General features: G+C 69.3%; 50 protein-coding genes (2 of these 50 cut by a window edge). 24 read left to right on the forward strand and 26 right to left on the reverse strand.

Annotated features, from left to right (window positions below; all coding sequences use genetic code 11):
• The 4 genes from rodA to AC1HIL_RS09460 form a co-directional block, all read left to right on the forward strand.
• Positions 1-199 carry the 3' portion of a rod shape-determining protein RodA gene (gene rodA, locus AC1HIL_RS09445; RefSeq protein WP_261211311.1) on the forward strand. It extends 956 nt beyond the left edge of the window, so the window shows 199 of its 1,155 coding nt (coding positions 957-1,155); its start codon lies off the left edge, out of view; the stop codon is at positions 197-199.
• Positions 200-258: 59 nt separating this feature from the next.
• A complete protein-coding gene (gene tldD / locus AC1HIL_RS09450) occupies positions 259-1,719 on the forward strand; it encodes a metalloprotease TldD (RefSeq protein ID WP_057591162.1) in 1,461 nt (486 codons plus the stop codon).
• A gap of 79 nt (positions 1,720-1,798) precedes the next feature.
• Entirely contained in the window at positions 1,799-2,335 is a 537-nt protein-coding gene (locus tag AC1HIL_RS09455; RefSeq protein ID WP_216087441.1) for a hypothetical protein, read from the forward strand.
• Between the two features lie 262 nt (positions 2,336-2,597).
• Positions 2,598-3,716 (forward strand): 3-deoxy-7-phosphoheptulonate synthase, encoded by a 1,119-nt coding sequence (locus tag AC1HIL_RS09460; protein ID WP_057591158.1) that lies wholly within the window; start codon positions 2,598-2,600, stop codon positions 3,714-3,716.
• Between the two features lie 4 nt (positions 3,717-3,720).
• Here the strand turns inward: AC1HIL_RS09460 and AC1HIL_RS09465 are convergent, their stop codons facing one another.
• Genes AC1HIL_RS09465 through mpl form a run of 3 tightly spaced genes read right to left on the reverse strand, consistent with a single transcriptional unit; the run spans position 3,721 to position 6,965 of the window.
• On the reverse strand, positions 3,721-4,227 hold the full coding sequence (locus AC1HIL_RS09465; protein ID WP_479671674.1) for a cupin domain-containing protein: 507 nt from the start codon (positions 4,225-4,227) through the stop codon (positions 3,721-3,723).
• A gap of 14 nt (positions 4,228-4,241) precedes the next feature.
• On the reverse strand, positions 4,242-5,543 hold the full coding sequence (locus tag AC1HIL_RS09470; RefSeq protein WP_479671675.1) for a hypothetical protein: 1,302 nt from the start codon (positions 5,541-5,543) through the stop codon (positions 4,242-4,244).
• A 12-nt stretch (positions 5,544-5,555) separates the two neighbouring features.
• Positions 5,556-6,965, reverse strand: coding sequence for a UDP-N-acetylmuramate:L-alanyl-gamma-D-glutamyl-meso-diaminopimelate ligase (gene mpl, locus AC1HIL_RS09475; protein ID WP_296740287.1), 1,410 nt, complete (start codon positions 6,963-6,965; stop codon positions 5,556-5,558).
• 105 nt (positions 6,966-7,070) lie between these two features.
• Between mpl and AC1HIL_RS09480 the strand changes: the two genes are divergently transcribed.
• From AC1HIL_RS09480 to AC1HIL_RS09510, 7 genes are all read left to right on the forward strand, one after another.
• A complete protein-coding gene (locus AC1HIL_RS09480; RefSeq protein ID WP_057591151.1) occupies positions 7,071-7,670 on the forward strand; it encodes a hypothetical protein in 600 nt (199 codons plus the stop codon).
• Complete coding sequence (locus AC1HIL_RS09485; protein WP_479671676.1) at positions 7,667-8,212, forward strand: TlpA family protein disulfide reductase; 546 nt, start codon at positions 7,667-7,669, stop codon at positions 8,210-8,212. The genes AC1HIL_RS09480 and AC1HIL_RS09485 overlap by 4 nt, the downstream gene beginning before the upstream one ends.
• 100 nt (positions 8,213-8,312) lie before the next feature.
• On the forward strand, positions 8,313-8,774 hold the full coding sequence (accB, locus tag AC1HIL_RS09490; RefSeq protein ID WP_057591148.1) for an acetyl-CoA carboxylase biotin carboxyl carrier protein: 462 nt from the start codon (positions 8,313-8,315) through the stop codon (positions 8,772-8,774).
• Between the two features lie 2 nt (positions 8,775-8,776).
• On the forward strand, positions 8,777-10,126 hold the full coding sequence (gene accC, locus AC1HIL_RS09495; protein ID WP_057591146.1) for an acetyl-CoA carboxylase biotin carboxylase subunit: 1,350 nt from the start codon (positions 8,777-8,779) through the stop codon (positions 10,124-10,126).
• Positions 10,127-10,142: 16 nt separating this feature from the next.
• Positions 10,143-11,027 (forward strand): 50S ribosomal protein L11 methyltransferase, encoded by an 885-nt coding sequence (gene prmA, locus AC1HIL_RS09500; protein WP_422098007.1) that lies wholly within the window; start codon positions 10,143-10,145, stop codon positions 11,025-11,027.
• Between the two features lie 88 nt (positions 11,028-11,115).
• Positions 11,116-12,576 (forward strand): zinc-ribbon and DUF3426 domain-containing protein, encoded by a 1,461-nt coding sequence (locus AC1HIL_RS09505; RefSeq protein WP_479671677.1) that lies wholly within the window; start codon positions 11,116-11,118, stop codon positions 12,574-12,576.
• A 69-nt stretch (positions 12,577-12,645) separates the two neighbouring features.
• On the forward strand, positions 12,646-13,551 hold the full coding sequence (locus AC1HIL_RS09510) for a carbohydrate kinase family protein (RefSeq protein ID WP_057591141.1): 906 nt from the start codon (positions 12,646-12,648) through the stop codon (positions 13,549-13,551).
• Between the two features lie 121 nt (positions 13,552-13,672).
• Here AC1HIL_RS09510 and AC1HIL_RS09515 read toward each other — a convergent pair whose 3' ends face one another.
• The 8 genes from AC1HIL_RS09515 to AC1HIL_RS09550 all read right to left on the reverse strand — a co-directional run bounded on the left by AC1HIL_RS09515 (position 13,673) and on the right by AC1HIL_RS09550 (position 24,089).
• Positions 13,673-14,173, reverse strand: a complete 501-nt coding sequence (locus AC1HIL_RS09515; protein ID WP_082321630.1) for a histone H1-like DNA-binding protein — start codon at positions 14,171-14,173, stop codon at positions 13,673-13,675.
• A 197-nt stretch (positions 14,174-14,370) separates the two neighbouring features.
• Positions 14,371-15,591, reverse strand: a complete 1,221-nt coding sequence (locus AC1HIL_RS09520) for a ribonucleotide-diphosphate reductase subunit beta (RefSeq protein ID WP_057591138.1) — start codon at positions 15,589-15,591, stop codon at positions 14,371-14,373.
• Positions 15,592-15,805: 214 nt separating this feature from the next.
• Complete coding sequence (locus tag AC1HIL_RS09525) at positions 15,806-18,724, reverse strand: ribonucleoside-diphosphate reductase subunit alpha (protein ID WP_057591137.1); 2,919 nt, start codon at positions 18,722-18,724, stop codon at positions 15,806-15,808.
• Between the two features lie 352 nt (positions 18,725-19,076).
• Positions 19,077-19,697: a 1,6-anhydro-N-acetylmuramyl-L-alanine amidase AmpD gene (gene ampD, locus AC1HIL_RS09530; protein ID WP_261211293.1), complete on the reverse strand. Its 621-nt coding sequence runs from the start codon at positions 19,695-19,697 to the stop codon at positions 19,077-19,079.
• Positions 19,684-21,279: a sigma-54-dependent transcriptional regulator gene (locus tag AC1HIL_RS09535; protein ID WP_479671678.1), complete on the reverse strand. Its 1,596-nt coding sequence runs from the start codon at positions 21,277-21,279 to the stop codon at positions 19,684-19,686. The genes ampD and AC1HIL_RS09535 overlap by 14 nt, the downstream gene beginning before the upstream one ends.
• A gap of 4 nt (positions 21,280-21,283) precedes the next feature.
• Positions 21,284-22,990: a two-component system sensor histidine kinase NtrB gene (locus AC1HIL_RS09540; protein ID WP_422098003.1), complete on the reverse strand. Its 1,707-nt coding sequence runs from the start codon at positions 22,988-22,990 to the stop codon at positions 21,284-21,286.
• Between the two features lie 28 nt (positions 22,991-23,018).
• Positions 23,019-23,270 carry a PP0621 family protein gene (locus AC1HIL_RS09545; protein ID WP_261211288.1) on the reverse strand — a complete coding sequence of 84 codons (252 nt, stop codon included), beginning with the start codon at positions 23,268-23,270 and terminating at the stop codon, positions 23,019-23,021.
• 9 nt (positions 23,271-23,279) lie between these two features.
• Complete coding sequence (locus AC1HIL_RS09550; RefSeq protein ID WP_413764480.1) at positions 23,280-24,089, reverse strand: cytochrome C assembly family protein; 810 nt, start codon at positions 24,087-24,089, stop codon at positions 23,280-23,282.
• Between the two features lie 125 nt (positions 24,090-24,214).
• Here AC1HIL_RS09550 and ffh point away from each other — a divergent pair, with 125 nt between their 5' ends.
• Positions 24,215-25,603, forward strand: a complete 1,389-nt coding sequence (gene ffh, locus AC1HIL_RS09555; protein WP_422098002.1) for a signal recognition particle protein — start codon at positions 24,215-24,217, stop codon at positions 25,601-25,603.
• A gap of 67 nt (positions 25,604-25,670) precedes the next feature.
• Here ffh and AC1HIL_RS09560 read toward each other — a convergent pair whose 3' ends face one another.
• From AC1HIL_RS09560 to AC1HIL_RS09600, 9 genes are all read right to left on the reverse strand, one after another.
• Positions 25,671-26,810, reverse strand: coding sequence for an AAA family ATPase (locus tag AC1HIL_RS09560; RefSeq protein ID WP_479671679.1), 1,140 nt, complete (start codon positions 26,808-26,810; stop codon positions 25,671-25,673).
• On the reverse strand, positions 26,807-27,706 hold the full coding sequence (locus tag AC1HIL_RS09565; RefSeq protein WP_057591128.1) for an RNA ligase family protein: 900 nt from the start codon (positions 27,704-27,706) through the stop codon (positions 26,807-26,809). The genes AC1HIL_RS09560 and AC1HIL_RS09565 overlap by 4 nt, the downstream gene beginning before the upstream one ends.
• Positions 27,707-28,025: 319 nt before the next feature.
• Complete coding sequence (gene mdoH / locus AC1HIL_RS09570) at positions 28,026-30,029, reverse strand: glucans biosynthesis glucosyltransferase MdoH (protein ID WP_479671680.1); 2,004 nt, start codon at positions 30,027-30,029, stop codon at positions 28,026-28,028.
• A 5-nt stretch (positions 30,030-30,034) separates the two neighbouring features.
• Positions 30,035-30,241, reverse strand: coding sequence for a hypothetical protein (locus AC1HIL_RS09575; RefSeq protein WP_057591126.1), 207 nt, complete (start codon positions 30,239-30,241; stop codon positions 30,035-30,037).
• A gap of 181 nt (positions 30,242-30,422) precedes the next feature.
• A complete protein-coding gene (locus AC1HIL_RS09580; protein ID WP_057591125.1) occupies positions 30,423-31,823 on the reverse strand; it encodes a sigma 54-interacting transcriptional regulator in 1,401 nt (466 codons plus the stop codon).
• Positions 31,820-32,485, reverse strand: coding sequence for a hypothetical protein (locus tag AC1HIL_RS09585; RefSeq protein ID WP_479671681.1), 666 nt, complete (start codon positions 32,483-32,485; stop codon positions 31,820-31,822). Before AC1HIL_RS09585 ends, AC1HIL_RS09580 begins: the two co-directional genes overlap by 4 nt.
• A 63-nt stretch (positions 32,486-32,548) precedes the next feature.
• A complete protein-coding gene (locus AC1HIL_RS09590) occupies positions 32,549-33,973 on the reverse strand; it encodes a sensor histidine kinase (RefSeq protein ID WP_057591123.1) in 1,425 nt (474 codons plus the stop codon).
• Positions 33,973-35,331, reverse strand: coding sequence for a tRNA (N6-isopentenyl adenosine(37)-C2)-methylthiotransferase MiaB (gene miaB, locus AC1HIL_RS09595; RefSeq protein WP_479671682.1), 1,359 nt, complete (start codon positions 35,329-35,331; stop codon positions 33,973-33,975). Before miaB ends, AC1HIL_RS09590 begins: the two co-directional genes overlap by 1 nt.
• 133 nt (positions 35,332-35,464) lie before the next feature.
• Positions 35,465-35,815, reverse strand: coding sequence for a hypothetical protein (locus AC1HIL_RS09600; protein WP_479671683.1), 351 nt, complete (start codon positions 35,813-35,815; stop codon positions 35,465-35,467).
• Positions 35,816-36,107: 292 nt separating this feature from the next.
• On the opposite strand from AC1HIL_RS09600, the gene AC1HIL_RS09605 reads away from it, so the two are divergent.
• On the forward strand, positions 36,108-37,337 hold the full coding sequence (locus AC1HIL_RS09605) for an efflux RND transporter periplasmic adaptor subunit (RefSeq protein WP_082321631.1): 1,230 nt from the start codon (positions 36,108-36,110) through the stop codon (positions 37,335-37,337).
• The gene (locus tag AC1HIL_RS09610) at positions 37,334-40,483 is read left to right on the forward strand and encodes an efflux RND transporter permease subunit (protein WP_057591120.1); all 3,150 of its coding nucleotides are present in this window, start codon (positions 37,334-37,336) and stop codon (positions 40,481-40,483) included. The genes AC1HIL_RS09605 and AC1HIL_RS09610 overlap by 4 nt, the downstream gene beginning before the upstream one ends.
• Before the next feature lie 15 nt (positions 40,484-40,498).
• Here AC1HIL_RS09610 and AC1HIL_RS09615 read toward each other — a convergent pair whose 3' ends face one another.
• The gene (locus AC1HIL_RS09615) at positions 40,499-41,425 is read right to left on the reverse strand and encodes a LysR family transcriptional regulator (protein WP_057591119.1); all 927 of its coding nucleotides are present in this window, start codon (positions 41,423-41,425) and stop codon (positions 40,499-40,501) included.
• A 222-nt stretch (positions 41,426-41,647) separates the two neighbouring features.
• Here AC1HIL_RS09615 and AC1HIL_RS09620 point away from each other — a divergent pair, with 222 nt between their 5' ends.
• From AC1HIL_RS09620 to AC1HIL_RS09655, 8 genes are all read left to right on the forward strand, one after another.
• Entirely contained in the window at positions 41,648-42,421 is a 774-nt protein-coding gene (locus AC1HIL_RS09620) for a 5-oxoprolinase subunit PxpA (protein ID WP_479671684.1), read from the forward strand.
• Positions 42,422-42,471: 50 nt separating this feature from the next.
• On the forward strand, positions 42,472-42,720 hold the full coding sequence (locus AC1HIL_RS09625) for an acetyl-CoA carboxylase (protein WP_479671685.1): 249 nt from the start codon (positions 42,472-42,474) through the stop codon (positions 42,718-42,720).
• Positions 42,721-42,733: 13 nt separating this feature from the next.
• Positions 42,734-44,140 carry an acetyl-CoA carboxylase biotin carboxylase subunit gene (locus AC1HIL_RS09630; RefSeq protein WP_479671686.1) on the forward strand — a complete coding sequence of 469 codons (1,407 nt, stop codon included), beginning with the start codon at positions 42,734-42,736 and terminating at the stop codon, positions 44,138-44,140.
• Entirely contained in the window at positions 44,137-45,045 is a 909-nt protein-coding gene (locus AC1HIL_RS09635) for a 5-oxoprolinase subunit B family protein (protein WP_479671687.1), read from the forward strand. Before AC1HIL_RS09630 ends, AC1HIL_RS09635 begins: the two co-directional genes overlap by 4 nt.
• On the forward strand, positions 45,035-46,012 hold the full coding sequence (locus AC1HIL_RS09640; RefSeq protein ID WP_479671688.1) for a 5-oxoprolinase subunit C family protein: 978 nt from the start codon (positions 45,035-45,037) through the stop codon (positions 46,010-46,012). The genes AC1HIL_RS09635 and AC1HIL_RS09640 overlap by 11 nt, the downstream gene beginning before the upstream one ends.
• Before the next feature lie 64 nt (positions 46,013-46,076).
• Positions 46,077-47,156, forward strand: a complete 1,080-nt coding sequence (gene torT, locus AC1HIL_RS09645) for a TMAO reductase system periplasmic protein TorT (protein ID WP_479671689.1) — start codon at positions 46,077-46,079, stop codon at positions 47,154-47,156.
• Between the two features lie 8 nt (positions 47,157-47,164).
• The gene (locus AC1HIL_RS09650; RefSeq protein ID WP_479671690.1) at positions 47,165-48,670 is read left to right on the forward strand and encodes a sugar ABC transporter ATP-binding protein; all 1,506 of its coding nucleotides are present in this window, start codon (positions 47,165-47,167) and stop codon (positions 48,668-48,670) included.
• On the forward strand, positions 48,667-49,713 hold the full coding sequence (locus AC1HIL_RS09655) for an ABC transporter permease (protein ID WP_296741852.1): 1,047 nt from the start codon (positions 48,667-48,669) through the stop codon (positions 49,711-49,713). The genes AC1HIL_RS09650 and AC1HIL_RS09655 overlap by 4 nt, the downstream gene beginning before the upstream one ends.
• A 9-nt stretch (positions 49,714-49,722) precedes the next feature.
• On the opposite strand, the gene AC1HIL_RS09660 is transcribed toward AC1HIL_RS09655, so the two are convergent.
• The 5 genes from AC1HIL_RS09660 to AC1HIL_RS09680 form a co-directional block, all read right to left on the reverse strand.
• Positions 49,723-50,370: a histidine phosphatase family protein gene (locus AC1HIL_RS09660; protein ID WP_057591111.1), complete on the reverse strand. Its 648-nt coding sequence runs from the start codon at positions 50,368-50,370 to the stop codon at positions 49,723-49,725.
• A gap of 63 nt (positions 50,371-50,433) precedes the next feature.
• Positions 50,434-51,069, reverse strand: coding sequence for a DUF4136 domain-containing protein (locus AC1HIL_RS09665; RefSeq protein WP_296741857.1), 636 nt, complete (start codon positions 51,067-51,069; stop codon positions 50,434-50,436).
• Positions 51,070-51,115: 46 nt separating this feature from the next.
• A complete protein-coding gene (gene ttcA, locus AC1HIL_RS09670; RefSeq protein ID WP_057591109.1) occupies positions 51,116-52,060 on the reverse strand; it encodes a tRNA 2-thiocytidine(32) synthetase TtcA in 945 nt (314 codons plus the stop codon).
• A gap of 58 nt (positions 52,061-52,118) precedes the next feature.
• Positions 52,119-52,496, reverse strand: coding sequence for a dihydroneopterin aldolase (locus tag AC1HIL_RS09675; protein ID WP_057591108.1), 378 nt, complete (start codon positions 52,494-52,496; stop codon positions 52,119-52,121).
• 43 nt (positions 52,497-52,539) lie between these two features.
• Positions 52,540-53,340, reverse strand: a complete 801-nt coding sequence (locus tag AC1HIL_RS09680) for an SDR family oxidoreductase (RefSeq protein ID WP_057591107.1) — start codon at positions 53,338-53,340, stop codon at positions 52,540-52,542.
• Positions 53,341-53,361: 21 nt separating this feature from the next.
• Here AC1HIL_RS09680 and AC1HIL_RS09685 point away from each other — a divergent pair, with 21 nt between their 5' ends.
• A complete protein-coding gene (locus AC1HIL_RS09685; protein ID WP_057591106.1) occupies positions 53,362-54,495 on the forward strand; it encodes a class I SAM-dependent methyltransferase in 1,134 nt (377 codons plus the stop codon).
• Between the two features lie 708 nt (positions 54,496-55,203).
• A protein-coding gene (locus AC1HIL_RS09690) for a TauD/TfdA dioxygenase family protein (protein WP_479671691.1) crosses the window boundary here: on the forward strand, positions 55,204-55,617 show its 5' portion. 468 nt of this gene lie beyond the right edge of the window; only the first 414 of its 882 coding nucleotides appear in the window; the start codon lies at positions 55,204-55,206; its stop codon lies beyond the right edge, outside the window.

Genomic DNA, 55,617 nt, shown 5'->3' on the forward strand with positions numbered 1-55,617 from the left:
GCGCCTGCTGGCGGGCGCGGTGACCATGATCTTCTTCACCTACGCCTTCGTGAACATGGGCATGGTCAGCGGCATCCTGCCGGTGGTGGGGGTGCCGCTGCCCTTCATCAGCTATGGCGGCACGGCCATGGTCACGCTGGGGCTGGGGCTCGGGATCCTGATGTCGATCGCGCGCGCCCGGAAGCTGGCGCAGAACTGAGCGCGGCCCGAGCATCCCGCCGTCCCCGCGGAATGGGGCGGCTGCCTAGAATGGCTCTTATGATCTCCCGCGAACCCACCATCGAGCGCCTCGCCACGGCGCAACAACTGCTGCTCACGCCCTTCGGCCTCGACGAATCGCACCTGAGCAAGGCCCTGGCCGAGATCACCGCGCACCGCGTGGACGACGCCGACCTGTACTTCCAGTACACCCGCAGCGAGGGTTGGAGCCTCGAGGAAGGCATCGTCAAGACCGGCAGCTTCAGCATCGACCAGGGCGTCGGCGTGCGCGCGGTCAGCGGCGAGAAGACGGCCTTCGCCTATTCCGATGACATCTCCGAGGCCTCGCTGCTCGACGCGGCGCGCACCGTGCGCTCGATCTCCGCCGCGGGCCGCACCGGCCGCGTGAAGACCGTGCCGCGCAAGATCGCCTCGAGCCGCTCGCTCTACGCCGGCCTCGATCCCATCGCCACGCTCGACAGCACCGCCAAGGTGAAGCTGCTCGAGAAGGTCGAGCAACTGGCCCGCTCGCGCGACCCGCGCGTGTCGCAGGTCATGGCCGGCCTCGCGAGCGAGTACGACGTGGTGCTGGTGGCGCGCGCCGACGGCACGCTGGCGGCCGACGTGCGGCCGCTGGTGCGGCTGTCGGTCACCGTCATCGCCGAGCAGAACGGCCGCCGCGAGGTGGGCTCGGGCGGCGGCGGTGGACGCTTCGGTCTGGCCTACTTCGACGACGAGCAGATCGCCGAGTACGTCGACCATGCCGTCAAGTCGGCGCTGACCAACCTCGAGTCGCGCCCCGCGCCCGCGGGCGAGATGACCGTGGTGCTCGGCCCGGGCTGGCCCGGCATCCTGCTGCACGAGGCCATCGGCCACGGCCTCGAGGGCGACTTCAACCGCAAGGGCTCGAGCGCCTTCTCGGGCCGCATCGGCCAGCGCGTGGCCGCCAAGGGCGTGACCGTGCTCGACGACGGCACCATCGCCGATCGCCGCGGCTCGCTCAACGTCGACGACGAGGGCAATGCCAGCCAGCGCAACGTGCTGATCGAGGACGGCATCCTCAAGGGCTACATCCAGGACGCGCTCAACGCCCGCCTGATGAAGGTCAAGCCCACCGGCAACGGCCGCCGCGAGAGCTACGCCCACGTGCCGATGCCGCGCATGACCAACACCTACATGCTCGGCGGCGACAAGGCGCCCGAGGAGATCGTGGCGAGCATCAAGAAGGGCCTGTACGCCGTCAACTTCGGTGGCGGCCAGGTCGACATCACGAGCGGCAAGTTCGTGTTCTCGGCCAGCGAGGCCTACTGGGTCGAGAACGGCAAGATCCAGTACCCGGTCAAGGGCGCGACCATCGTGGGCAACGGCCCCGACGCGCTGACCCGCGTGAAGATGATCGGCGACGACATGGCGCTCGATTCGGGCGTGGGCACCTGCGGCAAGGAGGGCCAGAGCGTGCCGGTGGGCGTCGGCCAGCCCACCTTGCGCATCGACGGGCTCACTGTAGGCGGAACGGCTTAAGACTTTCGTCACTTGCGGAGCGTTTCCTCCCGTTGCTAAGCTGCGCCCTTTTGCGACGACGCATTCAAGGAGCATTTCAATGGGGAACAGGATCCACTCGCCCGCCGCCCTCTGGGCCATGACCGCCCTGGTCGCGCTGGCCAGCGCCGGCTGCGCATCGCGCGGCGGCTCGGGCAGCCAGAGCGAGGCCGCGCCCGCGGCGGCCGCGGCCCCGGCCGCCCCCGCGCGCAGCGGTTCCAAGGCCGGCATGGACGCCCAGGGCAATGTCGTCGATTCGTCCAAGGTCGAGGCCGGCAGCGGCCGCACCGTCAAGGGCCTCAACGGCTACGAAGGCGAGATCACCGGCAACCCGGCGCGCAACAGCAAGTTCGCCCGGCTGCAGATCGGCATGAGCGCGCGGCAGGTCACCGACCTCGCGGGGCAGCCCACCGACCAGGGCGCCTACGTGACCGGCAAGGCCTTCATCCCGTTCTATTTCGGCAGCGACCGCCATCGCTTCGAGATGACCTACAAGGGCCAGGGCCGCCTGATCTTCGCGGGTGGCGGCATGGGCGACTACTCGAGCGGCAACCTGATCTGGATCATCCACAACGCCAACGAGTCGGGCTACCGCTGAGCCCGTGTCCAGGCGCCGGCTCCGTCGGCGCCAAAACAACGAACGCCCGGCCTCGAAGCCGGGTTTTGTTTTTCCGTGCTACATTCGCGCCCATGTCCGCCGCTCTCCGCGCCTATTTCTTTGCCTACTTTTGGTTCCCGGTTTCCGGCGGACGAGAGGCGAGCGCGTAAAGCAGACAGGCACCCCTCCCAAAACCGCCGGCGCAAGCAGCCCCGGCGGTTTTTTTATGCCCTGACGATATTCAATCCAACAAGGAACCTTCATGAGCACGAACACTGCCCCGGCCAGCGAGAGCTGGTATGCGAGCGTCGAAAAAACCAGCAAGACCGACGACGAACGCATCAAGGACATCAACGTGCTCCCCCCTCCCGAACATCTGATCCGCTTCTTCCCGATTCGCGGCACGCCGGTCGAAACGCTGATCACGGGCACGCGCCGCAGCATCCACAACATCATGGGCGGCAAGGACGACCGGCTGCTGGTGGTGATGGGTCCCTGCTCGATCCACGATCCGGCCGCCGCGCTCGACTACGCGCGCCGCCTCAAGGTCGAGCGCGAGAAGTACGCCGACACGCTGGAGATCGTGATGCGCGTGTACTTCGAGAAGCCGCGCACCACGGTCGGCTGGAAGGGCCTGATCAACGACCCCTACCTCGACGAGAGCTACCGCATCGACGAAGGCCTGCGCATCGCGCGCCAGCTGCTGATCGACATCAACCGCCTGGGCCTGCCGGCGGGCAGCGAGTTCCTCGACGTGATCTCGCCGCAGTACATCGGCGACCTGATCGCCTGGGGCGCGATCGGCGCGCGCACCACCGAGAGCCAGGTGCACCGCGAACTGGCCTCGGGGCTGTCGGCACCGATCGGCTTCAAGAACGGCACCGACGGCAACATCCGCATCGCCACCGACGCCATCCAGGCCGCGGCGCGCGGCCACCATTTCCTCTCGGTGCACAAGAACGGCCAGGTCGCGATCGTGCAGACCAACGGCAACCGCGACTGCCACGTGATCCTGCGCGGCGGCAAGGCGCCCAACTACGACGCGGCCAGCGTCGAGGCGGCCTGCAAGGACCTCGAGGCGGCCAAGCTGCCGCCCACGCTGATGGTCGACTGCAGCCATGCCAACAGCTCGAAGCAGCACCAGAAGCAGATCGACGTCGCGAAGGACATCGCCGGCCAGATCGCCGGCGGTTCGCGCCGCGTGTTCGGCGTGATGGTCGAGAGCCACCTGCAGGCCGGCGCCCAGAAGTTCACGCCCGGCAAGGACAAGATCGCGGGCCTCGAGTACGGCAAGAGCATCACCGACGCCTGCCTGGGCTGGGACGATTCGACCCAGGTGCTCGAGACGCTGTCGCAGGCGGTCAAGCAGCGCCGCGGCTGATCGCTCAGATCAACGCGGCGAGTTCGGGCCAGTGATGGCGCACCGCGGCGGCCTCGTCGCCGTCGGGCGCCATCAGCGAGAAGTCGGCGAAGTCGAAGCCCGGCCCGACCATGCAGGCGACCAGCGTGAAGTCGCCCGCCGAATGGCTTTCGATCGGCCGCGCGGCCTGCCACTGGCCCGCGGGCACCACGTGCTGCGGCCGCGTGCCGTGCACGTCGACCGGCCCGAGCCGCACATGCGCCGGCGCGGTGCGCAGCGCGGCATCGCAGGTCCACAGTGCCAGCGGCACGCCTTCGAGATGCACCCAGACCTCGTCGGACAGCACCCGGTGCCAGCGCGAATGCTGGCCGGCTTCGAGCAGGAAGTAGATGCTGGTGAGCGCGCTGCGGGCCGCGCGCTCGTCGGCGGGAGTCACCAGCACCGCGGAGCGGAACACCTCGCGGTACCAGCCGCCCTCGGGATGCGGCTGCAGCCCCAGCGTGTCGATGAGTTGGGTGGCGCGCTGGGTCATGGGCGGATCCTCGTTCAGGGTGTGGCCGGAAAGTGCCAGCCGGCCAGGTGCTTCAGGTCGCTGGCCTGGCCGCCGGGAATGCGCTCCGGCAGGGGCTGGGCATGCGATGGAGCCGGCACGCCGACCGCGATCCGCGTCACGCCGGTGGTCTTGCCGAGCCCGGCGACCCAGCTCTGCCAGCGCTCGCCGTTGCGGCGGTCGCGAAAGCCGATGCCGGCGATCTGCCCGGCGGTGGGCGGCGTGGGCGAGAGCAGGTCCAGGTATTCCACGCGGCCGCGCACGATGCCGCGATGGTCGGCCTTCACTTCGTGGCAGTAGGCGGCGGTCCACAGGTCCTCGCGCAGCCGCACGGCATGCACGTCGCCCGCGGCCGGTGGCCCGGGGATCGACTTGGCGCGCGCGCCGGCGGCGGCTTTGCGCCGAATGGGCTCGGCGGCCTCGGCGGGCGGTTCCTGCCCGGGACGTTTCAGATGGCCGAACAGCCGCTCCACCAGTTGCTCGTCGAGACCATCGGCCGCGCGCCACCAGCCCAGTGGGGCCGGTGCCTCGACCTTGGTGGAAGGCCGCTGGTCGCGCTCGATCGCGGGGGTCCAGCGCGTGAAGAGGCCCGGATGCTCGGGCGTCTGCATGACGCCGAGCGTGGCCAGGGCCTCGAGCACCGTCTCGCAGCGGTAGGGATTGTTCACGCGCAGCAGCTTCGCGTCCTTGAGCGCAGTGCGCGCCTTGCCGTAGCGCGTGTCGGCCGGCAGGGCGCGCAGCAGGTCGAGCAGGCGATGGAAGACCCAGATGTCGCGCGGCGTCGGTTGCGGCCAGCCTTCGGCCGGGCCCGCGGCTTCCAGCGCGAGCAGGCCTTCGACCGGTCCGCCGGTGCCCCAGCCCGCGCCCTGCAGATGGCGGAAGTAGGCGCGCAGCGTCGGATCGGCGCGCTCCTCGCGGTGGAAGCAGACACGGCAGCTGCCGCCGCCCATGGCGTCCATCGGATGCGCCGGCATCGCGAGGCCGAAGGCGGTGGCGGGCAGCACCGTGAGCCACGCCAGGTCGCTCGAGGTCATCGAGGCGACGAAGGCATCGGCCGCGCGGCGCAGGTCCACGCCGACCGCGGCCTGCCGCAGGCGGTTCACCGCCTCGTCGTGCGGGATCGCGACGAAGCGGTTGGGCTCGAGGCCCGCATCGGCCAGCGCCTGCCGCTCGGCCGCGCCGAAGGTGTCGGGAATGCGGTGGCAGTGGTTGCCGTCGGCGTCGAAGTAGCTGTTGCCGCTGTCGTACACGCGGCGCAGCAGGCCGAGCAGCGTGTCGTCGGGTGCCGCGGCCGCCATGCGCGATCCCGCTCAGGCGATGCCGTCGCGCAGGGCCTGCAGCAGCTTGTCGTGCACGCCGCCGAAGCCGCCGTTGCTCATGCAGACGATGTGGTCGCCGGGCCGCGCCGCGGCGACCAGTTGGCCCACCAGCGTGCCGATGTCGCCAGCCACCCGGGCGCGCTCGCCCATCGGGGCCAGCGCCGCGGCTGCATCCCAGTCGAGCCCGGCCGTGTGGCAGAACGACAGGTCGGCCGACTCGAGGCTCCAGGGCAGTTGCGCGGCCATCACGCCGAGCTTCATCGTGTTGCTGCGCGGCTCGAAGGCCGCGAGGATGCGCTCGCCCTGGCGACCCGCGGCGTCGAGCTTCTGGCGCAGGCCGTCGAGCGTGGTGCGGATCGCGGTGGGATGGTGGGCGAAGTCGTCGTAGACCGTGATCGCGCCGCCCGCGCGCTCCACCGTGCCGCGCAGTTCCATGCGCCGGCGCACGTTGCGGAAGCTGCCGAGCGCGCGCGCCGCGTCGGCCGGCGATACGCCCACGTGCTCGGCGGCCGCGATCGCGGCCAGCGCATTCATCTGGTTGTGCAGGCCCGACAGTGCCCATTCGACGCGGCCGACCTGCTCGCCCTCGTGCAGCACGTCGAAGGCGTCGTGCGTGCCGCGCGCCTCCCACTGCGCGCCCGGGCCTTCGCCGCCGAAGCGCGCGAGCTCGCTCCAGCAGCCCTGGGCCAGCACGCGCTCGAGGCTGGGCTCGGTGGCATTCACCACCAGCCGGCCGGTGGACGGCACGGTGCGCACCAGGTGATGGAACTGCCGTTCGATGGCCGCGAGGTCGTCGAAGATGTCGGCGTGGTCGAACTCGAGGTTGTTGAGGATCGCCGTGCGCGGGCGGTAGTGCACGAACTTGCTGCGCTTGTCGAAGAAGGCGGTGTCGTACTCGTCGGCCTCGATCACGAAGGCCGGTCCGTCGCCGAGCCGGGCCGAGACGCCGAAATCGAGCGGCACCCCGCCGACCAGGAAGCCCGGCGCCTTGCCCGCGCGCTCGAGCACCCAGGCCAGCATCGAGGTGGTGGTGGTCTTGCCGTGCGTGCCGGCCACCGCCATCACGTGGCGACCCAGCAGCACGTGCTCGGCCAGCCACTGCGGGCCGCTGGTGTAGGGCTTGCCGGCGTCGAGGATGGCTTCCATCAGCGGAAACTTCGGCCTGCCGTCGGCCAGCCGGGCGCGCGACACCACGTTGCCGACCACGAACACGTCGGGGGCCAGCGCGAGCTGGTCGGCGCCGAATCCCTCGATCAGGTCGATGCCGAGTGCGCGCAACTGGTCGCTCATCGGCGGGTACACGCCGGCGTCGCAGCCCGTGACCCGGTGGCCTGCCTCGCGCGCCAGGGCGGCCAGACCGCCCATGAACGTGCCGCAGATGCCCAGAACATGAATATGCATGGGAGGCGATTCTAGGGAGGCCGATCGTCCGGGCCCGAGGCCACGGCCTTGGCCGCGGTACTGATGTTCATCGTACGGACCATGCTCTGCGGGCAAAATGCCTCGATGGACACGTCCAAGCGCGAAATTGCTGCCTCCGCCGCCCGTCTCGTGGTCGAGGAGGGGCTCGAATACGGCCCGGCCAAGCGCCGGGCGCTGCGCGACCTGGGGCTCTCGGCGCGCACCGCGCTGCCGAACAACGACGAGGTCGAGGCCGAGGTGCGCGACTACATCGCCCTGTTCTGCGCCGACACCCAGCCCAAGGAACTCCATGCGCTGCGGATGCTGGCCCTCGAATGGATGGAGCGCATGGCGGCGTTCCGGCCCCATGTCGGCGGTGCCGTCTGGCACGGCACGGCCACCCGACTGTCAGACATTTATATTCAATTGTTCTGCGATGATTCGAAGTCGGCCGAGATCGCGCTGATCGACCATCACGTGGACTACGAGCCGCGCATGGTGACCGGCTTCCATGGCGAGCAGGTCGAGGCCTTGAGCGTGCATGCGCCGAGCCGGGCCCTCGGCGAGGAAATCGGCGTGCACCTGCTGGTCTACGACCTCGACGACCTGCGCGGCGCGCTCAAGCCCGACGCCCAGGGCCGTTCGCCGCGTGGCGATCTGGCGGCGCTGCGGCGGCTGATCGAAAGAGAAAAGGACAACGGATGACTTCTTCGGCCACACGACGCGGCCTGTTGTATGGCGGCGTGGCGGTGGCGGCTGCCGCGGCCGGCCTGGGCGGCGCCTGGTGGCGCCATCGTGGCAGCGGAACGGCCGGCGAAATGCTCGGGGCCGATTTCTGGGCCCAGCGTTTCGAGCGGCCCGAAGGCGGCGAACTCGCCATGACCAGTTTGCGCGGCAAGCCGCTGCTGCTCAACTTCTGGGCCACCTGGTGCCCGCCGTGCGTGGAGGAAATGCCGATGATCGATCGCTTCTTCCGCGATCATGGTGCCAACGGCTGGCAAGTCGTGGGCTTGGCGATCGATCAGCCGAGCTCCGTGCGCAAGTTCCTGCAGCGCACGCCGGTCACCTATCCGACCGGATTGGCTGGTTTGCAGGGCACCGAACTGGTCAAGAATCTCGGCAATACCGGCGGCGGCCTGCCGTTCACGCTGGTGCTGAACGCCGATGGGTCGGTGGCGGCCCGTAAAATGGGCAAGCTCGAAGAGGCCGACCTGGAGGGTTGGCGACGTGAACTCGTTCACAGTTAGAATTAGATACACAGGTCGGCGTTAACCGCCGAAAGCCGACAATCAACGATGTTCGGCCTAGTTGTATCCTAATAACCGGAAAACCCGGCACTGGAGTCCCATGGATCTGCGCAAACTCAAGACACTGATCGATCTGGTGTCCGAATCGAATATTTCCGAGCTGGAAATCACTGAAACCGAGGGCAAGGTCCGCATCGTCAAGGGTGGCGGTGCCGCGCCCGTCCAGTACGTGCAGACCCTGGCGGCGGCGCCCGCCGCGGCACCGGTCGCAGCGCCCGCCGGTGCTGCAGCGCCTGCCGCCGCCCCGGTGGCCGAAGCCGCTCCAGCCGGCCATGCCGTGAAGTCGCCGATGGTCGGTACCTTCTACCGCGCCGCGAGCCCGGGCGCTCCGTCCTTCGTCGAGGTCGGCAGCAAGGTCAACGAGGGCGACACGCTCTGCATCATCGAGGCGATGAAGATCCTCAACGAAATCGAGGCCGACAAGGCCGGCACGGTCACCCAGATCCTCGGAGAAAACGGTCAGGCGGTCGAATACGGCCAGCCGCTGTTCATCATCGAGTGACCATGTTCAAGAAGATCCTGGTCGCCAACCGCGGCGAGATCGCGCTGCGCATCCAGCGCGCGTGCAGCGAACTCGGCATCAAGGCCGTGATGGTCTATTCCGAGGCCGACCGCGACGCCAAGTACGTCAAGCTGGCCGAGGAGGCCGTCTGCATCGGCCCCGCGCCCTCGGCGCAGAGCTACCTCAACATGCCGGCCATCATCTCGGCGGCCGAAGTGACCGATGCCGAGGCGATCCATCCCGGCTACGGCTTCCTGAGCGAGAACGCCAACTTCGCCGAGCGCGTCGAGCAGAGCGGCTTCCAGTTCATCGGGCCGACGCCCGAGAACATCCGCACCATGGGCGACAAGGTCTCGGCCAAGCAGGCCATGATCAAGGCCGGCGTGCCCTGCGTGCCCGGTTCCGACGGCGAGCTCTCCGACGACGCCACGGCCAACAAGCGCATCGCGCGCGCCATCGGCTACCCGGTGATCATCAAGGCCGCGGGCGGCGGCGGTGGCCGCGGCATGCGCGTGGTCCATACCGAGGCCGCGCTGATCAACGCGATCCAGATGACCAAGGCGGAGGCCGCGGCGGCCTTCAACAATCCCTCGGTCTACATGGAGAAGTTCCTCCAGAACCCGCGCCACGTCGAGATCCAGGTGCTGGCCGACAAGCACCGCAACGCGGTCTACCTCGGCGAGCGCGACTGCTCGATGCAGCGCCGTCACCAGAAGGTGATCGAGGAATCGCCCGCGCCGGGCATTCCGCGCAAGCTGATCGAGAAGATCGGCGAACGCTGCGCGGCCGCCTGCAAGAAGATCGGCTACCGCGGCGCCGGCACCTTCGAGTTCCTCTACGAGAACGGCGAGTTCTACTTCATCGAGATGAACACCCGCGTGCAGGTGGAGCATCCGGTGACCGAGCTCACGACCGGCATCGACATCGTCAAGACGCAGATCATGGTGGCGGCCGGCGAGAAGCTGCCGTTCACGCAGCGCCAGATCCAGATGCACGGCCACGCGATCGAGTGCCGCATCAACGCCGAGGACGCGTGGAAGTTCACGCCGTCGCCGGGCCGCATCACGATGTGGCACCCGCCGGGTGGCCCGGGCGTGCGCGTGGATTCGCATGCGTACACCAACTACTTCGTGCCGCCCAACTACGACTCGATGATCGGCAAGATCATCGTCTTCGGCGACACCCGCGAGCAGGCCATGGCGCGCATGCGCACCGCGCTCAACGAGACCGTGATCGAAGGCATCCAGACCAACATCCCGCTGCACCGCGAGCTGATGGTCGACGCCAAGTTCATGGCCGGCGGCACCAACATCCACTACCTCGAAGAGTGGCTGGCCGCGCACAAGCGCTGAGCCGTCCCTGCCCGCCATGTTCGAACTCCGCCTGCTGGCCCCCGAGGAACGCATCGAGACCCTCGGCGACGCGCTCGATGCGCTCGACGCACTGAGCATCTCGGTCGAGGATGCCGACGCGCAGACCGACGCCGAGCAGGCGCTGTTCGGCGAACCCGGCATGCCGCCGCCCAAGGAGGGCTGGCAGCGCTCGCGCGTGATCGCGCTGTTCGCCACCGAGGAACTGGCGCGCGACGCGGGCTCGGTGCTCGCGCTGCAGGACTTCTTCGAAGGCTGCACGCTGCTGGGCATCGCCGAGCTGCAGGACCAGGACTGGGTGCGGCTCACGCAGTCGCAGTTCGCGCCGGTCGAGATCACGCCCGAGTTCTGGATCGTGCCGAGCTGGCACGAGGCGCCCGCGCAGGCGACGCAGGTGATCCGGCTCGATCCGGGCCTGGCCTTCGGCACCGGCACCCATCCCACCACGCGCATGTGCCTGCGCTGGATCGCGACCCGCGGTGCGCTCGCGGGCCAGCGCGTGCTCGACTACGGTTGCGGCTCCGGCATCCTGGCCATCGGTGCCGCGAAGTACGGTGCGAGCGAGATCGACGCGGTCGACATCGACGAGGCCGCCGTGAGTTCGACGCGCCTCAACGCCGAGGCCAACGGCGTGACGCTCGACGCGGGCCTGCCCGAAGCGGCGCAGGGTCAGTACGGCACGGTGCTCGCGAACATCCTCGCGACCCCGCTCAAGGTGCTCGCGCCGCTGCTGTGCGAGCGCGTGGCGCCCGGTGGCTCGCTGGTGCTCGCCGGCATCCTCGAGCGCCAGGCCGACGAGCTGAAGGAAGCCTACGCGCCCTATGTGGCGCTCGAAGTCAGCGACAGCGAGGACGGCTGGATCCTCATGACGGCACGCCGCTGAACGCGCTCGCGCCGGGGGCTTTCTCCGGCGCAAACGGCGCCGCCGGCATCGCGTCGCGCCGAGGGCCCAACCCTACAATCGCCCCCTCATGAGCCTCGTCACGCGTTGCCCCGCCTGCGCCACCACCTTCAAGGTGGTGCGCGACCAGCTCCGGATCTCGGACGGGTGGGTGCGTTGCGGTCGCTGCAGCCACGTGTTCGATGCGACGCTCGACCTGCAGGAGACGCCGGATGCGGCCGGCGTCGCGCCGCCGCCGATGCAGCAGATGCCGCCGGCGCCGGCTCCGATGCCGGCTGGTACGCCGGATACTCGGCCCGATGAATCGGGTGTCGCGGACGATGCGAATTCGCCCGTCCCGCCCCGCGTCGAGGAGGCCGACTTCCTCGATGACGAGGTCGGCGAGGAAGCGCCGCCGCCGCCAGGCGCCGAGCCGATGCCGCCCGTTGCGCCCGCGCCGCCGCCGGCCATGGACACGCGCGAAAGCGCGGACTTCGCGCCGCCCGCGCACGGCATCGTCGCCGACGAGCCCTGGTCCGACCTCGAGGTGCGCGAGCCGCAATGGCGGCCGCCGCCGAGCTCGCTGCCACCGTTTCCCGACATCGATCTCGATCTCGCCGCACCGCCATCGTCGCCGCCCTCGCCGGCACCGCCACTGCCCGCGGTGTGGACGCGCCGTTCCAGCGCGCCCGCGATCCCGTCGAATGAAAAGCCCGCGGGCTTCGCGACGCTGCGCCGTTCCGGGTCCGACGAAGACAGCGACGAGGACGCCGAGCTCGAGCGCGACGACGCCGATGCGCCCGAGGAAGGCGACGACAAGGACCGGCTGCAGATGCAGAAGGCGCTGCGCCGGGCGCGCGCCAAGTCGGCCAAGATCGCCGCCAGCGCCAAGGCGCGCGACGAACGCGGCGAACCGGAGGAGCGCGCGAAGAGCGATGACCCTGCGCTGCTGCCCTTCGCCTCCGTGCTCGACGCGGCGGACGAGACCGAGGAACGCGCGGCGCACCGTTTCGCCGACGAGATCGACGACGACGAAAGAGACGATCGACCGAAGCCCTTCTGGCAGCGCATCGGCAAGCGGCGCGGGCTGATCGCGCTCGCGGCGATCGCGGGCCTGCTGCTGGTCGTGCAGGTCCTGCGGCACGAGCGCGACGGCATCGTCGCGCGCCAGCCCTCGCTGCGTCCCGCGCTGGCCGCGCTGTGCCAGGCGACGGGCTGCGAGCTCGCGCCGCTGCGCCGCATCGGAGACATCGTCATCGAGGGCGCCGCCTTCGCGCGCGAGAAGAGCGGCGGCAACGACTACCGCTTCAGCTTCAACCTGCGCAGCAATGCCGCGGTGCCGCTCGCGATGCCGTCGATCGAACTGGTGCTGCTCGATACGCAGGAGCGAGCCGTCGTGCGGCGCGTGCTCTCGCCGGCGGACTATGGCGCGCCTGCGGTGCTCGCGGCACGCGGCGAACGCGTGGCCTCGCTGCCGATGACGCTGACGGGGCCCGAGGCCGCGGCTCTGCCGCCGATCGCAGGCTATCGTGTCGAGGCCTTCTATCCCTAGGCGCCTGGCGAGCCGCCGGTTGCGCGCCCGCGCCTTCTTTTCTTTTCTCTCACCTCAACGGATCAGCCCATGGCAGCAGTGATTTGCGGTTCCCTCGCCTTCGACACCATCATGACCTTCGAGGGCCGGTTCGCCGACCAGATCCTCCCGGACCAGTTGCACATCCTCAACGTGTCCTTCCTGGTGCCGGGCCTGCGCCGCGACTTCGGTGGCTGCGCCGGCAACATCGCCTACAGCCTCAACGCGCTCGGCGGCACGGCGCTGCCGATGGCCACGCTGGGCAGCGACGGCGCCGACTACATCGAGCGCATGCGTTCGCTGGGCATCAGCACGGAGTTCGTGCGCCAGCTCGACGACACCTTCACCGCGCAGGCGATGATCATGAACGACGCCGACAACAACCAGATCACGGCCTTCCATCCGGGCGCGATGCAGCAGGCCCACGTCACGAAGGTCGCGGCGCGCGAGGACATCCGGCTCGGCATCGTCGCGCCCGATGGGCGCGAGGCGATGCTGCAGCACGCCGAGCAGTTCGCGGCCGCCGGCATTCCCTTCGTGTTCGATCCGGGCCAGGGCCTGCCGATGTTCGACGGCGAGGCGCTCAAGCATTTCGTCGAGCTCGCGAGCTGGGTGGTGGTCAACGACTACGAGGGCAAGATGCTCTCGCAGCGCACGGGCTGGAGCCTGGCGGAGATCTCGCAGCGCGTGCAGGGCCTCGTGGTCACGCTCGCGGCCGAGGGTTGCGAGGTGTGGACGAACGGCGAGCGCGAGCACGTGCCGGGCGTGGTGCCGACCGCGGTGGTCGAGCCCACGGGCTGCGGCGATGCATGGCGCGGCGCGCTGTTGTTCGGTCTGGAAAAGGGCTGGCCGCTCGCGCAGTGCGCGGCGCTCGGCAACCAGGTCGGCGCGCTCAAGATCGCGCAGCGCGGCCCGCAGAACTACCAGGTCGATCGCCAGGCACTCGGCCTGGCTTGACGGGCGATGGCGCGGCGGCGGATGCCGCCGCCTCGTCGTTTCGCGATCGTCTTTGCCCAATGAAAAAGCCCGACACCTTGCGGTGCCGGGCTTGATGCCTTTTCAGGGCTGCCGAGAAAACTCAGGGCTTGCTGGCCGTGGGGAACGGCCAGGCTGCCTGGGGATTCAGCGTCGTCTGCGCAGCGGGGGCGGGCGCAGCGGCAGCCTTGGCGGGCGCCTTGGCAGCCTTCTTCGCAGCAGGCTTCTTGGCAGCAGCGGCAGGCTTGGCAGCAGGCTTCTTCGCGGCTTTCTTGGCCGCAGCCTTCTTGGCAGGGGCCTTCTTGGCGGCAGCCTTCTTCGCAGGCGCCTTCTTGGCAGCGGCCTTCTTCGCCGGTGCCTTCTTCGCTGCGGCCTTCTTGGCCGGAGCTGCCTTCTTCGCCGGTGCCTTCTTCGCGACGACCTTCTTCGCGGCTACCTTCTTGGCAGCGACCTTCTTGGCCGGAGCCTTCTTGGCAGCGACCTTCTTGGCCGGAGCCTTCTTGGCGGCGACCTTCTTGGCCGGGGCCTTCTTCGCTACGACCTTCTTGGCCGGAGCCTTCTTCGCTGCGGCTTTCTTAGCCGGTGCTTTCTTTGCAGTTGCCATTTCTGTTTTCTCCTTGATCAAGTTGAAAAAATCAACCTATTGAAGCACTCCGCGCATGTTGGTAGCGCTGGAGCGATTCATGGCGTTGGATTCCGTGCTCCAGCACCATGAACACCTGAGCCCTCGTCCATGCCGCGCTCTTCGGCGCGGTCGGTGGCAAGAGCAATTCTTGAATTCATTTATTGTTATCGAAATATTCAATCCCAGGAGAGCGCACCACCCGATTGGTATTCGATCACGCGGGTCTCGAAGAAATTGCGCTCTTTCTTCAGGTCAATCATCTCGCTCATCCACGGGAACGGATTTTCCTCGTTCGGGAAGAGCGTTTCGAGGCCGATCTGCTGCGCGCGCCGGTTGGCGATGTAGCGCAGATAGCCCTTGAACATGGAGGCGTTCATGCCGAGCACGCCACGGGGCATGGTGTCTTCGGCGTACTTGTATTCGAGCTCGACGGCGCGCATGAACAGCGCCTTGATCTCGGCCTTGAACTCTGCCGTCCAGAGGCCGGGGTTCTCGAGCTTGAGCTGGTTGATCAGGTCGATGCCGAAGTTGCAGTGCATCGACTCGTCGCGCAGGATGTACTGGTACTGCTCGGCGGCGCCGGTCATCTTGTTCTGGCGGCCCAGCGCGAGGATCTGCGTGAAGCCGACGTAGAAGAAGAGGCCTTCCATCAGGCAGGCGAACACGATCAGCGACTTGAGCAGCGTCTGGTCGGTCTCGTGCGTGCCGGTCTTGAAGTTCGGGTCGCTGATCGCGTCGATGAACGGAATCAGGAACTGGTCCTTCTCGCGGATCGACGGCACCTCGTTGTAGGCGTTGAAGATCTCGCTCTCGTCCAGGCCCAGCGACTCGACGATGTACTGGTAGGCGTGCGTGTGGATCGCTTCCTCGAAGGCCTGGCGCAGCAGGAACTGGCGGCATTCGGGGGCCGTGATGTGGCGGTAGGTGCCCAGCACGATGTTGTTGGCGGCCAGCGAGTCGGCGGTGACGAAGAAGCCGAGGTTGCGCTTGACGATGCGGCGCTCGTCTTCGGTCAGGCCGTTCGGGTCTTTCCACAGCGCGATGTCGCGCGTCATGTTCACTTCCTGCGGCATCCAGTGGTTGGCGCAGGTGGCGAGGTACTTTTCCCACGCCCACTTGTACTTGAACGGGACCAGCTGGTTGACGTCGGTCTCGCCGTTGATGATGCGCTTGTCGGCGGCCCTGACGCGGCGCGTTTCAGCCGGAGCGCTGGCGCCGGCGGATGCGGGCGCGGCCTGGCGGGCAGGCTGCTGCACGGGTTGCAGCGAAGGTTGTGCCATCGATGAAGCCGACACATCCGCACGGCCGGCGGCGACGCCGGTCGATGCGTGATGCTGCAAACCTTGTTGCATGTCCTTTGGCAAGGAGGGCTTGACTTCTTCGTCCCAGGTCAACATAGAAAAATCCAATGCTCAAATTATCCGAGCAACGATGTGAGTTGCAAAGTGCTCGTTCACATCGCACTCCATTTATGTGGTTGTTATGTTGCTCGCATGCATCGCGCGATGTCGGTCAATGCCTTCAACCGGCCTCCGTCATCGCACGACATCGCATGCGCCTCACGCTTCGTCGCGCAGCGCACCGCGCTGTGTTCGCGGTGCGCTGCGTGCATCACTGGCAGGCTTCGCAGGTCGGATCGTCGACGCCGCAGAAGGCAATGTCGGTCGCGGGGATCGCGCTCATCTGTGCCTTCGCCGCGGCGGCCGCGGCCTCGAGTGCGCTCATGCCCGACGGTGCGTCGCTGCCCGAGGACACCGCGTTGAGGCGGCCCGACTGCACCGTCGACTTCTCGGCGTGCGTCGCGCTCTGCGTGCGCAGGTAGTAGGTGGTCTTCAGGCCGCGCAGCCATGCGAGCTTGTAGGTGTCGTCGAGCTTCTTGCCCGAGGCGCCGGCCATGTAGATGTTCAGCGACTGCGCCTGGTCGATCCACTTCTGGCGGCGCGCGGCGGCTTCCACCAGCCACGTCGTCTCGACTTCGAACGCGGTGGCGTAGAGCGCCTTCACGTCCTGCGGCACGCGGTCGATGGGACGCAGCGAGCCGTCGAAGTGCTTCAGGTCCATCACCATCACGTCGTCCCACAGGCCCAGGCGCTTGAGGTCGCGCACCAGGTAGTGGTTGATCACGGTGAATTCGCCCGACAGGTTCGACTTGACCGAGAGGTTGCCGAAGCACGGTTCGATCGAGGCGTCCACGCCGATGATGTTCGAGATGGTCGCGGTCGGGGCGATGGCCACGCAGTTCGAATTGCGCATGCCGTCGGCCTTGATCTTGGCGCGCAGCGCGTCCCAGTCGAGCGTGGCCGAGCGGTCGACCTCGACGTAGCCGCCGCGTGCCTTCTCGAGCAGGTCGAGCGAGTCGATCGGCAGGATGCCCTTGTCCCACAGCGAGCCCTTGTAGCTCGAGTACTTGCCGCGTTCGCGCGCCAGCTCGGTCGAGGCCCAGTAGGCGTGGTAGCAGATCGCTTCCATCGATTCGTCGGCGAATTGCACGGCTTCCTGCGAGGCGTAAGGAATACGCAGGTCGTACAGCGCGTCCTGGAAGCCCATCAGGCCCAGGCCGACCGGACGGTGGCGCAGGTTCGAGTCGCGTGCCTTCTTCACGGCGTAGTAGTTGATGTCGATCACGTTGTCGAGCATGCGCATCGCGGTCGAGATCGTCTTCTTGAGCTTCTCCTGGTCGACCTTGCCGTCCTTCAGATGCTGCAGCAGGTTGACCGAGCCGAGGTTGCAGACCGCGGTTTCGGTGTCGCTGGTGTTCAGCGTGATCTCGGTGCAGAGGTTCGACGAGTGCACCACGCCGGCGTGCTGCTGCGGCGAGCGCACGTTGCAGGCGTCCTTGAACGTGATCCAGGGATGGCCGGTCTCGAACAGCATCGTGAGCATCTTGCGCCACAGGTCGGTGGCCTGCACGGTGCGGCTGGGCTTGATCTCGCCGCGCGCGGCCTTCTCTTCGTAGGCGACGTAGGCCTTCTCGAAGTCGGCGCCGAACAGGTCGTGCAGGTCGGGCACGTTCGAGGGCGAGAACAGCGTCCAGGAACCCTTTTCCATCACGCGGCGCATGAACAGGTCGGGGATCCAGTTGGCGGTGTTCATGTCGTGCGTGCGGCGGCGGTCGTCGCCGGTGTTCTTGCGCAGCTCCAGGAACTCCTCGATGTCGAGGTGCCAGGTCTCGAGGTACGTGCAGACGGCGCCCTTGCGCTTGCCGCCCTGGTTCACGGCCACGGCGGTGTCGTTCACCACCTTGAGGAAGGGCACCACGCCCTGCGATTCGCCGTTCGTGCCCTTGATGTGGCTGCCGAGCGCGCGCACGCGGGTCCAGTCGTTGCCCAGGCCGCCCGCGAACTTCGAGAGCAGCGCGTTTTCCTTGATCGACTCGTAGATGCCGTCGAGGTCGTCGGGCACGGTGGTCAGGTAGCAGCTCGACAGCTGCGAGCGCAGCGTGCCGCTGTTGAACAGCGTCGGCGTGCTCGACATGAAGTCGAAGGACGACAGCACTTCGTAGAACTCGATGGCGCGGGCTTCGCGGTCGATCTCGTTGAGCGCCAGGCCCATCGAGACGCGCATGAAGAAGGCCTGCGGCAGCTCGATGCGGTTCTTGCGCACGTGCAGGAAGTAGCGGTCGTACAGGGTCTGCAGGCCGAGGTAGTCGAACTGGTTGTCGCGCTCGGCCTTCAGCGCCGCGCCCAGGCGGGGCAGGTCGTACTGCAGCAGCTTCTCGTCGAGCAGCTCGTTCTCGACGCCCTTCTTGATGAACGAGGGGAAGTAGTCGGCGTAGGCGGTGGCGCGGTCGGCGGGCATGACTTCGCGGCCGACGATCTCCTTGAAGATCGTGTGCAGCAGCAGGCGCGCGGTGGCGAAGGTGTAGTCGGGATCCTTCTCGATCAGCGTGCGGGCCGCGAGGATCGAGGCCTTGTAGACCTCGTCGAGCGGCACGCCGTCGTACAGGTTGCGCATGGTCTCGGCCACGATCGGCGCGGCCGTGATGCTGTCGCCCAGGCCCTGGCAGGCCGATTCGATCAGGCCCTTGAGTTCGCTGACGTCGAGCGCGACGCGTTCGCCGCGGTCCAGCACGTGCAGCGCGGGGGCCGCGATCTGGGCTTCCTGCTCGCCCTGCTTCGCGCGTTCCTGGGTGCGGCGCTCGCGGTAGAGCACATAGGCGCGCGCCACTTCCTGGTGGCCGCCGCGCATCAGGCCCAGTTCGACCTGGTCCTGCACGTCCTCGATGTGGAAGGTGCCGCCGCCCGGACGCGAGCGCACCAGCGCCTTCACGACGGCCTGGGTCAGCGCGTCGACGGTCTCGCGCACGCTGGCCGAGGCCGCACCCTGGGTGCCGTGCACGGCCAGGAAGGCCTTCATCATCGCGATCGCGATCTTGTTCGGCTCGAACGGGACCACGGCGCCGTTGCGGCGGATGATCTGGTAGTGCGCGAGGTTCTGTCCGGTGGGCGAACCGGCGGTGTCGCGGGGGGACTGGGGCGGCGTGGAGGGGATGGCACGCGCGGCGGTGGGTGTGTTCAGTGCTGTTTGCATTCGCTTCCTCTCGGTTGGCAAAATTCTTGTTGGATGAGCGGCGCTGCTGGGGCCGCTTCGTCGGCGCTGAGGCCGGCCGGGAGACACTATATCTAGGGTGCAGGGGGTGTACAACCCACTAGATGTAGCGTTTTCCTTCAGCCTTCAAGAGGGAGAGGAAAACAGTTTTCGTGATTCGCGGCCATCTTTGCCGCATGAACACTGGCTCATCCTCTCGCAACCCGCGCCCCATGCGGCTTCCGAGCCGATTTGGGCCTGCAAGGCGCATGGTTGCTACGCATCGCGTTTGCGAATGGAGCGATTGCTGCACCGCGATTCCAGCGCATCGCACGGCGCGCATCGATTGAAAAAATTAGCGATCCACCACCTGCGAGGGAAACATGTGTGGACCCCAGCCGAGGTGATCGCGCAGCCGGTGCCAGTCGAAGCCGGCGCCGGGATCCTGCTTGCGGCCCGGTGCGATGTGCTCGTGGCCCGCGATGTGCGCGATCGGATAGTGCTGCGCGATCGCCGCGGCGAGGCTCGCGAGCGTCTCGTACTGCGCGTCCTCGAACGGCCCGCCCTCGAGGCCCTCGAGCTCGATGCCGATCGAGTCGTCGTTGCAGTTGTCCCGGCCGCGCCACGACGACAAGCCCGCATGCCATGCGCGGTCGTCGCCGCTCACGAACTGCCAGAGCTCGCCGTTGCGGCGCACGTAGAAATGCGAGGACACCTCGAGCCCGCGAATGCTTTCGAAGTAAGGATGCGCGTCCCAGTCGAGCCGGTTGGTGAACAGTTGCTGCACCGCGTCGCCGCCGTACTCGCCGGGCGGCAGGCTGATCGAATGCAGCACCACGAGGTCGATGCGCGCGCGCGCAGCCGCGGGGCGCGGCCCGAAGTTGGGCGAGGGCAGCGCCTTCGCGAAGCGGTACCAGCCGTCGCGCCAGAGCGCATCGTCCTTGGGGCCGAGCGCGCCGTCTTCAGTCGTCGACATGGCTGCTCGCGCCATCGTCGCCGTTGGGCGTGCTGATGCCCAGGCGCGCGATGCGGTAGCGGATCTGGCGCAGGCTCATGCCCAGGCGCGCGGCCGCGGCCGTGCGGTTGAAGCCGCTCTCGTGCAGCGCGCGCACGAGGATCTCGCGCTCCTGCTGATCGAGGTAGGCCTGCAGATCGGAGGGCAGCGGCGTGGGTACCACGGGGCGCGGCGCGGGCGGGGGCGCGGCCACGACGGGCTTCGCTTCGAAAGCCTCGGGTGGAGAGGTTGCCGCGGTCGTCGCGGCCGCTGCGGCGTGCGGCGCGGCGGGTCCGGGCGCGGCCGCCATCCAGCCGCCGCTGCCCGCGCCATCCATCAGGTCGAGCTGCAGTTCGTCGCCGTCGTACAGCGCGACCGCGCGGTGCAGCAGGTTCTCGAGCTCGCGTACGTTGCCGTGCAGCGGATGCTGCGCGAGCTGCCGCAGCAGCGCGTCCGACAGGCGCGGCGCGGGCAGCCCGCCGTCCTGCGCGATGCGCGCGAGCAGCGCGACGCACAGCGCGGGCAGGTCCTCGCGGCGCTCGCGCAGCGCGGGCACCGCGATCTCGATCACGTTGAGCCGGTAGAACAGGTCCTGCCGGAAGCGGCCGGCCTGCACCTCGGCGTGCAGATCCTTGTGGGTCGCGCTCACGATGCGCACGTCGACCGCGTCCTCCTGCGTGGAGCCGATCGGCCGCACGCTGCGTTCCTGGATCGCGCGCAGCAGCTTCGACTGCATCGCCAGCGGCAGGTCGCCGATCTCGTCGAGGAACAGCGTGCCGCCGCGCGCGGCCTGGAAGTAGCCGTCGCGGTCCTGCGCCGAGCCGGTGTAGGAGCCCTTGCGCGCGCCGAAGAATTCGGCCTCGAGCAGGTTCTCGGGAATCGCGCCGCAGTTCACCGCGACGAAGGGGCCTTCGCTGCGCTGGCTGCAGGCATGGACCGCGCGCGCCACCAGTTCCTTGCCGGTGCCCGATTCGCCGCGCACCAGCACCGGCGCCATGCCGCGCGCGACCTTGGCGATGCGCGACTTCACGAGCCGCATCGGTTCCGAATCGCCGACCAGCCGTTCGAGCGCGGAAGCGCCCGCGCTGCCCGCTGCCGCCAGTGCCGGAGCGCCGTCACCGGCATCCGCAGCCTTGGCCGAACGTAGGGCGGCCTGAGCGACCGGCTGCTGTTGCTGCGCCTGCACCGCGGAGGCGACGACCGCGCGGAACTGCTTGAGGTCAACCGGCTTGGTGAGGTAGTCGAAGGCGCCGGCCTTCAGCGCCTCGACCGCGTTCTCGGCCGAACCGTAGGCGGTCATCACGACGCAGCGCTCGCTGCGCTGGTTCTTCTGGATGCGCTGGATGATCTCCATGCCCTGGCCGTCGGGCAGCCGCATGTCGGTGATCACGGCGTCGAAGCGCGTGGCCTCGAGGTGCTGCCAGGCTTCGGAGACGCTGCCCGCGGCCTCGACCCGGTAGCCTTCGCGCAGCAGCGTGAGTTCGTAGAGCGTGCGAAGGTCGGGTTCGTCGTCGATGACGAGGATCTGCGCGGGACGCTGGGAGGGCGGATGGGAGCTGCTCACGCCGCTATTGTGTCAGCCGGTTTTCGCTCGCGGCGAAGCCGACGAAGAATTCGTTGCCCTCGGGCGCCTCGCCCGCCAGCGCGCGCCGCTCGTAGCCGATGGTCGCGCCATGGCGCCGGCACAGCTCGCGGCACAGGAACAGTCCGAGTCCGCTCGAGCGGCTTTCCGACGAGAAGAAGGGTTCGAACAGGTGGCGCTGCACCGCGGGCTCGAGCGGTGCGCCGTCGCTCCAGACCTGCAAGGTCGGCCGGCCCGGGCTGCCCGCGCGCTGCAGCGTGGTCACGACCTGGATCGCGCCCTCGCGCAGGCTCGCGTAGCGCGCCGCGTTGTCGAGCAGGTTCACCAGCAGGCGGCGCAGATGCTCGACGTCGAAGCGCACCTCGACGCCCGGCGCGTCGAGCGCGAGGGTCACGCCCTGGCGCCGGGTCTGGCGCATCCACTCCTCGGTCAGTGCCTGCACCGTGGGGTCGAGCACCACCTGCTCGCCGAGCGACAGCACGCGCTGCTGGCGCGCGCGCGAGACGTCGAGCACGTCGTCGACGATGCGCGCGAGGCGCTGCGCGTTGTGCTGCACCATGTGCGTGAGCTGGCGGTGCGCGGGGTCGGTCAGGTCCTCGTTGAGCAGCGCGCTGGCCTGCGTGATGGCCGCCAGCGGGTTGCGGATCTCGTGCGCCACCGCGGCCGACATGCGGCCCATGGCGGCCAGCTTCTCGGTGCGGATGCGGGCCTCGAGCTCGCGCAGGTCCTGCAGGAACATCACGCACAGGCTGCCCATGCGGCGGTCGCTCGAGGGCGTGAGGCGGGTGCGCACGCGCACCTCGCGCGCCGCCCCGCGCGCCTGCGCGACCGGGATCTCCTCGGACTGCGGCTCGCGGCGCGCATAGGTCTGGCGCGCCAGCGCGGCCAGCGCATGCCAGGCTGGCTGGGCATGCAGCGGAAAGGGCAGCCGCAGCTGGCCCAGGCCCTGGCCCAGGATCGCGTCGGCCGCCGGATTGGCCGCGTGCACCAGGCCCTCGGCATCGATCACCAGCACGCCTTCGCTCAGCGTTTCGATCACCAGGTCGTTGACCTGCGCCTGCATCTGCGCGCTGCTGCGGTTGTGTTGCGACACCGCTTCCTCGCGCGCCAGCCGTCGCGCGAGCTCGTGCGCCAGCAGCGCCACCACGAACAGCCCGGTGCCGGTCAGCGCCGCCTGCACGAAGCGCGCGGGCGAGTCGCCGGGCTGCTGGGCCCAGTGCCAGGCGGCATCGGCCAGCAGCAGCAGCGTGACGCCGGCGGTGGTGCCCATGCTCACCATCACCGTGCCGAGCACCGCGCTCATGAGCACCGGCAGCGCGAACAGCGGCGTGTAGTTGATGTTGCCGCCCTGCGTGACCTGCAGCGCCGCGAAGACCGCGAGGTCGATGCCGGTGCTCAGCATCCAGGTGGCGCCGAAACCGCGCATCGGTGGCTCGAAATGCACGTAGCGCGCGCCCAGCGCGGCCGCCGCGAGGTAGCTCGCCGACAGCGCCACCGCCACCGGCTGCATGGTCTGGCCGAGCGCGAAGCTCACGCCCTGCAGCAGCACCAGCACCAGCGCGACGAAGCAGCGCGCGCCCATGAAGCCGCGCCACAGCCGCAGCAGCGCGGCGCTCTCGCGCGCGCCGGGTTCCAGCACGTCCCAGTCGGTGACCGGTTCGCCGCTGGCCCAGAGGGAGGAGCTGCTGCCCATCGCTGCGACGAAGCCGGCGCGGCGCCGTTCAGGCGCGCTCGGCGAGCTGCCGGTGCGCGGCGCTGCAGAAGGGGGTGCCGTCGGCGCCGCGCACCGCGTCGCTCGCGGGCAGGTGCAGGCCGCAATGCGCGCAGCGCACCATCGCCTGCGGCGCGCCCACCGCGGGCGGCGCGGCGGGACGCGGCGCGCGGGCGGCGCGCTCCTGCATTTCTTCGCGGCGGTTCTTGCGCCAGAGCCAGATCGCGACCCAGACCACCGCGAGGACGAGAAGGTATTTCATCGAATGTTTTCAGACGGGCGGACGCGCCAGCACCACTTCGAGCACGAAGCGCGAGCCCACGTAGGCCAGCAGCAGCAGCGCCGAGCCCGCGTAGAGCACGCGCCGCGCGGTGCGCCCGCGCCAGCCGAAGCGCGCGCGGCCGATCAGCAGCACCGCGAAGCTGATCCAGGCCAGTACCGAGAAGGCCGACTTGTGGTCCCACTTCCAGGCCCGGCCCGCGGCGCCGTAGAGCTGCTCGCTGAACAGCAGTCCGGCCAGCAGCGTGGCCGACAGCAGCACGAAGCCGGCCGTCACGAAGCGGAAGGTCAGGCGCTCGAGCGTCAGCAGCGGCACGCCGCCCTGCGGCTCGGTGGCCAGGCGGATCTGCTTTTCGGCGCGGGTCGTGAGCCAGGCGTGCACCACCGCGGCGGCGAACAGGCCATACGAGGCGATGCCCAGCGCCAGGTGCAGCGGCAGCCAGGGCGAAGCCGACACGTGCAGCGGCGTGCCGGGAAAGAGGATCGCCAGCAGCACCGCCGCCGCGCCGAGCCAGGCCAGCGCGCGGCGCACCCGCAGTTGCGGGTACATGCGGCTTTCGACCGCGTAGACGGTGAGCACCAGCCAGGCCGTGACCGAGAGCGCGGGCGCGAAGCCGAAGCGGGGTTCGTGGCCGACCATGCCGTGGCCGAGCGCCGCGGCATGCAGCAGCCAGGCCAGGCCGAGCGCCCACTGGGTGGCCTGCCGGCTCAGCCGGGCGCCTGCGGCGGCGGCAAAACCGTAGGCGGCCGCGGCGGCGATGCCCAGCGCCACGCCGAGTGGGGAGGGGATCGCTAAAATCATCGATCGGAGTTTAGCCGCTCACCCTTGCATTTCCGGGTGCCGCGCGCCAGCTTCCCTCCTACCCGTCTCCCGCGACTTCTCCCATCCGTCCCGCCGCAGCGGGCAGCAAGCAAGGCATCCCCTCCATGGCCAGCGCTCTCACCGAAAAATTCTCCCGCCTCGTCAAGACGATGAGCGGCCAGGCGCGCATCACCGAAAGCAACGTGCAGGACATGCTGCGCGAAGTGCGCATGGCGTTGCTCGAAGCCGACGTGGCGCTGCCCGTGGTGCGCGACTTCGTCGCCCGCGTGAAGGAAAAGGCGCTCGGCCAGGAAGTGCTGGGCTCGCTCAAGCCGGGCCAGGCGCTGGTCGGCATCGTCAACCGCGAGCTCGCCGCCACCATGGGCGAGGGCGTCTCCGACATCAATCTCGCGGCCCAGCCGCCGGCGGTGATTCTGATGGCCGGCCTGCAGGGCGCCGGCAAGACCACCACCACCGCCAAGCTCGCCAAGCACCTGATCGAGAAGCGCAAGAAGAAGGTGCTCACGGTCTCGGGCGACGTCTACCGGCCCGCCGCCATCGAGCAGCTCAAGACCGTCACCAGGCAGGCCGGCGCCGAATGGTTCCCGAGCACGCCCGACCAGAAGCCGCTGGACATCGCGCGCGCCGCGCTCGACCATGCCAAGCGCCACTTCTTCGACGTGCTGCTGGTCGACACGGCCGGCCGGCTCGCGATCGACGAGGTGCTGATGGCCGAGATCCAGCAGCTGCACGGCGCGCTGAACCCGGTCGAGACCCTGTTCGTGGTCGACGCCATGCAGGGCCAGGACGCGATCAACACGGCGCGCGCCTTCAAGGAGGCGCTGCCGCTCACCGGCATCATCCTGACCAAGACCGACGGCGATTCGCGCGGCGGCGCGGCGCTGTCGGTGCGCCAGGTCACGGGCGTGCCGATCAAGTTCGCGGGCGTGAGCGAGAAGATCGACGGCCTCGAGGTGTTCGACGCCGAGCGCCATGCGGGCCGCATCCTGGGCATGGGCGACATCGTCGCGCTGGTCGAGCAGGTCACGGCCGGCGTCGACGTGGCGGCGGCGCAGAAGCTCGCGGCCAAGGTCAAGAGCGGCGCGGGCTTCGACCTCAACGACTTCCTCGGCCAGTTGCAGCAGATGAAGCAGATGGGCGGCCTCTCGAGCCTGATGGACAAGCTGCCCACGCAGATGGCGGCCAAGGCCAGCGAGGCCGACATGACGCGCGCCGAGCGCGACATCCGCCGCAAGGAAGGGATCATCCAGAGCATGACGCCGCTGGAGCGCCGCAAGCCCGAGCTGCTCAAGGCCACGCGCAAGCGCCGCATCGCGGCCGGCGCGGGCGTGCAGGTTCAGGAAGTGAACCGGCTGCTCAACGAGTTCGAGCAGATGCAGGGGATGATGAAGAAGATGAAGGGCGGCGGCCTCATGAAGATGATGAAGAAGATGGGCGGCATGAAGGGCATGGGCGGGATGGGTGGTCCCGGCGGGCCGAAGCTGCCGTTCTGAGCCGCGTACATATATAGAGAGATGTACGAAGCCCGCCGGGGATGACCCGGCGGGCTTCGTCGTTTTTTCAGGTCTGCACCTCGTAGACCGTCGCATGTGCCTCGATCGGCGTCGGCAGCTCCCAGCGGTGCAGCATGCGCTCGATGCCCGCGTTCGACAGCGTCGTGTCGCGCTCGCGGTTGCGGCGCATCAGTTCGGCATGCGGCACCTCGAGGTACACCAGCTCGATGTGCGCGTGATAGGCCCACAGCAGGTCCAGCGTCTTGGTACGCATCTGCTGGCTCAGGTGGGTGGCGTTCCAGACGAAGTGTTCCTGCCTGCGCAGCAGCGCCTTCGCCTGGTCGACCGCATGGTGCGCGGCGAGCCCGTCGTTCTCGCCGTGCTTCAGGCCCAGCTCGGCGCGCGCATCGTCGAAGGACACGACCGGCCAACCCTTGCGCTGCTGTGCCACCCAGTGGTTCTTGCCGCTCGCGGGCAGGCCGCACATCACCGTCACGCGCGAGCCCGGGTTCTGGAACAGCGGGTAGTCGGGGCTGGTGTCGGCGCCGCGGAAGTAGGCCAGGCGCGTGTGGGCGTCGACCATCCGTCGCGGGCCGTCCCAGCAGCCTTCCTCCTGCGCGAGCTGCTCGAACAGCGCGATGTCGGCCAGGCTGTCGGAGCGCTTCTCGTAATGGCGCCCCAGCATGTCGCAGCGCGCGACGCAGCACAGGTCGGGCAGGCTCAGCTCCCACGACAGTCGATGCACCAGCCGCTCGGGCCGCTCGCCCTTGCGCGAGGCGAAGGCATGGAACGGCAGCTGGTGCACCGCGACGATCCGGCACACGGCCTCGCGCAGCGCGAAGGGCACGCGCGCCTTCCACATCAGCACGCGCACATCGACCGCGCCGCGACGCGAATGGCCGGGCTGGCCGATGCGGCCGCTGGCCTCGTCGATCACCGTGGTGTCGGGCTTGGCGATGTCGTGCAGCAGGCAGGCCATGAACAGCACGAAGCGGCCGTCGGCATCGGCGCGCCGGTAGTGCTCGTCCTGCGCCAGTGCATCGAGCACCATGCGCGTGTGGATGCCGACGTTGCCCTCGGCGTGGTAGTACGGATCCTGCGGCGTCTCCTCGAGGCGCAGCAGGCCCGGCAGCAGTTCGCAGCAGCGTGCCCAGTCGGCGCCTGCGCCGGGCGCGGGCACCAGCGTGCGAAGTTCGTCGAAAGTCATCGCGGCCTCCCGGTGGTCGTGAGTTCGGCGGGATCGCGCAGCGTGCGCAGTCCCAGGTCGTGCCAGCCGAGCGGCGGCACCGGCGCATGCAGGTCCGCGCCCGGTGCCAGCCGGTTGGGCAGCAGCGGCCGGCGGCTGTGGTGCGAGCCCGAGTCGAGGATGGTCTGGACGAAGTCCGGGCGCACCCACTTGTAGCGGCCCGTCACCTGGCCGTTCGACTCGGTCTTGAGGTACAGGCCCTCGGCCAGGTCCGACAGGTCGGTCTGCTGCCGCGCCAGCGCGAGCGGCTGGCCCTCGTCGGCCACGGCCTGTTCGAAGGCCGAGCGCCAGCCCGTGCTGCGCGCGAGCGAGGGCCGCACGAGCGAACGCAGGGCCTTCGGCTGGCGCGGCATCGCGCCCTCGTAGAGCACGGGCACCGACAGCACCGGGCCGCCCGCGAGCAGCGCCTGCCGCGCCGGCGTCGAGAGAAAACGCTGCGCCTGGCGGTCGTAGAGATCGAACTCCAGGAAGAAGGCCGGCAGCCGGTCGTACCAGCAGCTGTGCTTGGCGAAGCACCATTCGCCGTACATCACGTAGCGGTCCTCGAGCCGTTCGAGCAGCGCCGCCTCGTGCGTGGCGGCCCAGTGCTTGAACAGGTTGAACTGGCGCTCGCCGGCACCACCCGCGAGGTAGTGGCCGCGCGACTGCAGCAGCAGCTCGCCGGCCGCGCTGAACGACACGGCGGCGTTCGCGCCATCGAGCTTTTCCTCGATGACCACGTGCAGTCCGTGCAGCGCCGCCTGCGGCGTCTGGCCGTCGTCGCTGTCGCCGGGCTGCAGCCGCGAGCCTTCGAGGTGCGCGGTCCGCGGGTACTTCAGCAGCGGCAGCGACGAGAGGGAGGAAGAAAGGGGAAACACGTTTGTTCTCCGGATGGAAACCAGGAAGAACCGACAACGTGCGGGAGCGAAGCTGAGAGGGATCGGGAGCGACTTCGACGGCCGCTGTTTCCAGCGAAGGGCCGTGTCCGGTCAGCGGATGCGCAGCTTGGCGCCCGACATGACCAGTGAAGTGGTGTTGTCGGCGTCAGAGGGTGGTGACGGCGAATCGGGGCACTTGGCGCTCCAGGGGATCGGGAGGATCCGTGGGTTGAAAAAAGGAAGGCGCGATTCTAGGCGCGCCATGAAAAAAGCCGGCCCCTCGGGGCCGGCTTCGTGCGAGGCGTGTGGCGTGCGCGCGTCAGGCGGTGGCCAGCGCCGCGGGGCGCGAGAGGCGCAGCGCATGCATCCAGGCGCGGCGCAGCACGGCCGGCGAACGCGATTCCTCGGGAATCAGCAGGAAGCCGCGGTCGCGCAGCGTGGTGCCCAGTGCGATCTGGCTGGTCAGCACGGTCAGCGGGATCGCCAGCAGCAGCGGCAGGCCGACCGGCATGAGCCACATCAGGGCGCTCGGGTCGATCATCGCGACGCCGATGGCCAGCAGTGCGATCACCAGCGTCATGGGGGCCAGCTGCGAGGCGGCGACCTTCCACGGCACGGCGGCGGCTTCGCGCGGGGGCGACTTCCAGTCGAGCTTGATGCCGGTGAGGGCGACCAGCACGAACAGCGAGTGGGCCAGCATGCGCACCGGGGCCTGCACGATCGCGAGACCGCTTTCCATCACCGAGCTCTTGACCAGGCCCCACAGGCCGCCGAACTGGCGCTGCTCGCCGCGCATCAGCACGGCGGCGACGCCGAGCACGCGGGGCAGGAACAGCAGGCACAGGGTCCAGACCCAGAGGCCGGCGAGTTCGGCCGGCAGCACGCTCCAGCTCGAGATCAGGCTGGAACCGCTGAGCCACAGCGCGGTGCCCAGCGTCAGGAACGCGAGCCACAGCGGGGCGGAAACATAGGCCATGGTGCCGGTCACGAACATCGCGCGGTGCACCGAGTGGATGCCGGGCTCGGCCATCAGGCGGGCGTTCTGCAGGTTGCCCTGGCACCAGCGGCGGTCGCGCTGCAGTTCGGCCAGCAGGTCCGGCGGTTGCTGTTCGTAGCTGCCGACCAGGTCGGACACCAGCCACACGTGGTAGCCGGCACGGCGCATCAGCGCGGCTTCGACGAAGTCGTGCGACATGATGCCGCCCGACATGCCGCCGGTGCCCTTGATCGGGGCCAGCGCGCAGTGCTTCATGAAGGGCTCGACGCGGATGATCGCGTTGTGGCCCCAGTAGTGCGATTCGCCCAGTTGCCAGAACTGCATGCCCAGCGTGAACAGGCGGCCCGTCACGCGGGAGGCGAATTGCTGTGCGCGGGCATGCAGCGTCACGTGGCCGATGGCCTGGGTGGCGGTCTGGATGATGCCGGCGGTGGGATTGGCTTCCATCAGCTTGACCATCGAGGTCAGGCAGTCGCCGCTCATCACGGAGTCGGCGTCGAGCACGACCATGTAGCGGTAGTCCTTGCCCCAGCGGCGGCAGAAGTCGGCCACGTTGCCGGCCTTGCGGTGCGTGCGGCGGGTGCGCAGGCGGTAGTAGACCTCGACCTGCGGCTGGTTCGGGCTGTCGGCCAGCGCGGCGCGCAGGTCTTCCCAGGCGGCGCGCTCGGCGGCGGCGGTCTCGGGGTTGTAGCTGTCGGACAGCACGAACACGTCGAACTGCTTCGCGTGGCCCGTGGCCGCGACCGATTCGCAGGTGGCGCGCAGGCCGGCGAACACGGTGGCCACGTCCTCGTTGCAGATCGGCATGATGATCGCGGTGCGGGCTTCCGGGTTCATCGGGTGGTTGGCCACCTGCTTCGCCGAGAGCGCGTGCTTGTCGCCGCGCACCGAGACGTAGAAGCCCATGAGGGCGGTCACGAAGCCGGTCACGACCCAGCCCGAGAGCAGGCCGTAGAGGCCGATCTGGCCGTATTCGAGCCAGACGTTGTCATAGTCGGGCTGCACGCCCGCGAACAGCGTGGAAGCGACCACGGTGCTCAGCACGGTCAGCAGCATGAAGGCCAGGCGGCGCTGCGAGGCGGCGCGCTGCCACGGCTGCCTGGCTTCGGCCGGGGCGCCTTCGCGCTTGCCGCCGGCGCCCAGGCGGACCAGCAGGGCGGTGCCGAGGCTGTTCCAGAAACCGCGCCAGGGGCGCGGCGTCATCGAGCCGCGGTTGAGCGGGGGCGCGGTGACGGCGTTGGGATGGCGTTCCTCACGCACCGGGCTGCGGTGCGAGAAGTCGGAATCGGCCAGGACATTGAGTTGGGAGAAGTCGTTCGGCTTCATGGTGTTTACCAACGTTGCTTGTCGAGGGAGGAGGAGGTGTCGCCGATGGCCGGAAAGCGCTTGAAGACGCAATCGGTCGCGACGCCGCCGGCGCTGGCGAGCGCGGCTGGCGAATGGCCCGCGGCACGGGGCCGCGAGGCGGAAAACTGCTTTTGACGCAGGCCGTCGCGCTGCGGACGCAGTGCGAAAGATGGGCTGTTGAATGCTGTCATGCGACTACAGGGGCAAACCCTGTGCCAGCATGGAAAAGTGCTTTGGAATCAAGCACTTGGGCCACTTCGACCGGAATTTCCCGGGGCCGGAGGGCCAAAGGGGCCTCAAAACCCCCGTTTTTGTCGCCGAATCCCGACAGGCCTGCCGGCCCGCCGAAAAACACCCATATGAATCAACGACTTAGGGGCGTCGCTCGTCGGCGACACCCTCGCCACCGGCAGCGACAGCGTCGGCCTTGAAGTGGCCCGGAGTGAGCTCATGCTTCTGCAGCAGGCGGTAGAACTCCGTGCGGTTGCGGTCGGCCAGGCGGGCCGCGTCGGCGACGTTGCCGTCCGTCAGTTTCAGCAGACCGACCAGGTATTCGCGCTCGAAGCGCTGCTTGGCCTCGGCATAGGTCTGGACCTCCACGGTCGGCACCCGCAGCGCCCGCTGCACCAGCGCCAGCGGGATCAGCGGCGAGCTCGACAGCGCGCAGACCTGCTCGACCACGTTGTAGAGCTGGCGCACGTTGCCGGGCCAGGCCGCGGTGGTCAGCGCCTTCAGCGCCTCGGGCGCGAAGCCCGACAGCCGCTTGCCGTACTTGGTCGAGAGCTTCTGCAGGAAGTGGTTGGCCAGCAGCGGGATGTCCTCGCGGCGCGCCGACAGCGGCGGCAGCGTCAGCGTCACCACGTTGAGCCGGTAGTAGAGGTCCTCGCGGAACTGGCCGGCTTCCATCGCGGCGTCGAGGTCGCGGTGGGTGGCCGAGATGATGCGCACGTCGACCTCGATCGACTGGCTGGCGCCCAGCGGGCGCACCGCGCGCTCCTGCAGCACGCGCAGCAGCTTGACCTGCAGCGCGGGCGGCATGTCGCCGATCTCGTCGAGCAGCAGGGTGCCGCCGTCGGCCTGCTGGAACAGGCCCTTGTGGTTGGCGTGGGCGTCGGTGAAGGCGCCCTTCATGTGGCCGAACAGCTCCGACTCGAGCAGGGCCTCGGGGATGGCGCCGCAGTTGACCGCCACGAAGGGCTTGTCGGCGCGCGCGCTGGCCTTGTGGATGGCGCGCGCCAGCATCTCCTTGCCGGCGCCCGAGTCGCCGCGCAGCAGCACCGAGGCGTCGGACTTGGCGACCATGCGCGCCTCGGCCAGCAGCTCGGCCATGCGGTTGCTGCGGCTCACGATGTCGGCGCGCCAGCTGTCGTCGCCGGCCTTGCTCGGCACCGTGGCCGGCGCGCCCAGCGCGAGCGCCTGGGCGATCTTGTCGAGCAGCTCGCGCCCGTCGTAGGGCTTGGTCAGGTAGGTGAAGACGCCACGCGCGGTGGCTTCCACCGCGTCGGGGATGGTGCCGTGCGCGGTCAGCAGGATCACCGGCAGCGAGGGATGGCGCTTGCGGATCTCGTCGAACAGCGCCAGGCCGTCGCGGCCCGGCAGGCGCACGTCGCTGAGCACCAGTTGCGGATGCTCGATCTCGAGCTGCGTGAGCGCCGTCTCGGCCGAGGTCACGGCCGTGACCTGGTAGCCCGCCGAGCTCAGCCGCATCGACAGCAGCCGCAGCATGTCCGGATCGTCGTCGACGACCAGGAGGCGGGCGCCCGAAGTACTCATGGGGTGGACCTGCTTCCGTTCGGTGCCGAGGCCGGGGCCGCGGGCGTGTTGGGCCGCGCGAAGCTGCGCTCGATGGCGCGCAGGGCTTCGATGCGGTCGTTGAGCTGATCGATGCGGCGCTGGCTGTCGCGCAGCTGCTGCACCTGCTTGTCGCGGTCGTCCTCGACGCGGCGCTGTTCGACGTAGCGCGCGGCCAGCGCGCGCGCCAGCGGCTGCAGCTGCTGGGCCTCGGGCGCGGGATTGGCGATCACGCGCTGCAGCAGGCCCAGCGCGCGCGCCAGGTCGGCCGGCACGCGGGTCTGCGACAGCAGGATCGCGAGCTGCATCTGCGCCGTGGGCGCGTCGCCGGGGTCGCCCAGGCGCTGGATCTCGGCGCTGAGTTCGCCGCCGTTGAGCGGGCGCACCTTGTCGGCGTAGGCCAGCATGGCGGCCACCGGGCCCTGGGTCATCAGCGTGAACAGCGAGGCCGGCTGGGTGGCCGGCGCTTTCGGCTCGGCCTCGACCGGCATCACGCGCGGCAGCACCGGCGGCGGCGGCAGCGCATCGGCCTCCGCGGGCGGCTTGGGCGGCGCGCTGCAGGCGACCAGCAGCAGGAGCCACGGCGCGGCCAGCGCAGCCAGTGCGCGGGTGGCGGTGGAGGGGCGTACGGACGGAAAAGACATGGACGAAGAAGGACGACGCGGGGCGTTGGCGATGGCTACGGGGAGGTGGGGGCGCCGGGAAGCTCAGGCCGTGCGCGGCAACTCGATGCGGAAACGCGCGCCGGGCCCCTCGGGCAGCAGGGCGATGCGGCCCCCATGGGCTGCAATGTACTCCTGCACGATGGAAAGTCCGATGCCCGTGCCCTTGACAGCGTGTTCCGGCTGGCGCTCGCCGCGGTAGAAGGGCTCGAAGATGCGGTCGCGGTCGCCCTCGGCGATGCCCGGGCCGGCGTCGTTGACGTCGATGCGCACCGCCTCGGGCGTGCCCGAGACCGCGAGCGTGATGGTGCCGCCGCGCGCCGAGAAGCGGATCGCGTTCGACAGCAGGTTGGCGATCGCGGTGCCGAGCTTGGTGCGGTCGACCGTGAGCGCGATGCGCTCGCCCTCGGCGCGCACCGTGAGGCCGTGGGCCTGCCACTGCAGCCGCTGCGACTCGATCTGCTCCTCGATCAGCGGCAGCAGGTCGGTGCGCTCGCGGCGCAGCTCGCGCGCCTCGAAGGCGGCCGCGTTGAAGCGCAGCAGCGCCTCGATCTGGCCCTGCAGCGCCACCGTGTTCTGGTTCAGGATCTGCGCCACCTCGAGCTGCGCCGGGTTCAGCGCGCCGGTCACGCCGTCCTCGAGCAGCGACACGCCCTCGCGCAGCGCCGCCAGCGGCGTCTTCAGCTCGTGCGACACGTGGCGCAGGAAGCGCGCCTTGTCGGCATCGAGCTCGGTCAGCCGCAGCCGCAGCCATTCGAGCTGCTGCGACACGCGCCGCACGTCGGCCGGGCCGCGGATGTCGATCGGCTCGTCGAGCCGGTTCTGGCCCAGGCCGACGATGGCGTGCTCGAGCCGCTTGAAAGGCCGCGCCAGCCAGATGCCGAAGGCCAGCGCCAGCGACACCGCGAGCACGCTGGCCGCGACCACCTCGCGCATCAGCCGGCGGCGCGCGTTCTCGATGCGCTTGGACAGCGCGTCGTTCTGCATCTCGATCAGGAACTGGGCCTGCTGCGCGATGTTGGTGTTGAGCGCGTCGAGGTCGCGGAACTGCATCGCCATCGTGCTCTCGCGCTGCAGCGCGCTGTCGGCGCTGCCGCTCATCAGGCCCTCGATCACGCCGAGCTGGGTGCGCCAGGCCTCGGTGCTGGCGGGGGCCAGGCCGTTCTTCTCGAGCCGCTCGAGCACGCCGTGGGCCTCGCGCGCGGCATCGTCGAAGCGGCGCCGCAGCACCGAATCGTTGAGCACCAGCGACTGGCGCCCGGCACGCTCCATCGCCGCGCTGCGCTCGGCCAGCGACTGGGCCGCGCCCGACAGTCGCAGCGCGCGCGCCGCGGCGTCGCGGCTTTGCGTCATCAAGGTGTCGTACTGCAGCACCGAGCGCAGCGCCACGCCCACCAGCAGCGCGGTGATCAGCAGGAAGGCGAACAGCAGGAGCTGCTGGAACGAGCCCCGTATCGATCGCTTCGCCATCAGGCGAGCGCCCCGGCGGCGGACGCGCTCTCGCGCGTGGGCACTTCGCCGCGCAGCGTGTAGGCCAGCGAGCGCGTGATGCGCAGGTCGGTCATTTGGCCCACGAGCCGTGCGTCGCCCTCGAAGTTGACGACCCGGTTGCAGGCCGTGCGGCCCATCAGCTCGCTCGCGTCGCGGCGCGAGGCGCCTTCCACCAGCACGCGCTGGGTGCTGCCCACCAGCGCCTCGCCGAAGCGCTTCACGTTGCCGTCGATCACGGCCTGCAGCTTCTGCAGCCGCGCCAGCTTGACCTCGTGCGGCGTGTCGTCGTGCAGCGCGGCGGCCGGCGTGCCGGGGCGCGGGCTGAAGATGAAGCTGAAGCTGGCGTCGAACTGGCAGTCGTCGATCAGCTTCATCATCTTGTCGAAGTCCGCCTCGGTCTCGCCGGGGAAGCCGACGATGAAGTCGCTCGACAGCGCGAGCTCGGGCCGGATCGCGCGCAGCTTGCGCACCGTGCTCTTGTATTCCATGGCGGTGTAGCCGCGCTTCATCGCCATCAGGATGCGGTCGCTGCCGTGCTGCACCGGCAGGTGCAGGTGGCTCACGAGCTGCGGCACCCTGGCATAGGCTTCGATCAGCCGCGGCGTGAACTCGTTCGGATGGCTGGTGGTGTAGCGGATGCGCTCGATGCCGGGGATCTCGGCCACGTACTCGATCAGCAGCGCGAAGTCGGCGATCTCGGCCGTGTCGCCCATGCGGCCGCGGTAGGCATTGACGTTCTGGCCCAGCAGCGTGACCTCGCGCACGCCCTGGTCGGCCAGGCCGGCGATCTCGACCAGCACGTCGTCGAGCGGCCGGTTGACTTCCTCGCCGCGCGTGTAGGGCACCACGCAGTAGCTGCAGTACTTGGAGCAGCCTTCCATGATCGACACGAAGGCGGTGGCGCCTTCCACGCGCGCGGGCGGCAGGTGGTCGAACTTCTCGATCTCGGGAAAGCTGATGTCGACCTGCGGGCGGTCGAGCCGCTCGCGCTCGGCCAGCATCTCGGGCAGCCGGTGCAGGGTCTGCGGGCCGAACACGATGTCGACGTAGGGCGCGCGCGCGATGATGGCGTTGCCCTCCTGGCTGGCCACGCAGCCGCCGACGCCGATCTTCACGCCGCGCGCCTTCAGGTGCTTGACGCGGCCCAGGTCGGAGAACACCTTCTCCTGCGCCTTCTCGCGCACCGAGCAGGTGTTGAACAGGATCAGGTCGGCCTCGTCGACGTTCTGCGTCGGCTCGTAGCCCTGGGCCGCGTTGAGCACGTCGGCCATCTTGTCCGAGTCGTACTCGTTCATCTGGCAGCCGAAGGTTTTGATGAAGACTTTCTTGGCGGTCATGGGGAGCTCTTCTATATGGGAGGGGCCCTCGTCTCGCGGAGGGCCGGGCGGACACGGGGCTTTCGTGGCGAAAGCGGCGGGGCGTGTCCGCGAGAGGAATGCCGGTGCGGCCGAGGGCCTGCGGGCGAGATGCCTACTGCGTGTTGACCGTGTCGTTCTGCACGAACGGCCAGATGTTGAGGAAGGGCTTGTTCAGCGATTCGCGGCTGGCGGTGGCTTCGTCGGGCGTGAGGATCCAGACCTCGCGCAGCATGCCGGCGGCATCGCGCGTGTAGTTGACCAGCAGGTTCTGGCCGACGATCGCGCCGCTCATCACCAGCATGTTCTGGCCGCTGCGGATGCGCGCGCCGGGCGCGAGCCGGTCGGGGCGGCCGTCGAGCATCACGTCGTTGCCGTCGATCACGCGGAACTTGCCGCGCAGGGTGCCGACCGGGAAATTGCGCCCGCCGACCAGCGATTCGTTCTGGGTCTGCGGCCGGGGCACCGCGTCCTGCGCGCTCGCCTGAAGCGGAAAGAAGCTGGAAGTGGCTGCCAGCGTTGCGCAAGCTGCTATGAAATGAAGAGCATTCGTGGGTGTCTTGCAGCGGTTCATGGGGTTCATCCAGAGGCTGTGGAGCGGGGATTCTAGCGAGCGGGGTGCCTGTCCATCGGTGCTTATCCCGACCGTTTTTACCGGGCGCGGCGCCCTGGCCTTTACTTTTCTTTACGGTGCGGATGGACACTCGGAACCCCCCGCGATCCAATAGCCGCTGTCAGCCCAAAGTGCACAAAAACCCATGAAGAAGAACGCAGTCATCGCCCTCGTGGGCGTGTCGATCGTCGCCGCCGCGGGATGGTGGTGGAGCGGCTCGGGCGAGCGCGCCGCGGCGAAGAGCGCCAAGGGGCCGGCCGCCGCGCCGACCGCGCTGGTCACGCTCGCCACCGCCGTGCGCCAGGACGTGCCGGTCACGGTGCAGGTCAACGGCAGCGTGGTCTCGCTCAACAGCGTGGACCTGCGACCGCAGGTGACCAACACGGTCGACGTGGTGCACGTGAAGGAAGGCCAGTTCGTGAAGCAGGGTCAACTGCTCTTCACGCTCGACGACCGCAACGACCAGGCCAACCTGGCGCGCGCCCAGGCCCAGCAGAAGCGCGACGAGGCCACGCTGGCCGACCTCGAGCGCCAGTACAAGCGCAGCCAGGAATTGCTGGCGCAGAACTTCATCTCCAAGAGCGCGACCGATGCCACGCTGTCGCAGCTCGAGGCGCAGCGCGCGGCGGTCGCGGCCGACCGCGCCGCGGTGCAGTCGGCCCAGGTGGCGCTGAGCTACACCAAGCTGCATGCGCCGATCGCGGGCCGCATCGGCGCCGTCAACATCTACCCGGGCACGCTGGTGCAGCCCACGCTGTCGCTGGTCACGGTCACGCAGCTCGATCCGATCGCCGTGAGCTTCCCCGTGCCCGAGGCCAACCTGCAGGACCTGCTGGCCGCCGCGCGCACCCGCTCGCGCGTCGAGGCCGTGGTCACGGGCCGCAAGGACACGCTGCAGGGCACGCTCAACTTCGTCGACAACACGGTCGACCCGCAGATCGGCACCGTGCGCGCCAAGGCCGTGTTCGACAACGCCGACCAGAGCCTGTGGCCCGGCCAGTTCGTCGGCACCCGCATCACGGTGCGCACGCTCGAGGGCGTGACGGTGGTGCCGGCGGCGGCGCTGATGATGCTGCCCGAGGGCACCTCGCTCTACGTGGTCGACAAGGAGCGCAACGCGAGCCGCCGCAAGGTGAAGACGCTGCACACCTTCGGCACCAAGGTCGCGGTCAGCGGCGTCGAGCCGGGCGAGCAGGTCGTGATCGAAGGCAGCCAGAACGTGCGGCCCAACGGCAAGGTGCGCGTCGACGACAAGCCGCGCGGCGACGCGCCCGCGACCCCGGCCGCGCCCGGCGGCACCACGGGCGTGACACCAGGCAGCGCGGCTTCGTCCGATGGCGTCGACATCCGGTCGACGCAGCGGGAACGCGCATGAACATTTCCGAGCTGTGCATCCGCCGTCCCGCGATGACGGTGCTGCTGTCCGCGGCCGTCGTGGTGGTGGGCATCTTCGCCTACTTCAGCATCCCGGTCGCCGCGCTGCCCAGCTACAACACGCCCGTCATCAACGTCAATGCGCAGCTGCCGGGCGCCAGTCCCGACACCATGGCGAGCTCGGTTGCGCTGCCGCTCGAGAAGCAGTTCTCGACCATCCCGGGCCTGCAGACCATCAGCTCGGTCAACACGCAGGGCGTGACCTCGCTCACGCTCGAGTTCGTCAGCAGCCGCGACATCGATGCCGCCGCGGTCGACGTGCAGGCCGCGTTGCTGCGCGCGCAGCGCCAGCTGCCGCAGGAGCTCACGCAGCTGCCCTCGTACCGCAAGGTCAACCCGGCCGATGCGCCGGTGCTGTTCATCGCGCTGATCTCGCCGTCGATGAACCCCTCGGAGCTCAACGACTACGCCGAGAACCTGATCTCGCCCACGCTCTCGACCATCGACGGCGTGGCGCAGGTGGGCGTGTACGGCCGCAAGGCCTTCGCGGTGCGCATCAAGGCCAACGCCGACCTGCTCAACGCGCGCAACATCACGCTCGACGAGCTCGCGCGCGCGGTCAACTCGGCCAATGCCAACACGCCGGTCGGCGTGCTCGACGGCCCGCGCCAGACGCTCACCATCCAGGCCAACCAGCAGCTCACGCGCGCGGCCGACTTCGCCAAGCTGATCGTCGGCCAGCGCAACGGCGCACCGGTGCGGCTCGACGAGGTCGCGACCATCGAGGACAGCTTCGAGTCGGTCAAGACCGCCAGCAGCTTCAACGGCCAGAGCTCGATCTCGCTGGCCGTGCAGCGCCAGCCCAATGCCAACACGGTGCAGGTGGTCGACGCGGTGCGTGCGCTGATCCCGCGCTTCAAGGCCGAGCTGCCGCAGTCGGTCGAGATCCAGATGGTCAACGACCGCTCGCTGTCGATCCGCGAGGCGGTGCACGACGTGCAGCTCACCCTGCTGGGCACCATCGCGCTGGTGGTGCTGGTGATCTTCCTGTTCCTGCACCGGCTGGTCGCCACCTTGATCCCGGCGGCCACCATTCCGATCTCGCTGATCGGCGCCGTTGCGCTGCTCTATGCCTTCGGCTACAGCCTCGACAACGTCTCGCTCCTGGGCATCACGCTGGCCGTGGGCCTGGTGGTGGACGACGCCATCGTGGTGCTCGAGAACATCATGCGCTACGTCGAGAAGGGCATGGACCCGCTGGCGGCCTCGCTGCGCGGCGCGCGCGAGGTGGGCTTCACCATCGTCTCGATCTCGATCTCGCTGGTGGCGGTGTTCATCCCGATCTTCTTCATGCCGGGCGTGATCGGCCTGCTGTTCCACGAGTTCGCGGTGGTGGTGGCGCTGGCGGTGCTGGTGTCGGCGATCGTCTCGCTAACCCTGGTGCCGATGCTCGCGAGCCGCCTGCTCAAGCAGGTGCCGCGGCCCGAGGGCGGCGCGCGCCACGACCATGAGGAGGAGCATCCCGAGCCCGGCACCGCGATCGGCCGCGCCTTCGAGCGCGGCTACCGCTGGGTGCACGGCAGCTACATGCGCACGCTCGACTGGACCCTGGCGCACCGCGGGCTGATGCTGCTGATGGCCGGCGCCACCTTCGTCGTCACGGCCTGGCTGTTCATCACGATCCCCAAGGGTTTCTTCCCCGAGGAGGACATCGGCCAGATCCAGATCACGACCGAGGCCGCCGAGGACATCTCCTTCACCGCCATGAAGGCGCTGCAGGACCGCGTGTCCGACGCGCTGATGGCCGACCCCAGCGTCGACTACGTGAGCTCCTTCGTCGGCGTGGGCGGCCCCACGGCCACGCAGAACTCGGGCCGGTTGTTCGCGGTGCTCAAGGCGCGCGGCGAGCGGCCGAAGATGTCGAAGGTGCTCGAGTCGCTGCGTCAGCGCTTCCGCGAGATTCCCGGCATCGCCGTCTACATGCAGCCGGTGCAGAACCTGCGCCTGGGCGGGCGCCAGAGCAAGGCGCGCTTCCAGTACACGCTGCAGAGCGTGAACGCCGGCGAGATGGTGCCCTGGGCCACGCGGCTGATGGAGCGCATGCGCGCCGACCCCGACTTCCGCGACGTCACCAGCGACTCGCAGAACCGCGGCCTGCAGGCCACGCTGAAGATCGACCGCGACAAGGCCGGCGTGCTCGGCGTGGCCGTGGGCGACCTGCGCACCGCGCTCTACAACGCCTACGGCGACCGCCAGATCGGCAGCATCTACGCGGCCAGCAACACCTACCAGGTGATCCTCTCGGCGGCCGACAACGACCGGCAGTTCGAGGACGACGTCTCGCGCCTGTCGGTGCGCAGCACCACCGGCCGGCTGGTGCCGCTGTCGGCCTTCTCGAGCATCGAGCGCACCGTGGGCCCGACCTCCGTCAACCACCAGGGCCAGCTGCAGGCGGTGACGGTGTCGTTCAACCTCGGGCCCGACGTGCCGCTGGGCAACGCCACCGCCAAGATCGACCGCTTCAAGGAAGAGCTCAAGATGCCGCAGTCGATCATCACCACCTACGGGGGCGATGCCGCGGTGTTCCAGAGCTCGCAGTCCAGCCAGGCCGTGCTGCTGGTGCTGGCGGTGCTGGTCATCTACGTGCTGCTGGGCGTGCTCTACGAGAGCTACATCCATCCGATCACCATCCTCGCGGGCCTGCCCTCGGCGGCGGTGGGCGCCTTGATCTCGCTGAAGATCTTCGGCTTCGACCTGACGCTGATCGCGACCATCGGCATCCTGCTTCTGATCGGCATCGTGAAGAAGAACGCGATCATGATGATCGACTTCGCGCTCGACGCGCAGCGCACCGAGGGCCTGCAGCCGGTGGAGGCGATCCGCGAGGCCTGCCGGCTGCGCTTCCGCCCGATCCTGATGACCACGCTGGCCGCGCTGATGGGCGCGCTGCCGCTCGCGCTGGGCCTGGGCGCCGGCGCCGAGCTGCGCCAGCCGCTGGGCGTGGCGGTGGTGGGCGGGCTGATCTTCTCGCAGGTGATCACGCTCTACATCACGCCCGCGATCTACCTCGCGCTCGACCGCTACAGCGGCAGCGGGCCGATGGTCGACCTGCCGAAGGAAGCGCAGGCCGAGGTCTCGCACGCCTGAGCGAGCGCGGCGGGCTCAGGCGCGCCCGCGCCCCTGCCGCGCCGACGCGGGATCGAGGAACAGCTGGCGGAAGTAGTCGCGCAGCGCCGTCATCGCGGGCGAGAACTCCACGCCCTGTTTCCAGCCCAGCCCGATGTTCATGGTCGGGATCGGGTCGCGCAGGTTGATGGTCTCGATGCGCTTGCCCTCGAGCGACCACGGGCGGTAGACCATGTCCGACAGCACGGTCACGCCGCCGCCGTTGGCGACGGTGCTGCGCACCGCCTCCACCGAGCTGGTGCGCAACCGCACCTTCGGCTGGTGCGGCGTGCGGCCCCAGTACTTGAGCGCGGTGGCCGCGGCCTCGTCGACCGTGAGCATGATGTAGGGCTCGGCCGCCACGTCGGCCAGCGTGACCTCGGCCTTGTCGAGCAGCGGATGCTTGGCCGGCACCCACAGCCGGCGCTGCGAGCCGAAGAAGGTCTCGAGCGAGAGCTCGCGCAGCACCACGTTCGAGGTCAGCACCACGCCGAGGTCGTAGCGCCGCGTGATCAGCCCTTCCTCGATCGCCTCGCGCGCCACCTCGTGCACCTTCAGCGTGACCTGCGGATGCAGCTGCTCGAAGCGCTGCAGGTGGTGCGGCAGGAAGTAGCCCAGCACCGTGTAGCTCGCGGCGATGGTCAGCTCGCCCTGCACGGCGGCGTCCTCGTGGGGCATGCGCTGCGCCTCGTCGGCCGCGGCGAGCACCGCGTAGGCATGGCTCAGGAAGCGGCGCCCGCCCTTGGTCAGTTCCACGCCGTGCGGATGGCGCTCGAACAGCTGCTGGCCGAGCATCTCCTCGAGCTCGCGGATCGCGGTGGTCACGGCCGACTGCGAGATGTTGAGCTGCAGCGCCGCGTGCGAGATGCGGCCTGCCTCGGCCACCGCCGAGAAGTACTTGAGCTGGCGAAGGGTCAGGGACATGGCGGGGCTTCGGGGAGTGGATCGGTATCGGCAACGCGGCGCAGCCGGTGCATGGGTTGGTGAAAACCCGATACCGCGCGATCGAATGGCGCCAGCGTAGCAAGGCACGCGCCGCAACGCAGCATCTGTTTTTCAGATACCGAGCGCGCGGAAAACAATGCTTTTCAGCCTTTGGACCGCTCACTAATCTTCGGCCCGTCCATCGAACAAAGGCTGTCACACGTGAAGAAGAAGCGGATCGATCTGAACTCCGACATGGGCGAGGGCTTCGGCCCCTGGACCATCGGCGATGGCGTCGACGCGGAACTGATGCCCCTGATCAGTTCGGCCAACATCGCCACCGGCTTCCATGCCGGCGATCCGAACATCATGCGGCGCATGGTCGCGCTGGCGCGCGAGCACGGCGTGGGCATCGGCGCGCACCCGGGCTTTCGCGACCTCGTGGGCTTCGGCCGGCGCCACATCCAGGCGCCGGCCGAGGAACTGGTCAACGACATGGTCTACCAGCTCGGCGCGCTGCGCGAGTTCGCGCGGCTCGAGGGGCTGGCGCTGCAGCACATCAAGCCCCATGGCGCGCTCTACATGCATGCGGCGCGCGACGAGGCGCTGTCGCGCACGCTGGTCGAGGCGCTGCAGCGCATCGAGCCCGGCCTGCGCCTGTTCTGCATGGAGTCCTCGGTCACCTGCCGCGTGGCGCGCGAGCTGGGCCAGCCCGTGGTGCGCGAGTTCTATGCCGACCGCGACTATGACCGCAGCGGCTCCATCGTCTTCACGCGCCGCGTCGGCGCGCTCGACCCCGAGGCGGTCGCGGCCAAGGTGCTGCGCGCCTGCACCGAGGGCACGGTGCGCACGGTCGAGGGCGAGGACCTGGCCATCGGCTTCGACTCGGTCTGCATCCACAGCGACACGCCCGGTGCGCTCGCGCTGGTGCAGGCCACGCGGCGCGCGCTGGCCTCGCATGGCATCGAGGTTGCAGGGCTCGCCGCGCAGGGCTGATCCCCTCTTTCCCTTCTCCGTTTTCCGTTTCGTCCCCAGGAGTGCATCCCATGTCCGCTACCCATGAAGTCCTGAGCCCGCTGCCGGGCACCTTCTACCGCCGCTCGGCGCCCGACGCGCCGCCGTTCAAGTCCGAGGGCGACACGGTGGCCGTGGGCGACGTGCTAGGCCTGGTCAAGGTGATGAAGCAGTTCAGCGAAGTCACGGCCGACGCGGCCGGTCGCCTGCTGCGCTTCGCGGTCGAGAACGCCGAGCCGGTCGATCCGGGCCAGCCGCTGGCCGTGATCGAGACCGCCTGAGAAAGACGACGCGATGACCGCCGCATTCGACAAGCTGCTGATCGCCAATCGCGGGGAGATCGCGGTGCGCGTGATCCGCGCCGCGCAGGAGCTGGGCCTGAAGACCGTCGCCGTCTACAGCGACGCCGACGCCCAGAGCCTGGCCGTGCAGATGGCCGACGAGGCCGTGCGCATCGGCCCGGCCCATGCCGGCAAGAGCTACCTGAGCGCCGACGCCATCCTGCAGGCCGCGGCCGAGAGCCGCGCGGGCGCCGTGCATCCGGGCTACGGCTTTCTCTCGGAGAACGCCGACTTCGCGGCGCGCGTCGAGGCCGCGGGCCTGGTGTTCGTGGGCCCGACGCCGCATGCGATCCGCACCATGGGCGACAAGGCGGCCGCGCGCGCCGCCGCCATGAAGGCCGGCGTGCCCACCGTGCCCGGCAGCGCCGGCGTGGTGAGCGATGCCGGCGTGGCGGTCGAGCTCGCGCGCGACATCGGCTACCCGATCATGATCAAGGCCTCGGCCGGCGGTGGCGGGCGCGGCATCCGCGTGGCGCACGACGAGGCCGAGCTGCGCCAGCAGTTCGCCACCGCCACCGCCGAGGCGCAGGCCGCCTTTGGCAACGGCGAGGTCTACCTCGAGCGCTTCATCCGCAAGGCGCGCCACATCGAGGTGCAGATCCTCGGCGACGGCCAGCGCGTGGTGCACTGCTTCGAGCGCGAATGCTCGCTGCAGCGCCGGCGCCAGAAGGTGTGGGAAGAGGCGCCCTCGGCCGCCATCGATGCCGCCACGCGCGCCGCGCTGTGCGAATCGGCGCTGCGCCTCGCGAGCGCCGTGGCCTACCGCGGCGCGGGCACGCTCGAATACCTCTACGACGACGACACGCGCGAATTCTTCTTCATCGAGATGAACACCCGCATCCAGGTCGAGCATCCGATCACCGAGATGGTCACCGGCATCGACCTCGTGAAGGAGATGCTGCGCATCGCGCTGGGCCAGCCGCTGCGGCTGAAGCAGGAGGACATCCGGCTCGCCGGCGCCGCCATCGAGGTGCGCATCAACGCCGAGAACGCCGCGAAGAACTTCATGCCGAGCCCCGGCCTGGTGACGCGGCTCGCGGTGCCGGGCGGGCCCGGCGTGCGCTTCGACACCCTGATGTTCGCGGGCTGCAACGTGCCGGCCTACTACGACTCGCTGCTCGGCAAGCTGATCGTGCACGACAGCGACCGCGTCGCCGCGCTCGCGCGCATGCGCCGTGCGCTCGGCGAGCTGCGCGTGGAGGGCATCCACACCACGATCCCGCTGCACCGCGCGCTGTGCGACGACGCCGAGGTCGCGGCCGCGGCCTTCCACACCGGCTTCCTCGAGCAATGGCTCGCGGCGAACCCGCTGGCGGAGCCCGCCGCTTCCGTCCCGACTCTCGAGAAGGTGCCCGCATGACCGCCGCCATCCTCCCGGCCCAGGCCCGCTACAGCTTCGGCGGCGACGAGCACCTGTTCGTCGAGATCAGCGAATCGATGTCGCTGCCCGCCTTCTTCAAGGGCATGGCGATCTGCAACGAGCTGCGCCGCCGCGTGCAGGCCGGCGAGATCGCGGGCGTCACCGAGATCTGCCCGGCCAACGCGGCCTACCTGGTGCGCTTCGATCCCGACCTGATCGCGCCCGACGCGCTGCAGGCCGTGCTCGAGGGGATCGAGGCCGGCATCGGCGAGGCCGACCTGCGGCTTTCGACCCGCATCGTCGAGATCCCCGTGCTCTACAACGACCCGTGGACGCACGAGACCCTGATGCGCTTCCGCGAGCGCCACCAGGACCCGGCCAGCACCGACATCGAATACGCCGCGCGCATCAACGGCCTCGATTCCGTCGATGCCTTCATCGCCGCGCATTCGGGCGCGCCGTGGTTCGTCTCCATGGTGGGCTTCGTGGCCGGGTTGCCCTTCCTGTTCCAGATGGTCGAGCGCGAGCGCCAGCTCGAGGTGCCCAAGTACCTGAGCCCGCGCACCGACACGCCGCGGCTCACCCTGGGCCATGGCGGCTGCTTCAGCTGCATCTACTCGGTGCGCGGTGCCGGCGGCTACCAGATGTTCGGCGTCACGCCGGCGCCGATCTTCGATCCGGCCCAGCGCCTGCCGTACCTCAAGGAGCTGATGGTGTTCTTCCGTCCCGGCGACATCGTCAAGTGGAAGCCGATCGACCGCGCCGAGTACGACCGCCAGGTGGCGCAGGTGGAGGCCGGCGACTACGCCTTGCGCATCGCGCCGGTGTCGTTCTCGCTCACGGAATTCCTGGCCGATCCCGATGGCTACAACCAACAGCTGCTGAAGGTGCTCCATGGCGATTGAAGTGCTCAAGCCCGGCCTCGCGACCAGCGTGCAGGACGCGGGCCGTCCCGGCTACTACCACCTGGGCATTCCGCTGTCGGGCGCGCTCGACCAGCAGGGCCTGGTGCTGGCCAACCTGCTGGTGGGCAACGACGAGGGCGCGGCCGTGATCGAGAGCACGCTGCTCGGGCCCGAGCTGCGCTTCGACGCGCCCGCGGTGGTGGCGGTGACCGGCGCGCAGGCCAAGGTCAAGCTCAACGGCGCCGAGATGCCGCGCAACGAAGCCTTCGCGGTTCGGGCCGGCGACGTACTGGGCTTCGACTTCATGCTGCTGGGCGCGCGCATGTGCATCGCGGTGGCCGGCGGCATCGACGTGCCGCTGGTGCTCGGCAGCCGCTCGACCTACGGCCTCGGCGCCTTCGGCGGCTTCGAGGGCCGCAAGCTGCTGGCCGGCGACCGGCTGCCCGTGGGCACGCCCTCGGCGCGCGCGCGGCCCGGGCGCGGCGTGGCGGCGAATCTGCTGCCGGTGCTCGCGAAGGAGGTGACGCTGCGCGTGCTGCCCGGCATCTACTTCCACCGGCTGCAGCAGGACTCGGTGCGCAGCTTCTTCGCCGACACCTGGAGCGTGGGCTCGGAGGCCGACCGCATCGGCTACCGCTACAAGAACGGCACGCCGCTGAAGTTCATCGAGCGCACGCCGCCCTTCGGCGCGGGCGCCGATCCGTCGAACATCGTCGATGCCGGCTATCCCTACGGCTCGATCCAGGTGCCGGGCGGGCGCGAGCCGATCATCCTGCACCGCGACGCGGTCTCGGGCGGCGGCTACGCGATGGTCGGCACGGTGATCAGCGCCGACATGGACCTGATCGCCCAGATGCAGCCCAACCACAAGGCGCGCTTCGTCGCGGTCGACATGGCGCAGGCGCTGGCCGCGCGCGCCGAGCGACGACGGCGCATCGAGCGCCTGCGCGCTGCGCTCGCCGACTGAGCGCCCGGGCGGCAAGGCCGCCCACCCCTTCCTTTTCTTCCCCGTTGCCACCTAGGAGTTCTTCATGAACAGCTTGCCCCTGCGCGTTTCATTGACCGCCGCCTTCGCCGCCACCGTGCTGTGGCACGGCGGTGCCTCGGCCGCCGACTGGTTTCCCTACAAGGCCGAGGCCACCGAGCCCGCCTTCTCGGCCGAGGGCACGCGAAAGCCCATCGACTACGTGCCGCTGCCCAAGGCCTCGAAGAAGTGGGACCTCTGCGTGTCGTTCCCGCACATGAAGGACGCCTACTGGCTCGGCGTGGACTACGGCGTGATCGAGGAGGCCCGGCGCCAGGGCGTGAAGCTGCAGGTGGCCGACGCGGGCGGCTACACCAACCTCGGCAAGCAGGTCTCGCAGATCGAGGACTGCGTGGCGCGCGGCGCCAACGCGGTGATCATCGGCGCGATCTCGGGCGACGGCCTCAACAACGTCATCAAGGCCACGGCCGCGAAGAAGGTGCCGGTGATCGACCTGGTCAACGGCATCAACTCGCCCGACCTCTCGGCCAAGTCGCTGGTGTCCTTCCACACCATGGGCCAGTCGACCGGCGCCTACCTCGCGAAGAAGCATCCGGCCGGTTCGCCGCCGGTCAAGGTCGGCTGGTTCCCGGGCCCGGCCGGCGCGGGCTGGGTCGAGGCCGCGCACAGGGGCTTCATGGAGGCGGTCAAGGGCAGCGCGGTGGTGGTGCTCGATCCGAAGTACGGCGACACCGGCAAGGAGGCGCAGAGCAAGCTGATCGAGGACGTGCTGCAGGCCAACCCCGACCTGGCCTACCTGGCGGGCACGGCCGTCACGGCCGAGGCCGCCACCGGCATCCTGCGCTCGCGCAACCTCGACAAGAAGGTGCAGGTGCTGTCCTTCTACATGACGCCGGGCGTCTACGAGGGCATCCAGCGCGGCCGCATCGTGGCGGCGCCGGCCGACTCGATGGTGATCCAGGGCCGCATCGCGGTCGACCAGGCGGTGCGCCTGCTCGAGGGCAAGGAGGTCGCGAAGCACGTGGGCCCGAAGATCTTCGTGGTCGACAGCAGCAACATCCAGAGCGTGAAGCAGGCCGACATCCTGCCGCCGACCGGCTTCAAGCCGGTGTTCGAGGTCAAGTAAGGCCCGCGATGCCACCCCTGCTGCAGACCCGCGGACTCGGCAAGCGCTATCCGGGCGTGCTGGCGCTCGACGGCGTGGACTTCGAACTGGGCGCGGGCGAGGTGCACGTGCTGTTCGGCGAGAACGGCGCCGGCAAGTCGACGCTGATCTCGCTGCTGGCCGGCGCCAATGTGCCGAGCGCCGGCGAGATCCGGCTGCGCGGCGAGCCGGTGCGCTTCGCGAACGTGCACGAGGCGCGGCGCCACGGCATCAGCGCGGTGTTCCAGGAGTTCTCGCTGATCCCCACGCTGTCGGTGGCGCAGAACCTGAGCCTCGGCGAGGAGCCGCGCCGCGGCGGCCTGCTCGACCGCGGCGCGCTGCGCGAACGTGCCCGCGCGATGCTGGCCGACCTGGGCTTCGCGATCGACGTCGATGCGCCCGTGGCCGGCCTCACGCGCGCGCAGCAGCAGATGGTGGAGATCGCCAAGGGCCTGCGCGGCGAGGTCTCGGTGCTGATCCTCGACGAGCCCACGGCCTCGCTGACCGATGCCGAGACGCAGCGCCTGTTCGCGCTGGTGGCGCGGCTGCAGGCGCGCGGCGTGGGCATCGTCTACATCTCGCACCGCATGCAGGAGATCGCGCGGATCGCCGACCGCATCACGGTGCTGCGCGACGGCCGCCAGGTGACGACGGTCGAGGCGCGCGAGACCGATGCCGACCGCCTGATCGAGCTGATGAGCGGGCGTGCCATCGAACAGGTCTATCCGCGCATCGCCTTTGCGCCGGGCGAGACGGTGCTCGAGGTCGAGGGCCTGCATTCGCCCAACGGCGTGCGCGGCGCCAGCCTCAGGGTGCGGCGCGGCGAGGTGGTCGGGCTGGCCGGCCTCGTGGGTTGCGGCAAGTCGGAATTGTTCCGCGCGGTCTGCGGGCTCGATGCGGTGAGCGCGGGCCGCGTGCTGTTCAAGGGCCAGCCGCGCACCGGCGCCAGGGTGCGCCGGCTGCTCGACGAGGGCCTGTTCTACCTGCCGCCCGACCGCAAGGGCGAGGGGCTGGTGCTGGGCTTCAGCTCGCGCGCCAACATCACGCTGCCGCTGGTGCACGGCCCGCTGCGCGGCCATGGCGGCTGGCTGCGCAAGCGGCTCGGGCGAAGGCTGTCGACGGCCGCGGCCGAGCGCGTGGAGCTCGCGCCGCGCAACCTCGAGCGGCCGGTGGCGCTGCTGTCGGGCGGCAACCAGCAGAAGGTGCTGTTCGGCAAGGGCATGACGCGCGACGCCGCGCTCTACGTGTTCGACGAGCCCACGGTGGGCGTCGACATCGGCACCCGCAGCGCGCTCTACCAGGTGATCCGCAAGCTTTGCGAAGGCGGCGCGGCGGTGGTCGTGATCTCCTCCGACCTGCCCGAGGTGCTGCACCTGAGCCACCGTGTCTACGTGATGTGCCGCGGCGAGATCGCCGGCGAGCTGCAGGGCGACGCCATCGGCGAGAGCGCCGTGCTCAATCTCTTCTTCGGTCCCAGCGAGAACAACAAGCCATGACTTCGTCTTCCTCCGTCGCCACCGCCGTGCCTTCGGCACCGGGGCCCGCCGGCCGCGCGCTGGCCCTGCTGCGCGCCCTGTTCCTGCGCCTGGGCGTGCTGCCCTTCATGCTGGCGATCGCCTTCGTGGTGTTCGGCACCCTGTCGGACCAGTTCCTCACGGTGCAGAACCTGGTCAACCTGCTGCGCCAGTCGGTCTACCTGATCCTGGTGGCCATGGGCCAGATGCTGGCGCTGGTGACCGGCGGCTTCGACCTCTCGGTCGGCACCGTGATGGCGATCACCTCGGTGGTGGCGGCGCTGGCCATGCAGTTCTTCGGCGCCGCGCTGCCCGACGCCGCCTGGCTGGCCATTGCCCTGGGCTGCGCCTGCGGCATGCTGGCCGGGCTCGCGGTGGGGCTGGTCAACGGCATCGGCGTGGCCTTCATCGGCGTCTCGCCCTTCATCGTCACGCTGGGCGTGCAGTCGATCGGCTTCGGCCTGGCGCTCTACCTCACGGGCGGCGTGCCGGTGTCGGGCCTGCCCGCGGGCTTCAGCGAGCTGTTCGGCTTCGGCACGCTGCTGGGCGTGCCGGTGCCGATCTGGGTCACGGCGGTCTGCGTGGCGGCCATGGGCGTGCTGATGGGCCGCATGCCGACCGGCACCCACCTGCTGGCCGTGGGCGGCAATGCCAAGGCGGCGGCGCTGTCGGGCATCGACACCCGGCGCGTGCTGCTCGTGGCCTACCTGCTGTGCGCGGGCCTCGCGGCCGTCAGCGGCCTGCTGCTGACCGCGCGCGTCGAGACCGGCGAGGCCAACCTCGGCGGCACCGTGGCGCTGGAGTCGATCGCGGCCTGCGTGATCGCCGGCGTGAGCCTGCGTGGCGGCATGGGCCGGGTGCCGAACGTGGTGATGGGCGCGATCTTCATCGGCCTGGTGCAGAACGGCATGAACCTCGCGAGCGTGGGGTCGTACCTGCAGATGGTGGTGCTGGGCGCGCTGCTGATCGTGGCGGTGGTGGCCGACCAGCTGCGCCACCGGATGGTGGCGCCCGGCTCGCACTGACGCACTGAGCTAGTTGGCGAACTCGTCGCGCGGCCCGCCCTCGGCCGCGAGGTGCGAGATGTCGCTCCAGCCCACGAGGCTGAAGCCCTCGCTGCTCCACAGCATGCGGTTGATGGCCGCGTTGCCGAGCTGCCAGGTGCGCGGCGCCTGCAGCTCCTGGCGCGTGGCGGCGCGGTAGAGCACGTCCATCACGCCGCCGTGCGCGACCAGCGCCACCAACTCGCCCGTGTGGCGCGAGGCCAGGTCGGCGGCCACGCGCGTGATGCGCTCGCGGAACACCAGCAGGCTCTCGCCGCCCTCGGGTTCGAACTCGGGATCGCGCTCGCGCCAGCGCCTGGCCTGTTCGGGCAGCTCGGCCTCGATCTCGGCGAAGCTCATGCCCTCGAAGCGGCCGAAGGCGCGCTCGCGCAGGCCGGGCTCGGGCCGGACCTCGAGGCCGTGCGGCCTGGCGATCTCGAGCGCGGTCTGCCAGGCGCGCGAGAGGTCGCTCGCATAGATGGCGGCCAGCGGCTCGTCGGCCAGCGCCTGGCCCACGCGCTGGGCCTGCCAGACGCCGGTGGGATTGAGCCCGATGTCGAGCTGGCCCTGGATGCGCGTGTCGACGTTCCAGGCGGTTTCGCCATGGCGAACGGCGATCAGGCGGGTGAGGTCTTCCATGGTCGAAATTCTAGGAGGGCGGCATTTCGGATCGTGCCGCCGCTCCAGGCCCGAGGCGGGCCCTTACTGTTGCTTCTTCGCCGTGGGCAGCTCGATGTTGACGCGCCGCACGCCCTCGGGCGGCTTCGGGAAGCCCTGCAGCGCGGCCTGGAACATCACCGGCAGCACCGCCGCGCTCGAGGTGTAGGGGCCGTCGTTGCGCGCGCGGGTCTCGTAGACCACGCGGTTGCTGCCGAGCTCGCGCAGCACCACGCCGACCTCGCGCTCGTACCAGGGGTTGGAGGCCTGCGGGATCATCGGCGCGCCATACCAGCCGCCGCCGTACCAGCGCCGGCCGTAGCCGTAGGGGCCGTAGCCATAGCCGTAGCCGAAGGGGCCGTCCCAGAGCCAGGGGTCGGCCCAGGGCGACAGCGTGGTGGTCACGCGGGCGCTGATTTGCGCCGTGTAGCGCGGGTTGGCGTCGTCGCGGCGCAGGCCGACCTGCTCGAGCGCGGCGGCGGCCATCGCCTCGAGCGAGGCCTGGCGCTCGCCGTTGGCCTGCTGCGAGGGCAGGCGCTCGAAGCGGTAGGTGGCGCCGGCGGGAACGGTGTCGATGGCGGAGAAGCTCTTCACGTCGCTGTCGACCACCCAGGAGGTGGCGCAGCCGGACAGGGTTGCTACCAAAAGGAGAGCGGGAAGAGCAGAGAAGGCGCGTTTCATGAGGGTCTCCGGGCCGGTGGGCCCAAAATTCCCCTGGGTAGCCGGATCAGCCCTGGACGATGCGCAGGGCGGCGGGTGCCTGGGAGAGCGGGTCGAAGGAGGGCGTGTCGAAGGCCTTGTCGCCGTTCTCGTCGGCCACGCCCGTCGGCTTCAGACCCTTGAAGTCGTGCAGCGTTCCGTCGAGCAGGTGCGAAGGCACCACGTTCTGCATCGCGCTGAACATGTTCTCGATGCGCCCCGGGTACTTGCGCTCCCATTCGCGCAGCATCTCGCCGACCTGCTTGCGCTGCAGGTTCTCCTGGCTGCCGCACAGCGTGCACGGAATGATCGGGAACTCGCGGTGCTGGGCCCAGCGCACCAGGTCCTTCTCGGCCACGTAGGCCAGCGGCCGGATCACCACGTGGCGGCCGTCGTCGCTCACCAGCTTCGGCGGCATGCTCTTGAGCTTGGCCGCGAAGAACATGTTGAGGAAGAAGGTCTGCAGCATGTCGTCGCGGTGGTGGCCCAGCGCGACCTTGGTGGCGCCCAGCTCGTCGGCCACGCGGTAGAGGATGCCGCGGCGCAGCCGGCTGCACAGGCCGCAGGTGGTCTTGCCCTCGGGGATCACGCGCTTGACGATGCTGTAGGTGTCCTGGTTCTCGATGTGGAAGGCCACGCCGAGATCGCTCAGGTACTTCGGCAGCACTTCCTCGGGGAAGCCGGGCTGCTTCTGGTCGAGGTTGACCGCGACGATGTCGAAGTGGATAGGGGCGCGGGCCTTGAGCTTGAGCAGGATGTCGAGCAGGCCGTAGCTGTCCTTGCCGCCCGACACGCAGACCATGACCTTGTCGCCTTCCTCGATCATGTTGTAGTCGACGATGGCGCGGCCCACCTCGCGGCACAGGCGTTTCTCGAGCTTGTGCGTTTCGCGCTCGATCTTCATCGAGTTGGCGGGCGGGGGCGAGGCGGAGGCGTCGGCGACGGGCGCCTCGTCGATCCAGACGGCGTTCATGGCAAAAGGGCTGCCCGGGGCAGCAAAAAACGGGGGAAGGGGGCGATTTTGCCCCGGATCACCATTCCCCGGCTTCGATGCGGATCGCGACCTCGCAGTCCTCGAAGATCTCGAGCTTGGCGATCTTCACGCGCACGCCCAGCACGCCGGGCAGCTGCAGCAGGCGCTGCGCGAGCTTGCCGATCAGGCTTTCGAGCAGGTTCACGTGCTCGGCCGTGCACTCGTCGATGATGATCCGGCGCACCTTGCGGTAGTCGAGCACGTGGAAGATGTCGTCGTCCTTGGGCAGCAGCGGCTGCGGGCCGAGGTTGAGCTCGGCATCGACCTGGATCGGCTGCGGCGCGACCTTTTCCTGCTCGAGGATGCCGAGGTTGGCGTCGAAGCGCAGGCCGTTGAGGGTGAGCGTCTGGCGCCCGAGGGGGGTGGTGGGTGACATCGGGTGGGGCTCGAAAAAGGGGGCCGCGGGCGGCGGGTTCAGCTCACATGTGCGAGAAATCGCGCTCGAACTTCATCAGGTGCTGGCCGCCGTCCACCAGCAGCGTGGTGCCGGTGATCGAGCCGTTCTCGAGCGCGAAGCGCACGGTGGCGGCCACGTCGGCCGGCGTGGACGAGCGCCCCAGCGGCGACAGCTTGTGCAGCTGCGCGAACTTGTCGTCGTCGTGCATGTGGCTCGGCAGCGTGAGGCCGGGCGCCACGCCCACCACGCGCACGCGCGGCGCGAGAGCCAGCGCCAGCATCGGCGTGGCGGCCTCGAGCGCGGCCTTGGAGAGCGTGTAGCTGAGGAAATCGGGGTTGGTGTTCCACAGCTTCTGGTCGAGCATGTGGACCACCGCGCCGGTGAGCGTGCCTTCTGGATCGCGTTGCGCGAGGTGCGCGTGCAGCGCCTGCGCCAGCACGATCGCGGCCCCCGTGTTGCCGCGCGCATGGCGGTCCATCAGCGCGTAGCTGAAGCTGGCCGCGTCGTCGTGCTCGAACAGCGCGGCGCTGTGCACCACCGCGTCGACCCGGCCGAAGTGCGCCGCCACCTGCGGCAGCAGCGCGCGCGTGGCGGCCTCGTCGAGCAGGTCGGCGCCGAAGGCATGGGCCTCGCCCGCGAGCGCGGCGCAGTCGGCCACCGTCTGCTCGGCCTCGGCGCGCGACTGGCGGAAATGCACCGCCACGCGCCAGCCGCCCGCGGCCAGCGCCAGCGCGATCTCGCGCCCCAGCCGCTTGCCCGCGCCCGTGACGAGGACGGTGCGGCGCTCGGGTGGCGTGGCGGTGGAGGAGGGCGCGGCGCTCATGCGGAAGGTGGGGGTTGGAGGATGCGAGGAGAATCGGTGCCCGTGACGACACAGACCCACAGCAGTTTACCCATCGCCCTCGACACCCTGATCGCCCGTGCCGTCGAGCGCGCCGGCGGCTGGATCGGCTTCGACCGCTTCATGGCGCTCGCGCTCTATGCGCCGGGCCTCGGCTACTACGCCAACAGCCTCGCCAAGTTCGGCCAGATGCCCGAATCGGGCAGCGACTTCGTGACCGCGCCCGAACTCACCCCGCTGTTCGGCCGCGCGCTGGCCGCGCAGCTGGCCGAGGCGCTCGAGAAGACCGGCACCGCCACGGTGTGGGAATTCGGCGCCGGCTCGGGCGCGCTCGCCGCCCAGTTGCTCGATGCGCTCGATGCCCTGGGCCGCGGCGACGTGAACTACCGCATCGTCGACCTCTCGGGCACCCTGCGCGCGCGCCAGCAGCAGGCCTTGGCGCGCTTCGGCGACCGCGTCGAATGGCGGCTCGAGCTGCCCGCGGCGATGCAGGGCGTGGTGGTCGGCAACGAGGTGCTCGACGCGATGCCGGTGCAACTGCTCGCGCGCCACGGCGGGCGCTGGTTCGAGCGCGGCGTGGTGCGCAATGCGGCCGGCGACGGCTGGGCCTGGGCCGACCGCGAGACCGAGCTGAGGCCGCCGGTCGAGGTGCCGGGCGAGCACGACTACCTGACGGAGATCCATCCCCAGGCCAAGGCCTTCGTCGCGACGCTGGCGGACCGGCTCGAGCGCGGGGCCGCCTTCTTGATCGACTACGGCTTTCCCGAGAGCGAGTACTACCACCCGCAGCGGCACATGGGGACGGTGATGTGCCATCGGGCGCATCTCTCGGATGGGGATCCGCTGTCCGACGTGGGGCTGAAGGACATCACTGCTCACGTTGACTTCACGGGGGTGGCGTTGGCTGGGCAGGAGGCGGGGCTTGCCGTGCTGGGATATGCGAGTCAGGCGCGCTTTCTGTTGAACTGCGGGCTGGTTTCGTTGATGGAGACGGCTTCCGTGGGGGAGAGGGCCATGGGTGCTCGGCTGGTGCATGAGCATGAGATGGGGGAGCTGTTCAAGGTAGTGGGGTTTGCTGTGGGTGATGCTTGGGAGGCGCTTGGGTTTGTTGAGGGGGATCGGAGTCATACGCTCTGATCTTTTTTGAAGACGTGCTTTTGTTGAGGCTGTAGGCCGGGACTCGCCCCGGCGGGCGACTCACTTTTCTTGTCTCGCCAAGAAAAGTAAGCAAAAGAAGGCGACCCCACTGTCTGCGACCCGCAGCGAAGCTGCGGGCAACCTGCGGTGCTCGCGTTTCGCGGGGTCTCGCAGAACTCGCTTCGCTCAAACAGCTGCGAGCCCTTATCCGCGAAACGCTGCGCTCCTCGGCGCAGCCAGAGGGGGTGGGTCGGGCCATCGCTGCGCTCGGCCCAGCAGACCCTTCGGGCCTTCGCTTCGCTCGGCCTCGAAAGAAGACCCGGAGCGGAAGCATTCCTGCACCCCACACAAGGACGCGCCATGGCGCGTTGACCCTCATCCCCTCTGGCTGTGCCGAGGAGCGCAGGGGAAAGCGGGATAAGGGCCGCAGCTGTCTGAGCGCAACGAAGTGGAGCGAGTTCTGCGGACTCCCGCTTTCCCCGAGCACCGCAGGTTGCCCGTAGCGAAGCGAAGGGACACAGACAGCGGGGTCGCCTTCTCTTTGGTTACTTTCTCTTGGCGAGACAAGAGAAAGTGACTCGCCCGCCGGGGCGAGACCCGGCCGACAGCCTCACCAGAGAGAGCCAAAGAAAAAACGCCCCAGACAGTCATAAGCATTCAACGAAGAGTTCGTTGCCCAACCCCCCATCCCCGCCTACATTGCGGCACATGAGCCAAGTCCTCGTCCCCGAGCGCACCCAATCCTTCGAGATCCGCCCCTTCCCCGCCCCCGTAGGCGCCGAAATCGTCGGCCTCGACATCGCGCGCCCCATCCCGGGAGAAGACTTCGCCCGCATCCACCGCGCCCACCTCGACCACCACGTCCTGGTCTTCCGCAACCAGCAGATCACCCCCCAGCAGCACATCGACTTCAGCCGCCGCTTCGGCCCGCTCGAGATCCACGTCCTGCACCAGTTCCAGCTCGAGAACCACCCCGAGATCCTCATCGTCTCCAACATCAAGGAGAACGGCGAGCCCATCGGCCTCGGCGACGCGGGCGTCTACTGGCATTCCGACATCTCCTACAAGCCCAAGCCCAGCCTCGGCTCGTTGCTTCACGCGCAGGAACTGCCCAGCGAGGGC

The organism is Variovorax sp. ISS6, from assembly GCF_056523145.1.

What these genes read in the sequence shown, in the direction of transcription:
- tldD (WP_057591162.1), top strand. Translation starts at nt 259, where the DNA reads ATGATCTCCCGCGAACCCACCATCGAGCGCCTCGCCACGGCGCAACAA.
- AC1HIL_RS09455 (WP_216087441.1), top strand. Translation starts at nt 1,799, where the DNA reads ATGGGGAACAGGATCCACTCGCCCGCCGCCCTCTGGGCCATGACCGCC.
- AC1HIL_RS09460 (WP_057591158.1), top strand. Translation starts at nt 2,598, where the DNA reads ATGAGCACGAACACTGCCCCGGCCAGCGAGAGCTGGTATGCGAGCGTC.
- AC1HIL_RS09465 (WP_479671674.1), bottom strand. Translation starts at nt 4,227, where the DNA reads ATGACCCAGCGCGCCACCCAACTCATCGACACGCTGGGGCTGCAGCCG.
- AC1HIL_RS09470 (WP_479671675.1), bottom strand. Translation starts at nt 5,543, where the DNA reads ATGGCGGCCGCGGCACCCGACGACACGCTGCTCGGCCTGCTGCGCCGC.
- mpl (WP_296740287.1), bottom strand. Translation starts at nt 6,965, where the DNA reads ATGCATATTCATGTTCTGGGCATCTGCGGCACGTTCATGGGCGGTCTG.
- AC1HIL_RS09480 (WP_057591151.1), top strand. Translation starts at nt 7,071, where the DNA reads ATGGACACGTCCAAGCGCGAAATTGCTGCCTCCGCCGCCCGTCTCGTG.
- AC1HIL_RS09485 (WP_479671676.1), top strand. Translation starts at nt 7,667, where the DNA reads ATGACTTCTTCGGCCACACGACGCGGCCTGTTGTATGGCGGCGTGGCG.
- accB (WP_057591148.1), top strand. Translation starts at nt 8,313, where the DNA reads ATGGATCTGCGCAAACTCAAGACACTGATCGATCTGGTGTCCGAATCG.
- accC (WP_057591146.1), top strand. Translation starts at nt 8,777, where the DNA reads ATGTTCAAGAAGATCCTGGTCGCCAACCGCGGCGAGATCGCGCTGCGC.
- prmA (WP_422098007.1), top strand. Translation starts at nt 10,143, where the DNA reads ATGTTCGAACTCCGCCTGCTGGCCCCCGAGGAACGCATCGAGACCCTC.
- AC1HIL_RS09505 (WP_479671677.1), top strand. Translation starts at nt 11,116, where the DNA reads ATGAGCCTCGTCACGCGTTGCCCCGCCTGCGCCACCACCTTCAAGGTG.
- AC1HIL_RS09510 (WP_057591141.1), top strand. Translation starts at nt 12,646, where the DNA reads ATGGCAGCAGTGATTTGCGGTTCCCTCGCCTTCGACACCATCATGACC.
- AC1HIL_RS09515 (WP_082321630.1), bottom strand. Translation starts at nt 14,173, where the DNA reads ATGGCAACTGCAAAGAAAGCACCGGCTAAGAAAGCCGCAGCGAAGAAG.
- AC1HIL_RS09520 (WP_057591138.1), bottom strand. Translation starts at nt 15,591, where the DNA reads ATGTTGACCTGGGACGAAGAAGTCAAGCCCTCCTTGCCAAAGGACATG.
- AC1HIL_RS09525 (WP_057591137.1), bottom strand. Translation starts at nt 18,724, where the DNA reads ATGCAAACAGCACTGAACACACCCACCGCCGCGCGTGCCATCCCCTCC.
- ampD (WP_261211293.1), bottom strand. Translation starts at nt 19,697, where the DNA reads ATGTCGACGACTGAAGACGGCGCGCTCGGCCCCAAGGACGATGCGCTC.
- AC1HIL_RS09540 (WP_422098003.1), bottom strand. Translation starts at nt 22,990, where the DNA reads ATGGGCAGCAGCTCCTCCCTCTGGGCCAGCGGCGAACCGGTCACCGAC.
- AC1HIL_RS09545 (WP_261211288.1), bottom strand. Translation starts at nt 23,270, where the DNA reads ATGAAATACCTTCTCGTCCTCGCGGTGGTCTGGGTCGCGATCTGGCTC.
- AC1HIL_RS09550 (WP_413764480.1), bottom strand. Translation starts at nt 24,089, where the DNA reads ATGATTTTAGCGATCCCCTCCCCACTCGGCGTGGCGCTGGGCATCGCC.
- ffh (WP_422098002.1), top strand. Translation starts at nt 24,215, where the DNA reads ATGGCCAGCGCTCTCACCGAAAAATTCTCCCGCCTCGTCAAGACGATG.
- AC1HIL_RS09560 (WP_479671679.1), bottom strand. Translation starts at nt 26,810, where the DNA reads ATGACTTTCGACGAACTTCGCACGCTGGTGCCCGCGCCCGGCGCAGGC.
- mdoH (WP_479671680.1), bottom strand. Translation starts at nt 30,029, where the DNA reads ATGAAGCCGAACGACTTCTCCCAACTCAATGTCCTGGCCGATTCCGAC.
- AC1HIL_RS09575 (WP_057591126.1), bottom strand. Translation starts at nt 30,241, where the DNA reads ATGACAGCATTCAACAGCCCATCTTTCGCACTGCGTCCGCAGCGCGAC.
- AC1HIL_RS09580 (WP_057591125.1), bottom strand. Translation starts at nt 31,823, where the DNA reads ATGAGTACTTCGGGCGCCCGCCTCCTGGTCGTCGACGACGATCCGGAC.
- AC1HIL_RS09585 (WP_479671681.1), bottom strand. Translation starts at nt 32,485, where the DNA reads ATGTCTTTTCCGTCCGTACGCCCCTCCACCGCCACCCGCGCACTGGCT.
- AC1HIL_RS09590 (WP_057591123.1), bottom strand. Translation starts at nt 33,973, where the DNA reads ATGGCGAAGCGATCGATACGGGGCTCGTTCCAGCAGCTCCTGCTGTTC.
- miaB (WP_479671682.1), bottom strand. Translation starts at nt 35,331, where the DNA reads ATGACCGCCAAGAAAGTCTTCATCAAAACCTTCGGCTGCCAGATGAAC.
- AC1HIL_RS09605 (WP_082321631.1), top strand. Translation starts at nt 36,108, where the DNA reads ATGAAGAAGAACGCAGTCATCGCCCTCGTGGGCGTGTCGATCGTCGCC.
- AC1HIL_RS09610 (WP_057591120.1), top strand. Translation starts at nt 37,334, where the DNA reads ATGAACATTTCCGAGCTGTGCATCCGCCGTCCCGCGATGACGGTGCTG.
- AC1HIL_RS09615 (WP_057591119.1), bottom strand. Translation starts at nt 41,425, where the DNA reads ATGTCCCTGACCCTTCGCCAGCTCAAGTACTTCTCGGCGGTGGCCGAG.
- AC1HIL_RS09625 (WP_479671685.1), top strand. Translation starts at nt 42,472, where the DNA reads ATGTCCGCTACCCATGAAGTCCTGAGCCCGCTGCCGGGCACCTTCTAC.
- AC1HIL_RS09630 (WP_479671686.1), top strand. Translation starts at nt 42,734, where the DNA reads ATGACCGCCGCATTCGACAAGCTGCTGATCGCCAATCGCGGGGAGATC.
- AC1HIL_RS09635 (WP_479671687.1), top strand. Translation starts at nt 44,137, where the DNA reads ATGACCGCCGCCATCCTCCCGGCCCAGGCCCGCTACAGCTTCGGCGGC.
- AC1HIL_RS09640 (WP_479671688.1), top strand. Translation starts at nt 45,035, where the DNA reads ATGGCGATTGAAGTGCTCAAGCCCGGCCTCGCGACCAGCGTGCAGGAC.
- torT (WP_479671689.1), top strand. Translation starts at nt 46,077, where the DNA reads ATGAACAGCTTGCCCCTGCGCGTTTCATTGACCGCCGCCTTCGCCGCC.
- AC1HIL_RS09650 (WP_479671690.1), top strand. Translation starts at nt 47,165, where the DNA reads ATGCCACCCCTGCTGCAGACCCGCGGACTCGGCAAGCGCTATCCGGGC.
- AC1HIL_RS09655 (WP_296741852.1), top strand. Translation starts at nt 48,667, where the DNA reads ATGACTTCGTCTTCCTCCGTCGCCACCGCCGTGCCTTCGGCACCGGGG.
- AC1HIL_RS09660 (WP_057591111.1), bottom strand. Translation starts at nt 50,370, where the DNA reads ATGGAAGACCTCACCCGCCTGATCGCCGTTCGCCATGGCGAAACCGCC.
- AC1HIL_RS09665 (WP_296741857.1), bottom strand. Translation starts at nt 51,069, where the DNA reads ATGAAACGCGCCTTCTCTGCTCTTCCCGCTCTCCTTTTGGTAGCAACC.
- ttcA (WP_057591109.1), bottom strand. Translation starts at nt 52,060, where the DNA reads ATGAACGCCGTCTGGATCGACGAGGCGCCCGTCGCCGACGCCTCCGCC.
- AC1HIL_RS09675 (WP_057591108.1), bottom strand. Translation starts at nt 52,496, where the DNA reads ATGTCACCCACCACCCCCCTCGGGCGCCAGACGCTCACCCTCAACGGC.
- AC1HIL_RS09680 (WP_057591107.1), bottom strand. Translation starts at nt 53,340, where the DNA reads ATGAGCGCCGCGCCCTCCTCCACCGCCACGCCACCCGAGCGCCGCACC.
- AC1HIL_RS09685 (WP_057591106.1), top strand. Translation starts at nt 53,362, where the DNA reads ATGCGAGGAGAATCGGTGCCCGTGACGACACAGACCCACAGCAGTTTA.